The organism is Pseudomonas bharatica CSV86 (assembly GCF_000319305.2).
Lineage (GTDB): Bacteria > Pseudomonadota > Gammaproteobacteria > Pseudomonadales > Pseudomonadaceae > Aquipseudomonas > Aquipseudomonas bharatica.
Genome location: NZ_AMWJ02000001.1, coordinates 115,344 through 171,165, shown reverse-complemented (window position 1 = coordinate 171,165; position 55,822 = coordinate 115,344). Strand labels below are relative to the sequence as shown.

Sequence of the window (55,822 nt, the reverse complement as noted above, 5' to 3'; positions counted from 1 at the left end):
GCGCGCAAGGTGATGTGATAGCGTCGAAGCAGGAATACCCAGCCCCTTCTGGATATCTCCGACCGAAGCCCCATCATGGCCAGCTTTGACCAGAAAGCGGAACACGGACAGTCGGTGACTATTCCCTAGCTCAGCTAAGCTGGCTGCAACCTTTTCGTGATCCATAGCACGCCCCAATAATTCGATGTTTCTAGAATTATAGTTGACAGGTCGGATAAACGCAAGTAGGCTGCGTACATCATTTCGACAATACTAGAAATATAGGAGTAATATTGAATGTCATCTCAACTCCAAGACGCTCTAGGCATGTTCGCCTTTCTCGCTATCGAGCTATCGGTTTTATTCATTGGCATTAGCTTGCTGGTCGGAGTTCTTCAACGTCACATCCCACCATCCAAGGTGGAAGCGTTACTGACTTCCAGTGGGAAGCGAGGCTATTTTCTTGCTGCTGGTTTAGGAGCTATAACGCCCTTCTGTAGTTGCTCGACTATCCCCATGTTGAAAGGGTTGATTCGGGCACGGGCCGGTTTTGGGCCGATGATGGTGTTTCTTTTCTCATCTCCGTTGCTGAATCCTATCGTCGTCGGCCTGCTGGTTGCCACGTTTGGATGGACACTTACTGCTATCTATGTGCTCGCCGCTTTGGTGGTCGCGGTAGGTGCCGGATGGCTGCTTCACACGCTTGGCTTCGAGCGTTATGTGCGCCGGACGGCGACACAAGAGAGCAGTGGATGTAGTTCATCAGCAAGCCCGTGCAGTGCTACATCGACCGCATCGAGTTGCGGCACCAACAGCTGCGACACCACTCCGAAGACGGCTTCTTGCGGGGCTGATAGGAAGACAACAGTCTCTACGTCTAGCGAATGCTGTGACAGTCAACCCACTGTCACGGTTAAGAAAGAAGGGAAGTACAGTGGTGTGTGGCGGGAAGCTTGGTCGGACTTTATCGATGTGTTGCCTTACCTGCTCATCGGTATTGCGATTGGCAGCGTGATCTATGGTTTCATGCCCACTGACTTATTGGAGCAGTATGCAGGCCCAGATAATCCCTTTGCCATTCCAGTTGCCGCTGTCATCGGCGTGCCGTTGTATATTCGCGCTGAAGCCGTCATACCTCTGGCAGCGGCTCTGATGGCCAAAGGCGTGGGTGCCGGGACGGTGCTAGCGTTGATCATCGGCAGTGCCGGAGCCAGCCTGACTGAGCTCATTCTGTTGCGCTCTTTGTTCACGCTGAAGCTTTTAGCGGCGTTTTTAGCAGTCATTTTTGCTATGGCGATGATTGCCGGTTACGCCACCTACCTGTTTTTCTGATCAAGGCGGGAGATGATTAATTCGTTAAGCCTTCCTGGGTACCAGTTGGTGGATTCTGATGAGCAGAATGAAGACATACATTTTCGGCTTGAAGCACCTACACCAGTAGCCTGCGAGGGGTGCGGCGTGCAGGGTGAGTTCGTGCGGTTCGGCAAGCGTGACGTTCCCTATCGTGATCTGCCCATCCACGGCAAGCGGGTCACTCTCTGGGTGGTCCGCCGCCGATACACCTGCCGGGCCTGCAAGACAACATTCAGGCCCCAGCTACCGGAGATGGTGGACGGATTCCGTATGACACTGCGGCTGCATGAGTACGTGGAGAAGGAATCCTTCAACCACCCCTACACCTTTGTGGCGGCACAGACCGGCCTGGACGAGAAGACGGTGCGCGACATCTTCAACGCCCGCGCCGAGTTCCTGGGGCGCTGGCACCGCTTCGAGACGCCCCGCATCCTGGGCATTGACGAGCTATACCTGAACAAGCGCTACCGCTGCATTCTGACCAACATTGAGGAGCGAACCCTGCTCGACCTGCTGGCCACCCGCCGCCAGGACGTGGTGACCAACTACCTGATGAAGCTGAAAGACCGGCAGAAGGTCGAGATCGTCAGCATGGACATGTGGAACCCCTACCGGGCAGCGGTCAAGGCTGTGCTGCCCCAGGCCCGTATCGTGGTCGATAAGTTCCATGTGGTGCGCATGGCCAACGATGCCCTAGAGAGAGTGCGCAAGGGCCTCAGAAAGGAGCTGAAACCGTCCCAGAGCCGGACTCTCAAGGGAGACCGGAAAATCCTGCTGAAACGCGCTCACGAAGTCTCAGACCGGGAGCGCCTCATCATGGAGACCTGGACAGGCGCGTTCCCGCAACTGCTGGCCGCCTACGAGCACAAGGAGCGCTTCTACGGCATCTGGGACGCCACCACACGGCTCCAGGCAGAAGCCGCCCTGGACGAGTGGATAGCCACCATCCCGAAGGGCCAAAAGGAAGTCTGGAGCGATCTGGTCAGGGCAGTGGGAAACTGGCGCGAAGAGACCATGACCTACTTCGAGACGGACATGCCCGTCACCAACGCTTACACGGAGTCCATCAACCGACTGGCCAAGGACAAGAACCGTGAAGGGCGCGGTTACTCCTTCGAGGTGATGCGGGCACGAATGCTCTACACCACGAAGCACAAGAAGAAGGCACCGACTGCGAAGGTCTCTCCTTTCTACAAGAAAACCATCGGTTACGGACTGCCGGACTTCGCAGAGGAACTCAACTACGGAGTCGATCTATCAACCATCTGATAATGGTATCAGGTTGGTGGGGTAAAGGTGCCCCATCAACCATTAAATCCGTATACCCGTAATACATAAACCCGCCACATGGCATAGAACGGCAGGAAGTCCATTCGTTCCTGGATACGGAAACCTGCCGCCCTGAATTCTTCCTCGACCGTAGCCGCCGGTAACACGAAGCGATTCTGGTAACCCCCGGTCTCACCGCGGGCGATACGCTGTGCTTCGAGCTTTTTCCGGCGCCAGGCCTTGATATTGCCGTCGACCCATAGCGAAAGGATCACGCTATCACGAGTAACCCTTTGAAATTCCTTGAGGATTTTCATCCTGTGAGGTGCTTCACCGATATGGTGGAACAGGCGCATGCAGAAAATGCTGTCGACGGCGTTGTCAGGCAAATCGATGTCGAACGCAGAAGTCTGCAAAGGACGTACCCGTTCTACGATATTCGCGGGCTGCGACCGGCAGGCGGTCTCCAGCATGGCCGGCGAATTGTCGGCGCCGATGATCACCCGGTTGGGCTTTTCCGCCAGCAGGGGCCAGAAACGCCCGGCACCGCACGGCAGGTCCAGCACCAGGCCTGGCTCGCCGGCCAGGGTCAGGGCACGCCGGGCCAGTTGCTCATCGCGCTGGTGGGACAGGCGACGGGCCAGGCTGGCCTGGTGCTTTTCGTAGTACTGCTGGGCGTGCTGGCGGTCGTACTTGTTGGAAAACTCGAGCTTGATAGGGCTGGACATGAAGGATCTCCTGACTGCAATGACCGCCACGTTACGAGTGGCGACGTTGCCGTCAGGTCATGTCGTTGTGAAAAAAACGTCAGATCAAAACCGAGGTTTTACAAAGTATTACCGCCATTCCCTTGTCCCTCAGGCATCCGGCGCCACGCCCTTGTCGCCCAAGTTCACATGGAAACGACAGCCATGGGGCTGGGTTTCGCTCAGGGTCACCACCCAGCCCTGGTCATCGCAGATCCGCTGCACCAATGACAGGCCAAGCCCGAGGCCTTCGCCACGCTTCTCTCCGCCACGCACGAACGGCTGGAACATCGCCTCGCGCTGTTCCTCGGGAATGCCCACGCCACTGTCCTCGACGGTAAAGCCATCGGCGTCGAGGGTCAGGCGGATGAAGCCCTCATCGGTGTAATGGGCCGCGTTGCGCAGCAGGTTGCCCATGACCGAATGCAGGAACGTGGCGTTGTACAGCTTCGGCGAAAGGTCGTTGACCACCAGGCTCAGTTTCAGGCCTTTCTGCTCGATGGTGTCGCGCCAGACGCCGATCAGGTCGTCGCCGGCCTCCTTCAGGGTGGTCCGTGACGCCACCGCGCCTTCGTCGCGCTGGGCCCGGGCAAGCATCAGGAAGGTCTTGACCAGCTCCTGCATTTCCTCTGTGGCCCGGGCGATCCGTTCCACCTGGGCGCGGGCGCGGCCATCGATGCCGGGGTACTCCATCAACAGCTCGCAGGAGCTGGCCAGGACCATCAAGGGCGTGCGCAATTCATGGCTGACGTCACTGGTGAACAGCCGCTCGCGGGTCAAGGCGTCGCGCAGGCGCCCGAGCGTGGCGTCGAAGGCAACCGCCAACTGGCCCACTTCGTCTGCCGCATAATCGGGGGCCAGCGGCGGCGCCAGGCCGAGCAACTGGTCGCGATGACGTACCTGACGCGCCAGGCGGATCACCGGCGCCATTACCCGGCGTGCCAGGACCCAGCCGAGGAATACCGCCAGCGCCAGGCTGAGCACGAACCCCACCACCACCACAGCGAACAGCACCCGCTCGCGCTCTTCGAAATCGCTCTGGTCCTGCAGCAGCACATAGCGCCGTCCGTCCACTACCTCGACCATGGCGTGGTAGGACAGGTGTTCGCGGAACACCTCGTGGAAACCAGGGTTGAGATGACGAAGGTCCGATGGCAGGGCGAAATCGTCGCGGCCGCCACTGTAGTAGAACAACTGGTCGGGGCGGGGCCGGTGGCTCCATTCGCTGACGCTGTCCATCAGCAGCAGGCGCTGCAGGTCACCGCCAAGCACCGAGGAAATCAGGCGCTCCTCCACCAGGTGCACGGTCGCCACGATACCGAAGGCAAACGCCCCGGCTACCAGTGCGCTCATCAGGGCGAAGGCAATGATGATCCGCTGCGCGAGGCTTTGCTTAAACTCCATCACGGCCCTCGGCCAGGCGGTAACCGACACCGTGCACGGTATGCAGCAGAGGCTTGTCGAAAGGCTTGTCGATTACTTGGCGCAATTGGTGAACGTGGCTGCGCAGACTGTCGCTGTCCGGGCAGTCGTCGCCCCAGAGGGCATCTTCCAGGACCTCGCGGCGCAGCACGTGGGGGCTTTTCTGCATCAGCACGGCGAGCAGCTTGAGGCCGACCGGGTTGAGCTTGAGCAAGCGGCCCTGACGGGTAACTTCCAGGGTATCCAAGTCGTAGCTCAGGTCGCCCACTTGCAGGCTGCGGCGCCCACCACCCTGGGCCCGGCGCAAAACGGCTTCGATGCGCGCGGCCAGTTCGGACAGGGCGAACGGCTTGAGCAGGTAGTCGTCGGCACCGGAACGGAAGCCCTGCAGGCGGTCGTCCAACTGGTCGCGGGCGGTGAGCATGATCACCGGGGTATCGCGTCGGGCATCCTCGCGCAGGCGCTTGCACAGGGTATAGCCGTCGATGCCGGGCAACATGATATCGAGGACGATCAGGTCGTAGTGCTCGGTGGCGGCCAGGTGCAGGCCGGACAGGCCGTCCTGTGCGCAATCCACGGTGTAGCCCTTGAGCCCCAGGTAATCGGCCAGGTTGGCCAGGATATCGCGGTTGTCTTCAACCAGTAGAATGCGCATGGCGTCCCTCTTCGTCGTGCTGGTGGCCTTCAGTCGGCCCTTCAGGTGGCGCAGCTTACGGTCATAGTAGACAACCCGCTAGGGCATTACGCCTACATTGTCACCTGACGTTTTTTTCACGACGGATTCACGAACGGCCCATGTGCCAGGACGGAGAATCGTGGGTCGTCTCCCTTCCGTCAGGATCACCCATGCCCGCAGCCTACGATTTCCATCCGTCGCGCCCGCTCAATCCGTGGATTGTACTGGGCATCCCCCTGTTGACCGCCGTGATCCTGATTCTTCTGGAAATGACCGACCTGGACATGATCCTGGCCAACCAGTTCTTCGATCACAGCGCCGGCCAGTTCATCGGGCGCCATAGCTACTTCCTGGAAAATATCCTGCATGACCGGGCCAAGCAGGTGGTGATCGGCTTCAGCGTACTGGCCATCATCGGCTTCCTGGCCAGCTTCGCCATGCAGCGGCTGAAGCCGATCCGCCGGGAGCTGGGCTGCCTGGTGCTGACCCTGGGCCTGGCCACCGGATTCGTCACCCCGCTCAAGGCGGTGACTGCCGTACAGTGCCCCTGGAGCCTGGGCGAGTTCGGCGGCAAGGAAACCTACAGCAAGCTGCTTGAAGCGCGCCCCCAGACCGACAAACCCGGCCGTTGCTGGCCAGGTGGGCATGCCGCTACCGGCTTTACCCTGTTTGCCCTGTTCTTCGTATTGCGCGATCGCCGGCCGCGCATGGCCAAGGCTGCACTGGTGTTCGCCTTTGCCCTCGGCACGGTGTTCTCCATCGGGCGCATGCTGCAAGGAGCGCACTTCTTCTCGCACAACGTGTGGACCGCGGTGTTTTGCTGGTTGATCGGACTGGGGTGCTATTACCTGGTGCTGTACCGCCGCAGGGCGCCGGTGCCAAGTGCCGAGGCCGGTGAGGTTGCGCAGGCCGGATAAACAACACGCAAGCTTGTGGGAGCTGGCTTGCCAGCGATGAGGTCGGCTTGAGCAATGATGGTGTCAGGTCGGGCCCAATCGCTGCGGTGCGGCGATCCGACAAGCCAGCTCCCACAAGGTCCTGAGCCAGCTGTGGGATTTGCGTCCGACACATGGCCCTGTGGGAGCTGGCGTTGCCAGCGATGAGGCCCGACCGGGCATAAAAAAGCCCCGCATCTAGCGGGGCTCTTTTTTGCAGCAGGGCAAGGCTGGCTTACATCATGCCGCCCATGCCACCCATGCCGCCCATGTCCGGCATGCCGGCAGCAGGCTTGTCTTCAGGCAGGTCGGCAACCATGGCCTCGGTGGTGATCATCAGACCGCCGATCGAAGCAGCAGCTTGCAGCGCCGAACGGGTGACCTTGGCAGGGTCCAGGATACCCATGTCGATCATGTCGCCGTATTCGCCGGTGGCAGCGTTGTAACCGAAGTTGCCGGTACCTTGCTTGACCTTGTCGACTACCACGCTTGGCTCGTCGCCGGCGTTGGCAACGATCTGGCGCAGCGGCGCTTCAACAGCGCGACGCAGCAGGGCGATACCGACGTTCTGGTCTTCGTTGTCGCCACGCAGGTCGGCGATCGCTTGCAGCGAGCGAACCAGGGCAACACCACCGCCAGGCACCACGCCTTCTTCGACGGCTGCACGGGTAGCGTGCAGGGCGTCTTCAACGCGGGCTTTCTTCTCTTTCATCTCGACTTCGGTGCCAGCACCGACCTTGATCACGGCAACACCGCCAGCCAGCTTGGCCAGGCGCTCTTGCAGTTTTTCACGGTCGTAGTCGGACGAGGTTTCTTCGATCTGGGCACGGATCTGCTTGACGCGTGCTTCGATGTCGGACTCTGCACCAGCACCGTCGATGATGGTGGTGTTTTCCTTGGACAGGGTGACGCGCTTGGCGTTGCCCAGGTGCTCCAGGGTAGCGGATTCCAGGCTCAGGCCGATTTCCTCGGAGATTACGGTACCGCCGGTCAGGACGGCGATGTCCTGCAGCATGGCCTTGCGGCGGTCGCCGAAGCCAGGCGCCTTGACCGCAGCAACCTTGACGATGCCGCGCATGTTGTTGACGACCAGGGTCGCCAGCGCTTCGCCTTCGACGTCTTCAGCCACGATCAGCAGCGGACGGCCGGCCTTGGCAACGGCTTCCAGGACTGGCAGCAGTTCGCGGATGTTGGAGATCTTCTTGTCGACCAGCAGCAGCAGCGGGCCGTCCAGCTCGGCAACCATGGTGTCCGGCTTGTTGACGAAGTAAGGGGACAGGTAGCCGCGGTCGAACTGCATGCCTTCGACGACGGACAGTTCGTTTTCCAGGCCCGAGCCTTCTTCGACGGTGATCACGCCTTCTTTACCGACTTTTTCCATGGCTTCGGCGATGATGTCACCGATGGAGTTGTCGGAGTTGGCGGAGATGGTGCCTACCTGGGCGATGGCCTTGGAGTCGGCGCATGGCTTGGACAGGGCCTTCAGTTCCTTGACGATGGCCAGGGTGGCCTTGTCGATGCCGCGCTTGAGGTCCATCGGGTTCATGCCGGCGGCAACCGATTTCAGACCTTCGCTGACGATGGCCTGGGCCAGTACGGTAGCGGTGGTGGTACCGTCACCGGCTTCATCGTTGGCCTTGGAGGCAACGTCTTTCAGCAGCTGGGCGCCCATGTTTTCGAAGGCGTCTTTCAGCTCGATCTCTTTGGCGACGGATACGCCGTCCTTGGTGATGGTCGGAGCGCCGAAGCTCTTGGCCAGGACCACGTTGCGGCCTTTCGGGCCCAGGGTCGCTTTTACTGCGTCAGCCAGAACGTTGACACCAACGAGCATTTTCTTGCGGGCGGAATCGCCGAATTTTACGTCTTTAGCAGCCATGATCGTTTAATCCTTGAATACTTTTCGAGTAACGGGAAACCAGCGGAATCAACCTTCGACAACGGCGAGGATTTCGTTCTCGCTCATTACCAGCAAGTCTTCGCCGTCAACTTTCACAGTGTTGCTGCCCGAGTAAGGGCCGAAAACGACTTTGTCACCCACTTTCACGGCCAGCGCGCGCACTTCACCGTTGTCCAGGATGCGACCGGTGCCAACGGCGACTACTTCGCCACGATTGGGCTTTTCAGCGGCCGAGCCTGGCAGAACGATACCGCCAGCGGTTTTCGATTCTTCTTCGCTGCGGCGGATAACGACGCGGTCATGCAGAGGACGAAGCTTCATTGTCGATCTCTCCTGATTGTGGTTTTCATCGGCCGGTCCATGACCGGCGGGTGGTTGCTTCCGGCGTTGCCGGTGGTGGCTCGCGGGGGCGGGCCACGCTCGTGTTTGTCTGGTGCGAAATGCCCAGAAACCTTGCGGTGACCCATACATAGGGGCGCCCAAGGGGATTACAAGCCTCGCCCATGAATTTTTTTGCAATGAACGCCACGGAATGAAAAACGGCCCTTGGAAGAGCCGTTTTCAGGGAGGGGCGTGATTCAGGAATCGCGGTGTTCGTACTCACCCTCGATCACATTCGGCTGCCGCGGATTACGCCCCTGGGCACCGGGCTGGTTGTTCATGTACTCATCGGCGAACGCTCGCTGGCGCATGGCCTGTGCCTCGGCGCGCTCGCGCAGCTTGCGCCCGAGCAGGCGACGCACGAACGGCAGCAGCAGCACCAGGCCAAACACATCGCTGATAAAGCCGGGAATCAGCAGCAGACCGCCGCCCAGCGCCAGCATCAGGCCATGGAACATGTCCTCGGCGGGCATTTCGCCGCGCTGCAGGCTGTCACGGGTACGCAACGCGGTGGCCAGGCCGGCCACCCGCACCACCAGGATACCCAGGGCGGAGCCGGCGAAGATCAGCAGCAGCGCCGGGAAGAAGCCGATGGAGCTGCTCACCTTGAAAAAGACGTACAGCTCCAGGATCGGGAAAACGAGAAACAACAGTAGAAAGGCACGCATCGAGGTTTCCTCAGCGGAAGACATCTTCCAATAGACCCCAGATGGTAACTTTAGCTCGTAATTTCAAGCCTCGGCCGTCTGCGACTGCGGCCATTTCTCGGCGTGGGCCAGCAAAACCAGGGCTTCACGGACTTGTGTCGGCGTGTTGCAAGGCTCCGGGAATGCCAGCCAGTACAGCGCTTGGCCGATGCGCAGGTGCATGCCTTCACTGTCTATCCCGGCCAGTTGCGCCGGTACCGAATCCGGCAGGCCGCTGAGGGCGACGTAATGGGCGATCGCCTTGGCGTGATCGCTGTTCATGTGTTCCACCATGCCCGCCTCGGCCTTGCCGGCGAAAGGGTTGGCCAGAGTCAGTTGGTCGATCCAGTGGATGGCGCCGAAGCCGCCTATATAACGATGGCGCACCGGCTGCAGCACCCAGAAATCGAAATCATGGGCGCTGTGGTAGTTGCGCGATTCGGGGAAGTACCGGTAGTAGCGCTCGGCTGCGGCTTCGATGGCCTCGGCCTGTTCCAGCTTGCGCGCCTCGGCCAGTACGGTCAGGCGACCGACCGCCTGGACATCCTCGGCCCCGCGCTCACCCACCAGCAGCGAACACTTCGGGTCCTTCTGCAGGTTATGGGTGTGCTGGGCGATACGGCTGATCAGTATCAGCGGGTTACCCTCGGCATCCAGGCAGTACGGCACCACGGAACCGAACGGAAAGCCGGGCATGGACTTGGAATGGGTCGAGAGCACCCCGCGGTACTCCTTCAACAGCAATTCTCGGGCGGGCCTGGCTACGTTGGCGCTCACGTCTGCACTCCTGGAAACTAACCGCCCGGCACGGGCGGCGACCACGACAAGCTAATCATTATCGTTGCCGATGCCAAGGGCCCCGCCTCCCGGCTGCGGTTACCAGGTCACGCCGAAACCGGCGGTATAGCGGGTCTTGTCCAGGTCGCTGTCGCGGGTGCCGCTGATGATGTCCTTCTCGGCCTTGAGATTGAGCGACGCCCATTCGGTGACCTTGTAGCGCAGGCCCAGCTCGGCATCCAGGCTGTAGTCGGCAACATTGCCCAGCGGCTTGCCGACTTCGCCATTGGTGAAAAGCTCGACGCTCTTGCCGATCAGGAAGCGGTTGTAGTTCCACTTCATGCCGATCGAGTAGAAATTGTCCTTGCCGCCGTCGGCGTACTCGTAATCGGTGCGGTTGAGCAGCGAGCCGAGGGAGAAGGCGCCCAGCTCGTCGTCCCAGAACTGGTAGCCAGGGCCAGTACCCACGGTGCGCTGGCGAGCCAGGTCCTCGATGTGGTCGCGCTTGTATTCCAGGCGCCCCTGCCAGAACCACTGGTCGGTGATGAAGCGGTCGAGCGCGTATTCGGCGCTCCAGTTGTTGGTGGTAGTGACGTCGTCCTTGCTGTCGCGGTTGTATTCGCCTTCGGCATTGTGCCGCCAGCGCCCGTGACGAGCGGTAGTCTTGAAGTCAACGTCGTAGTCATCGGTATCGGTTTCAGCGCGCTTGTAGTCCAGGGCCAGGTCTACGTTGCCCTTCCAGATCAGGTCCTCGACCACCGGCTTGGGCTTCATGATCTGCTGGATACTGGCCAGTTCCACGGTTTTTGGCGCTTCACCGTTGGCCAGGGTGACCTGGCCCTCCTCGGCAGCGTGCAGCGACTTGGCCCGCTCACCGTTGTATTCGTCCTGCTTGACCAGCAGTTCCCGATCGCTCTCCAGGGTCTTGACCTGCTTCCAGTCCAGCGCGATGGAGCCGCCGTAGGGTGTTTCCAGCAGCAGTTTGCCGCCATCGAACACCTTGATCTTGCCGCTCAGGCGGTCGCCGTTCTTCATCCACACGGTATCGGCGAGAGTCGGCGTACAGGCGCCAACCAGTGCAAGGCACAACAGGGTTCTAGAATACATAGGCAATACTGGAATTCAGGTTCGCGAAAAAAGTCGGGCATTATCCGGATGCCCAGGCCCAGAGCAAGGAAAGACCCACCCAATGCCAATGAGTTCAATTACCAGGTATGCCCGCGTGTGTTTCACCAGACGGAAACCACGCGAATGAGTTCTGCACTCGACATGACCCAGGAAAGTGCCGAAGGCCGACGAACGGCCCTCTACCTGGTGCTCGACCAGATCCCGCCGGGCAAGGTGGTGAGCTATGGCGAACTGGCCGAAATGGCCGGCCTGGGCCGCGCCGCGCGCTGGGTCGGACGCACGCTCAGCCAGTTGCCGGCCGACACGCGCCTGCCCTGGCACCGGGTACTGGGCGCCGGCGGTCGCCTCAGCCTCGAACAAGGAACGCCCTCGGGCGATGAACAACGAGCGCGGCTGCGCGCCGAAGGGGTCAGCATGCACAACAATCGTGTCAATATGTCACGGCATGGCTGGCGTCCGATGGATCACAACAGTTAGAGTGCGCGCTTTGTGTTCGTAATCTTGAGGCAGATGTTGGCCCATGCCCCGTAAAACCTGGCGCGCTGCGCTCGCTGCCTATGCCAGCCCGTCGACCGTGGTGCTCCTGCTGCTCGGCTTCGCCGCCGGCCTGCCTTACATGTTGGTGTTCTCGACGCTTTCGGTGTGGTTGCGCGAGGCCGGGGTGGCCCGTGAGACCATCGGCTACGCGAGCCTGATCGGCCTGGCCTACGCCTTCAAATGGGTCTGGTCGCCGTTGCTCGACCAATGGCGCCTGCCGCTGCTGGGCAAGCTTGGCAGGCGCCGTTCATGGCTGGTGCTGGCGCAGATCCTGGTACTGGTCGGGCTGATCGGCATGGGCTTCTGCGATCCGCAAAAGCACCTGTCCTGGCTGATCGCCCTGGCGGTCCTGGTGGCTTTCGCCTCCGCCACCCAGGACATCGCCGTCGATGCCTACCGTCTGGAGATTGCCGACGACCAGCGCCAGGCCGCCCTCGCCGCCAGCTACATGGCCGGCTACCGGGTTGCCGCGCTGCTGGCTACCGCTGGCGCACTGTTCTTCGCCGAATGGTTCGGCTCCACCGGTTTCAGCTACCTGCACAAGGCCTGGACCGGCACCTACGTGCTGTTCGGCGTGATGATGCTGCCTGCGGTGATCACCACGCTGCTGATGCGCGAACCGCCAGTCCCCTTGCGAACCCAGTTGCAGGCGGCGCGCTATGGATTCGGCCATCAGCTGATGTCGGTATTCGTGCTGATTGTGCTGCTGGTTTCGGTTCCGGCGATGTTCACCCAGTTGTACAACACCGATTTCGCCAGCGTGCTGTTCGACGGCGTCAGCCTGCTCGACCTGCTGCTCGAAGACCGCGCCTTCCTGCGCGCCATCCTCTACACCACCCTGACCTGCCTGTGCCTCTCGTCAATGGGCCGCCGCGGCCTGGCGCCAGTGCTGACACCGGTCAACGACTTCATTCATCGTTACCGCTGGCAGGCACTGCTGCTGCTCGGCCTGATCGCCACCTACCGCATGTCGGACACGGTGATGGGCGTAATGGCCAACGTGTTCTACATCGACCAGGGCTTCACCAAGGACCAGATCGCCAGCGTCAGCAAGATCTTCGGCCTGGTCATGACCCTGCTCGGCGCCGGTGTCGGCGGCCTGCTGATCGTGCGCTTCGGTATCCTGCCGATCCTGTTCATTGGCGGCGCCGCCTCGGCCGCCACCAACATCCTGTTCGTGATGCTGGCCGACATGGGCCCGAACATCCAGATGCTGGTCGTCACCATTTCCCTCGACAACTTCAGTTCGGGCCTGGCCACCTCGGCCTTCGTCGCCTATCTGTCGAGCCTGACCAACCTGAAGTTCTCCGCCACCCAGTACGCCCTGCTCAGCTCGATCATGCTGCTGCTACCGCGCCTGATCGGTGGCTACTCGGGCGTGCTGGTGGAGAAGTTCGGCTACCACGATTTCTTCCTGATCACCGCACTGCTTGGCGTGCCGACCCTGATCCTGATCGCCGTGCATTGGCACCAGGAGATCCGCCGCGATAAGGAACCGCAACAGCAGGCCGGGCAACCCGCAGCGCCGCCTGCCAGCGAGCAGCAGCAGCCCTGATCAGGATTGCTGCCGCAGCACCGTTGCTAGCGGCCAGAGCGCCAGCACACCAGCCACTGCCGAGGCCAGGGCGAAGGCCAGCAGGCTGGTGCCTGCCCCCAGCATCGCCATCACCGCGCCGCCCAGGCCCAGCAGGGCGATGGTGATCATTCCCAGCATCGCCGATACCAGCCCCTTGCTCTGCTCGCTGCTGAACAGGGTCATGCGATACAGCACGGCGTTAGCGATGCCCAGGCCCAGGGCGTAGATCGCCAGGCCGACCACCAGGCTAGGCACGCTCGGATAGATCCAGCTTGCCAGCACGGCCGCGGCCAGACCGATAAGAAATGGCCACAGCGCGCCGCGTACCAGTGATTTCAACGGGTAGCGATCGGCGATGCGGTTGATGATCAGGTTGCCGAGAATCAAGCCGCCGAACACCGGCAACTGCCATAGGGCGTACTCCATCTTGCTGAGCCCTTCGTCATGGATCAGCAGCACGGGCGACAGGCCGATCCAGCCGATCAGTGGCAGGCCGATCAAGCCCAGGGCAGCGCTGCCCGCGACGAAGCGACGGTTGGCAAGCAGTTGCGCGTACCCGGACAACAACGGCAGCAGATGAATCGGCTGGAACTCCAGGCGCGAACCATCACGGCGTTCGACGCCGAGGGTTTCCGGCATGTAGCGGTACAGGGCCAGCCAGGCCAGCACGGCGGTGACGCCGAACAGCACGAACAGCCAGCGCCACGACACCCACTCCAGCAATAGCGTCCCCACCAGGGGCCCGAGCAGTGGCGAGAGCAAGGCGATATTGGCCAACAGTGCCATCATCCGTACTGCGTCCGCTTCGCTGAAGGCTTCGTTGAGCGCCGGATAGCTGACCGTCACCACGAAGCCCAGGCCGATGCCCTGCAACAGGCGCAACAGGTTGAACACTTCGATGCCATCGACCCAGTAGGTCGCCAGGCACGCCAGGCAGAAGAACGCGCAGCCGCCGAGCAACAACGGCCGCCGCCCATAGCGGTCGGCCAGCGGGCCGATCAGCCATTGCAGGAGTACGCCACCGAGCAGATAGAGGTTCAGTGCGTGAGGGATGAATTCGGGGCTGGCATCGAGGTCACCTACCACCTGCGGCATGGCCGGCATCACCACGTCACTGGCGAGGTAGGTCAGGAGTTCGAACAGGGCCAGGGTCAGGGCAAAGCAGAAGGCCCGGAAAGGGGTGATCTTGATCAGCGGAGTCATGGTTCGGTCGGCAGAGTGAATCGAGACCGGCTTGTATGCCAGAAAAGCCCTGTGGACCGATAGCGGGGAGAAGTGAAGAAGTGTAATGGGCGGGGCAACGCGGACAATGTGGGAGCGGGTTCACCCGCGATAGCGCCGGTGAACTCACTACCGTAATCGCGGGTGAACCCGCTCCCACAAGGTCCCTGCTAAATCAGAAAGCTATTTGCTATTGGGCCGCAGTCTCCTGCACCACGCGGATCACGCGCTGCGGAAAGGGAATGTCGATTCCTTCTTCCTTGAGCCTGTCGCGGGCATGCTCGTTGAGCATGAACATCACGTCCCAGTAATCCGCGGTGTTCACCCAGATGCGCAGGGAAACGGTGATGGAGCTGTCACCGAGGGTCGAGACCACCGCCTGCGGCGCCGGGTCCTTGTGGACCCGCGGGTCGTTGTTGGCAAGCTCGAGCAGGACGTTGCGCGCCTTCTGCAGGTCGGCCTCGTAGTCGACACCCACGTCGAACACCACCTTGCGGGTCGGCTGGCGGTTGTAGTTGGTGATGATGCCGTTGGACAGGTTGCCGTTGGGCACGATCACCGTCTTGTTGTCACCGGTGCGCAGCACGGTGTGGAAGATCTGGATGCTGTCCACGGTACCGCTGACACCCTGCGCCTCGATCCAGTCGCCCAGGCGGAACGGACGGAACAGCAGGATCAGCACGCCACCGGCGAAGTTCGCCAGGCTGCCCTGCAAGGCCAGGCCGATGGCCAGGCCGGCGGCACCGATGGCGGCGACGAAGGAGGTGGTTTCCACGCCGATCATCGAAGCCACGCTGACGAACAGCAGGATCTTCAGAATGATGTTGGCCAGGGTGCTGATAAAGCCTTGCAGTGCCATGTCGGCATTGCGCAAGGCCAGCAATTTGCCCAGCTTGGCGGTGACCTTGTTGATCAGCCACCAGCCGATCGCCAGGGTGACCAGCGCCAGGGCCAGGCGGCTGCCGTATTCCATGATCAACGGAATCCACGTCTGCGACGTCCTGACCAGTTGATCGACCTCTGCATTCAAATCCATATGCCCTCCTGATGCGGCACGAAACACGAATTAAAGCACCGCAAACGATTCCGCGACGCAAGGAACCTCGGACGCTGTCACAACGCCAAGGTTCTACAAGCGCGGCGGTCAGTCGCGGAAATTGTTGAACTGCAGCGGCATGCCGAACTCCTTGCCACGCAGGGCGGCGATGCACTCCTGCAGGTCGTCGCGCTTCTTGCCGGTGACGCGGATCTGCTCGCCCTGGATGGCCGCCTGCACCTTGAGCTTGGCGTCCTTGATATGAGCGACGATCTTCTTCGCCAGTTCTTTATCGATACCTTCCTTGAACACCGCTTCCTGCTTCATTTCCTTGCCGGAGGCGTAGGCATCCTTCAGTTCCAGGCACTGGACGTCGATCTTGCGCTTGACCAGGGCCAGACGCAGGATCTCGACCATGGCTTCGAGCTGGAACTCGGCTTCGGCGGTCAGGACGACGGTCTGGTCCTTCTCCTTGAACTCGAAGCTGCCCTTGCCTTTCAGGTCGTAGCGGCGGTCCAGTTCCTTGATGGCGTTTTCCACGGCGTTGGTGACTTCGTGCTTGTCCAGTTCCGATACCACGTCGAACGACGGCATACCTTTTTCTCCAGAAAATAAAAGGTGCGCTGGCACTCCTGAAGGGAGTGCGATGGAGCGCACCGGGTTTGACGGTTAAAATGCCGGGTCATTATAAACGCTTGGGAAACGCTGATGAGCAGCACCTGGCATATTCTCGGCGCCGGCAGCCTCGGCAGCCTCTGGGCCTGCCGCCTGGCCCGGGCCGGCAAACCGGTCCGCCTGATCCTGCGTAGCCCCCAGCGCCTGCAGGACTACACCGAGGCAGGCGGCCTGACCCTGGTCGAACAAGAGCGGCGGACGAGCTTCGCCATTCCCGCCGAAACCCTCGACGCAGAAACCCCGATCCAGCGCCTGCTGCTGGCGTGCAAGGCCTATGACGCAGACAAGGCCGTCGCCAGCATCGCCCATCGGCTGGCCCCGGGCGCCGAGCTGATCCTGTTGCAGAACGGCCTGGGCAGCCAGGACGAAGTCGCCGCGCGGGTCCCCCGGGCCCGTTGCATCTTCGCCTCCAGTACCGAGGGCGCCTTTCGCGAACATGACTGGCAGGTGAATTTCGCCGGACACGGCTTCAATTGGCTGGGCGATCCGGCCAATCCGCTGGCGCCGACCTGGCTCGATGACCTGGCCGAGGCTGGCATTCCCCATGAATGGACGCCGGATATCCTCACCCGCCTGTGGCGCAAGCTGGCCCTGAATTGCGCGATCAATCCACTGACCGTGCTCTACGACTGCCGCAACGGCGGGCTCACCGGGCATCGCTGCGAAGTGGCGACGCTGTGCGCCGAGCTGGCCGACCTGCTGCAACGCTGTGGCCAGCCGCAAGCGGCGGAGAATCTGGAAAACGAGGTCCAGCGAGTGATCCAGGCCACTGCCGCGAACTACTCTTCGATGTACCAGGACGTACGCAACGGCCGCCGTACCGAAATCCACTACCTGCTCGGCCATGCCTGCCGCAGCGCAATGCGCCACGGCCAGCCGCTGCCGCACCTGGAACGGCTCTACCGGCGCCTGGTCGAACACCTGAACAGCCACGGATTGCCCAGCGACTGAGGGCAGCGCTACCCTGCCCCTCCACCCACAGGATTCTGCCGTTACCATGCCCTTGCGCGAACGCCTGGAAAACCTGCCGGTCGGCCAGAAACTGCTGGCGGCCCTGCTGGTGCTGTTGATCACCATCCTGCTGGTGGCCAACCTGACCTTCATCAGCGCTGCCTACTGGATTTCCCAGGAGGCGATGGCTCCCCAGGCCCTGCAGACCATCGGGCGCCTGGTGTCCAATCCGCAACTGGCGCAACAGGCGACCGACTCGCCGGAAGCGGCCAACCGCCTGCTCGACGAGCTGGACACCTACACCCCGCTGCGCGCTGCCGCACTGTATGGCAGCGATGGCAGGATCCTCGCCCAGTTGCAGCATGGCGAACCGATCGCCCTGCCCAAGCGCTTTCGCAATATCGAAGGCTGGCGCCTGACCGAGTTCCGCAATACCCAGCTGATTCGCCTGCCCCGCAGCGGCAGCCCTCCCGGCCATCTGCTGCTGGTGGCCAGCAGCGAACTGCCCGCCGCCTTCTATACCGGCACGCTGACTGCCAGCCTCGGCATCCTGGTCTTCAGCGTATTGCTGTGGATGATCATCGCCCGGCAGATCAAGCGCCTGATCACCCAGCCGATCTACCAGCTGGAACAACTGTCGCGCCAGGTTACCCGGGAAGAGAACTACGCCTTGCGCGCCCGCCCCGGCAACCATGACGAGATCGGCAGCCTGGCCGAGGCCTTCAACACCATGCTGTCGCGCATCGAGGCCCGGGAGCAGCAGCTCAAGCGCGCCCGCGACGAGTTCCAGCAGGCCTACGACCAGGCCCAGGGCCTGGCCGAGGAAACCCGCCATACCAACCGCAAGCTGGAACTGGAAGTCCAGGTACGGGGCAAGATCGAGCGCAAGCTCACCGGTTTCCAGAATTACCTCAACAGCATCATCGACTCCATGCCGTCGGCGCTGATCGCCCTCGACGAGCAGTTGTACGTGACCCAATGGAACCAGGAAGCCAGCAGCCTCTCCGGCACACCGCTGGACGAGGCGTTGAACCAGCCGATCTTCCTCGCCTTCGAACCGCTCAAGCCGTTTCTGCCGCAGCTCAAGGAAAGCGTGGAAAAGCACCGCGTGGCGAAGATCGAGCGGGTGACCTGGACACGGGACGACGAGCCGCGCCATTACGCCCTGACCTTCTACCCGCTGATGGGCGGTGGCGGCCGTGGCGTGGTGATCCGCATTGACGACATTACCCAGCGCCTGTCGCTCGAGGAAATGATGGTGCAGTCGGAAAAAATGCTCTCGGTAGGCGGCCTCGCCGCCGGCATGGCCCACGAGATCAACAACCCGCTGGGTGCCATCCTGCACAACGTGCAGAACATCCGCCGGCGCCTCTCGCCCGACCTGCCGAAGAACCTGGAAGCCGCCAGCGAGGCCGGGATCGATCTGGGCACGGTCAATCGCTACCTCGAGGCGCGCCAGGTCCCGCAATTGCTCGACGGCATCCAGCAGGCCGGGGCGCGGGCGGCGAAGATCGTCACCCATATGCTCAGCTTCAGCCGCCGCAGCAACCGGCAGATGGCGCCTTGCGACTTGCCGGCGCTGATCGACCAGGCGGTGGAGATCGCCGGAAACGACTTCGACCTGACGATCGGCTTCGACTTCAAGGGCCAGGCCATCGTCCGCCAATTCGACCCGGAGCTCGGCCCGGTACCGGGCACCGCCAACGAACTGGAGCAGGTGCTGCTCAACCTGCTGAAGAATGCCGCCCAGGCCATCCACCTGCGCCAGGACAACAGCGAACCCGGGCGCATCACCTTGCGTACCCGGCTGAATCCGCCCTGGGCGGAGATCCAGGTCGAGGACAACGGTATCGGCATGCCCGAAGCGGTACGCAAGCGCACCTTCGAGCCTTTCTTCACCACCAAGGAGATCGGCCAGGGTACCGGTCTTGGGCTGTCGGTTTCGTATTTCATCATTACCAACAACCACAAGGGCCAGATGGAAGTGCAATCGAGTCCGGGCCAGGGAACCTGCTTCACCCTGCGCCTGCCTCTGACGGCCTCGCCACTGCCGGCCCCGCGCAAACTGGAGTCATGAGCATGGGTTTCCGCCTGTCGAAGATCTACACCCGCACCGGGGACCAGGGTGAAACCGGCCTGGGCGATGGACGCCGGGTGCCCAAGGACCATCCACGCATCGAAGCGATCGGCGAGGTGGATACGCTGAACAGCCACTTAGGGCTGTTGCTGGCGGGGCTGGACGGCGAGGGACTGACGGAACTGATCGAGGTACTGGCGCCTTGTCAGCATCGGCTGTTCGACTTGGGTGGCGAACTGGCGATGCCCACTTACCAGGCGCTGGACAAGATCGAGATAGGGCGGTTGGAGGCGGCGATCGATCGGTGGAACGAGGAGCTCGGGCCGCTGGAGAACTTCATCCTGCCGGGAGGCTCGGCGCTGGTTGCCCAGGCCCACGTGTGCCGGAGCCTGGCACGCAGTGCCGAGCGCCGCTGCCAGCAGTTGAATGCAGTGGAACCCTTGGCGGGGGTTGGGCTGGCCTATATCAATCGGCTTTCCGACCTGCTGTTCGTTGCCGCGCGCTTGATCGCCCGGCGCCAGGGCATCGGCGAAATCCTCTGGCAGGCTGCCGCGAAACCCTGAAGCGGAAGCCGGATCCTGACAACATTTTTGTCCTTGCCGGCCTCATCGCTGGCAAGCCAGCTCCCACAGGGTTATCCGCCGGACACAAAACCCATGGCTGACACTGGACCTTGTGGGAGCTGGCTTGCCAGCGATGAGGCCAGACCTGACAGCATCATTGTTCAAGCCAGCTCTCACAGGATCTGGTGTGAAGTCAGATCTCGGGCCAGAACGCACGGATACCGGCAACACCCTGCGCACCGATCTGCCAGGCTCGCTCACGCTCGTTCGGGCCAACGCCACCGAGCAGGAACACCGGCTTGTTGAAGCCATCGATCATCTGCTGCGCCGCGTCCCAACCCAGCGGCTGAGCCTCGGGATGGGTCTGGGTCGCCTGCACCGGCGACAGCGTCACGAAGTCCACGCCCATCCGCTCCGCCAGCGCCAGTTCTTCAGCACTGTGGCACGACGCCGCCAGCCATCGCTCCTTGGGGAACGGCCGGCCATTGGGGGCATACTTGCGCAATTGCTCGGCAGTCAGGTGCCAGCCGGCAGACGGAAAGTCGCCCAGCCATTCCAGCGGCCCCTTGAGCATCAACTGCGCCTTGCCGGCGCAAAGGCCTACGGCATCGACCGCGACATCCCGATATTTCGGGTCGTACATGTTCGGCGCGCGCAATTGCACCAGCTTGATCCCACCGGCAATCGCCTTCTGGATACCACGCAGCAGGTGTGGGGCTTCCAGGTCGTCGGGGGTAATCAGGTAGTCGCCTGGCAAGCGCGCCGCCGCGACGATGGGCCGGTTGGCTTCGGGGAATTCGTATTGCCCCAGATCCCGTGGCGATACCCAGGCCAGCGGCTGGCCCTCGGCACCATGGGGCTCGCCGGTGAAGGCGTTGACCTCCCAGACGTCAAGCATGACCTGCTTGTCCGGGTAGTCGTGCCTGATCTTGATCAGTGGCCGCGCGGCGGTGACCCCGATGCCCAGCTCTTCGTGCAGCTCGCGGGCCAGGGCTGTCTCGACGGCTTCGCCATCCTCGACCTTGCCCCGGGAAACTCCCACAGGCCGCCCTGATGCTGGGTTTCGCCACGCCGGGCGATGAGAATACGGCCATCCGCGCCACGAATGACGGCGGCGGCGACATGAATCCGTTTCAACTTTGAACTCCGCTGATTGAGAGGATGCCGCCGTCTGGCCAGGCCAGGCGGCGGCGTTCGATCAGGTGCGGTATTCCGCGTTGATCTTCACGTACTCGTGGGACAGGTCGGTGGTCCAGATGGTCTCGCTGCACTGGCCACGGCCCAGCTCGATACGGATGGTGATTTCTTCCTGGGCCATGACGGCGGCGCCCTGGTCTTCGGTGTAGGTCGCGCTGCGGCCGCCCTTGGAGGCAATGCAGACCTTGTCCAGGTACACGTCGATCAGGCTGACGTCGAGGTTCGGAACGCCGGCACGGCCGACCGCCGCGAGGATACGGCCCCAGTTCGGATCGGAGGCGAAAAGCGCGGTCTTGATCAGTGGCGAGTGGGCGACGGCGTAGCCGACGTCCAGGCATTCCTGGTGGTTGCCACCACCGTTGACCTGCACGGTGACGAACTTGGTGGCGCCTTCGCCGTCACGGACGATGGCCTGGGCCACTTCCATGCAGACTTCGAATACCGCCTTCTTCAGCGCTTCGAACAACGGGCCGCTGGCCTCGGTGATCTCGGCCACGTCGGCCTTGCCGGTGGCGATCAGCATGCAGCAGTCGTTGGTCGAGGTGTCGCCGTCGATGGTGATGCGGTTGAACGACTTGTTGGCGCCGTCCAGGATCAGGTCCTTCAGTACTGCCGGAGCGACCTTGGCGTCGGTGGCGATGTAGCCGAGCATGGTAGCCATGTTCGGGCGGATCATGCCCGCGCCTTTGCTGATACCGGTGACGGTGATGGTCACGCCTTCATGCTGGAACTGACGGCTGGCGCCCTTGGGCAGGGTGTCGGTGGTCATGATGCCGGTGGCGGCTTCGGCCCAGTGGTTCTCGGACAAGTTGTCCAAGGCGGCCTGCAGGGCGCCTTCGATCTTCTCGACCGGAAGCGGCTCGCCGATTACACCGGTGGAGAACGGCAGCACGGCGCTGGCGTCGACGCCGGTCAGCTCGGCCAGCTTGGCGCAGGTGCGTTCCGCGGCCGCCAGGCCCGGGGCGCCGGTACCGGCGTTGGCATTACCGGTGTTGGTCAGCAGGTAACGCACGGTGCCCTGCACGCGCTGCTTGGCAATGATCACCGGGGCGGCGCAGAAGGCATTCAGGGTGAACACACCAGCGACACTGGAGCCTTCGGCACAGCGCATCACCACCACATCCTTGCGCCCCGGGCGCTTGATGCCCGCAGAGGCGATACCGAGTTCGAAACCGGGAACCGGGTGCAACGTTGGCAAAGGACCAAGACCAACAGCCATGAAAGCGCTCCTAGAAAAAATTCACCGCCGGCAATCCGACGGTGCTTGAGATGGAACAACGCCGCGACGGTGGAGACCGGTCGCGGCGCGGTGTTCAGGTTTCAGCGTGACAGGCTCGATCAGTTGATCTGCCCGTGGCAGTGCTTGAACTTCTTGCCGGAACCGCACCAGCACAGCTCGTTGCGGCCCAGTTTCTGGTCGTTGCGTACCGGTGCGGCGGCGACGGCGACTTCAGCGCCCTCCTCCAGCTGCTCGGCAGCTTCCAGGCCTGGCGCTGCGGCATGCTGGAACTGCATGCGCTGGGCCAGCTCCTCGGCTTCGCGGCGCAGACGGGCTTCTTCCTCGACCGGGTCCTCGCGGCGGACCTGGACATGGGAAAGCACGCGGATGGTGTCGCGCTTGATCGACTCCAGCAGCTCCTGGAACAGAGTGAACGACTCGCGCTTGTACTCCTGTTTCGGGTTCTTCTGGGCGTAGCCGCGCAGGTGGATACCGTGGCGCAGGTGGTCCATGGTCGACAGGTGGTCTTTCCACAGGTCGTCGAGGACGCGCAGCAGGATCTGCTTCTCGAAGGTACGCAGGGCTTCGGCGCCAGCGCTGTCTTCCTTCTCGTTGTAGGCGGTGACCAGCTCGTTGAGGACCTTCTCGCGCAGGGTCTCCTCGTACAGCTTGTCGTCTTCGTCGAGCCACTGCTGAATTGGCAGTTTCACCGCGAAGTCGCTGGCCAGGGATGCCTCCAGGCCGGCCACGTCCCACTGCTCGGGCAGCGATTGCGGCGGAATATGCTGGGCGAAGGTTGCATCGAGGGTTTCCTGGCGGAACTCGGCGATAGTGTCGCCGATGTTCTCGGCAGCCAGCAGGCTGTTGCGCATGTGGTAGATCACCTTGCGCTGCTCGTTGGCTACGTCGTCGAACTCCAGGAGCTGCTTGCGGATGTCGAAGTTGCGACCTTCGACCTTGCGCTGCGCCTTCTCGATGGCGTTGGTCACCATGCGGTGCTCGATGGCCTCGCCGGACTGCATGCCCAAGGCCTTCATGAAGTTCTTCACCCGGTCGGAGGCGAAGATGCGCATCAGGCTGTCTTCCAGGGACAGGTAGAAGCGGCTCGAACCCGGGTCGCCCTGGCGACCGGAACGACCACGCAGCTGGTTGTCGATACGGCGCGATTCGTGGCGCTCGGACGCGATCACGTGCAGACCGCCGGATTCGATCACCTGCTGGTGACGCTTCTGCCAGTCGGCCTTGATCTGGGCGATCTGCTCGGGCGTCGGGTTTTCCATGGAAGCCACTTCGACTTCCCAGTTGCCGCCCAGCAGGATGTCGGTACCGCGACCGGCCATGTTGGTGGCGATGGTCAGCGCGCCGGGACGACCGGCCTGGGCGATGATCTCGGCTTCCTTCTCGTGGTACTTGGCGTTCAGGACCTTGTGGTCGATACCTTCCTTCTTGAGCAGGTTGGACATGTGCTCGGAGGTTTCGATGGTTGCCGTACCGACCAGGACAGGACGACCGGAGGCCATGCTTTCCTTGATGTCGGCGATGATCGCGGCGTATTTCTCGTCGGCGGTCAGGTACACCAGGTCGTTGAAGTCCTTGCGCGCCAGCGGCTTGTTCGGCGGGATGACCATAACGTTGAGGTTATAGATCTGGGCGAACTCGAAGGCTTCGGTGTCGGCGGTACCGGTCATGCCGGACAGCTTGGTGTAGAGGCGGAAGTAGTTCTGGAAAGTGGTCGAAGCCAGCGTCTGGCTTTCGGCCTGGATATTCAGGTTTTCCTTCGCTTCGATGGCCTGGTGCAGGCCTTCGGAGAGACGACGGCCCGGCATGGTACGGCCGGTATGTTCGTCGATCAGCAGGACCTGGCCATCCTGGACGATGTACTCGACGTTGCGGTGGAACAGCTTGTGCGCCCGCAGGCCGGCATAGACGTGGGTCAGCAGGCCAAGGTTGTGCGCGGAGTAGAGGCTTTCACCCTCGGCCAGCAGGCCGACCTGGGTGAGCATTTCCTCGATGAACTGGTGACCGGCTTCGTTGAGTTCGACCTGGCGGCTCTTCTCGTCGATCTTGAAGTGGCCTTCCTGGGTGACCTGGCCTTCCACTTCCTCGATGTGCTGGGTCAGGCGCGGGATCAGCTTGTTGATCTCGATGTACAGCTTGGAGCTGTCTTCGGCCTGGCCGGAAATGATCAGCGGGGTACGGGCTTCGTCGATCAGGATGGAGTCGACTTCGTCGATCACGGCGAAATTCAGCTCGCGCTGGAATTTCTCTTCCAGGCTGAACGCCATGTTGTCGCGCAGGTAGTCGAAGCCGAATTCGTTGTTGGTGCCGTAGGTGATGTCGGCGGCGTAGGCAGCGCGCTTCTCTTCCGGCGGCTGGAACGGGGTGACCACGCCTACGGTCAGGCCGAGGAATTCGTACAGCGGACGCATCCAGTTGGCGTCGCGACGGGCCAGGTAGTCGTTGACCGTGACCACGTGCACGCCCTTGCCGGACAGCGCATTGAGGTAGACACCGAGGGTTGCCACCAGGGTCTTGCCCTCACCGGTGCGCATTTCCGCGATCATGCCTTCGTGCAAGGTCATGCCGCCGATCAACTGCACATCGAAGTGGCGCATGCCCATGATCCGCTTGCCGGCCTCGCGCGCGACGGCGAAGGCTTCCGGCAGGAGCTGGTCGAGGGTCTCGCCTTTGGCCAGGCGCTCTTTGAACTCGGGGGTCTTGGCCCGCAGCTGTTCATCGGAGAGGGCCACCATCTGCTCTTCGAAGGCATTGACGATCTGGACCGTCTTGAGCATGCGCTTCACTTCACGCTCGTTCTTGCTTCCAAAAAGTTTCTTTAACAAAGGCGCAAACATATCGGCAGGATCTTCCACACATAGGGATGGAGGGCGGCCCCGTGAAGTCGCCCGTGCAGCCCTTATTGGCCGCATGCGAACGAGCATTCTACCCGGAAACGATGGTGAGGAAAGTGGTGGAGTTCCACGATGCTGGCACAGCGCTGTAACGGGGGCTTTTTTACAATAAGGGCTTTTTCGACAACTTCAACCCGCGTGGGTCAAGATTCATGTGGATAGCGGCTCTCCAGCCCTGCGCGGGCGATCTGTTAAGATGCGCGGATCGTCTTTGCAGGTGTCATCATGGCCTACCGCCCCTCTCCCGCCCGCGCGCCCGGCACGCTGTTGCGCGAGGCCCGTCCGCTCAAGGCACTGTTCAACCAGGCGCAGCGCCTGGCGCAGTTGCAGCGTCTGGTGGAAAGCCAGTTGCAGCCGGCTGCGCGGGAGCATTGCCGGGTGGCGACCTGGCGCGAAGGTACCCTGACGCTGGTGGTCACCGACGGGCATTGGGCAACACGCCTGCGCTACCAGCAGAAGCGCCTGCAACGCCAGTTGCAGCAACTGGACGCCTTCGTGAATCTGAACCGGATCCTGTTCAAGGTGCAGCCGGTGGCTACTACTCCGCGCCCGCCCAGCCACGTTATCGATATCTCGGACAAGTCGGCGGAAACCATCCAGGCCACGGCGCAGGGGATCAGTGATCCGAACCTGCGTGCGGCGCTGGAGCGCCTGGCGAGCCATCGCAAGAGCAAAAAAGACAATTCCTGAGGTGTTGCTGATGGCCTCATCGCTGGCAAGCCAGCTCCCACAGGTTACTCAGACCCTATGGGAGCTGGCTTGCCAGCGATAGCGCCCGACCTGGCAACATCATTTCCCAAGCCCACAGTGTGCGGTGTTGACAGGCAAATAAAAAAGGCCGCCCGAGGGCGGCCTTGAAACTAGAGAGAGTATTCGAGCTTATACAGCGGCAACCGGACGCATGTAGGAGATCGGTGCGGTGCTGGCGTCTTCGAAAGTCACGACTTCCCACGCATCGGTTTCTTCGATCAGCTTGCGCAGCAGCTGGTTGTTCAGCGCGTGACCGGACTTGAAGCCGCGGAACTCGCCGATCAGGCTGTTGCCCAGCAGGTAGAGGTCGCCGATGGCGTCGAGGATCTTGTGCTTGACGAATTCGTCTTCATAGCGAAGGCCGTCCTCGTTCAATACACCGTCCTTGTCAACCACGATGGCGTTCTCGACGCTGCCGCCGAGGGCGAGGTTGTGCTTGCGAAGGTACTCGATGTCGCTCATGAACCCGAAGGTACGGGCGCGGCTGACTTCCTTCACGAACGAGGTGCTGGAAAAGTCGACGCTTGCGCTTTGGGTACGGTTGCGGAACACCGGGTGGTCGAAATCGATCTCGAAACTCACCTTGAACCCGTCGAAAGGCAGGAAAGTGGCGCGCTTGTCGCCGTCTTGCACTGTCACTTCACGCAGGATGCGGATGAATTTCTTCGGCGCGTCCTGTTCTTCCAGGCCGGCGGATTGAATCAGGAATACGAAGGGGCCTGCGCTACCGTCCATGATCGGGACTTCGGAGGCGGAGAGCTCGACGTAGGCGTTATCGATGCCTAGGCCAGCCATGGCCGAGAGCAGGTGCTCAACCGTGTCTACCTTGGTATCGCCGTTGACCAGCGTGGTCGACATGGTGGTCTCGCCGACATTTTCCGCACGGGCAGGGATATGCACCACGGGATCGAGGTCGGCTCGGCAAAATACGATGCCGGTATCCACAGGCGCAGGTTTCAGGGTCAGGTATACCTTTTCCCCGGAGTGCAGGCCGACACCTGTGGCACGGATGATATTTTTCAGGGTGCGTTGTTTAATCATGGCATTGGCCGCTTCAGCACAGATTGCGAACTGGTATCAACAAAGGCTGGGGATGATAACAGACCCAACCTTTGCTGAACACCAATCACCCTAATACCCCTGATAAATTCCATCAATCGGCCTGACGACGCAGGAATGCCGGGATGTCCAGGTAATCCAGGTCGTCCTGAGGATTGAGCTTGGCAGCCGCTGCCGCGCCAGCGTGGGTCTGGTTGCGCATCACGGTCGGACGCTCCAGGTCACGGTAGTTGACCGCAGGCTGCTCGTTGCGCACGGGTGCCGGAGCCGGGGTGGAAACCTGGGCAGCCGCGCTTTGCAGGGTGTTGTCGATGACCTTCACAGGCTTCTCGATCTTGGCACCCAGGCCGGTAGCGACCACGGTGACGTGCAGCTCGTCGCGCATATCCGGATCGATCACGGTGCCGACCTTGACCATCGCGTGGTCGGAGGCGAACGCCTCGATGATGCTGCCCACGTCGGAGTATTCACCCAGCGACAGGTCCGGACCGGCAGTGATGTTGACCAGGATGCCACGGGCGCCCTGCAGGTTGACGTCTTCGAGCAGCGGGTTGCGGATCGCCGCCTCGGTGGCTTCACGCGCACGGTTCGGACCGCTGGCACAGCCGGTACCCATCATCGCCATGCCCATTTCGCTCATTACGGTACGCACGTCGGCGAAGTCGACGTTGATCATGCCCGGACGCTTGATGATGTCGGAGATACCGCGCACGGCACCGGCCAGAACGTCGTCCGCCTTGGCGAAGGCCGACAGCAGGCTGGCGTCCTTGCCGAGGATGGTCAGCAGTTTTTCGTTGGGAATGGTGATCAGCGAGTCGACGCTGTCGGCCAGCGAGCGGATGCCTTCATCGGCGATCTGCATGCGCTTGCGGCCTTCGAACGGGAACGGACGGGTCACCACCGCAACGGTGAGGATGCCCAGTTCCTTGGCCACTTCGGCGATGATCGGCGCAGCACCGGTACCGGTACCACCACCCATGCCGGTAGTGATGAAGACCATGTTGGTGCCCTGCAGCACCTCGGCGATACGCTCGCGGTCCTCCAGTGCGGCCTGGCGGCCGATTTCCGGATTGGCACCCGCGCCCAGGCCCTTGGTGACACCGGTACCCAGTTGCAGAATGGTGCGCGCACCGATGTTTTTCAGGGCCTGAGCATCGGTGTTGGCGCAGATGAATTCGACGCCTTCGATGTTGCTCTTGACCATGTGGTTGACGGCGTTGCCACCGCCGCCACCGACGCCGATCACTTTGATGACCGGACTTTGCGGGACGTTGTCTACGAGCTCGAACATTTTCCCTCTCCTTTCAGTTCTCTAGTTTTTTGCGCCTACCACTACTGCTTTTGAAACTTAGAAGTTTCCCTGGACCCAACGCTTGAAGCGCTCAAGCACCGGGGCCTTCGGTTCATCGCCATAGCTGTCGTTTCTGATACCTGGCACTGGCACGCCGTCGGACTGTTTCTGCAGGCCATAGGTCAGCAGGCCAACGCCAGTGGAATAGATCGGGTTGCGAACCACGTCGCTCAGCCCCCGAACGCTGTGTGGTACGCCGAGGCGTACCGGCATATGGAAGATTTCCTCGGCCAGTTCGACCGCGCCTTCCATCTTCGAGGTACCACCGGTCAGGACGATGCCCGCTGGTACCAGGTCCTCGTAACCGCTGCGGCGCAGCTCAGCCTGGATCAAGGTGAACAGCTCGTCGTAGCGCGGCTCGACCACTTCGGCCAGGGCCTGGCGCGACAGCTCGCGCGGCGGACGGTCGCCGACGCTCGGCACCTTGATGGTTTCGCCGGCACCGGCCAGCTTGGCCAGGGCGCAGGCGTAGCGGATCTTGATTTCCTCGGCGTACTGGGTCGGCGTACGCAGGGCCATGGCGATGTCGTTGGTCACCTGGTCGCCGGCAATCGGGATCACTGCGGTATGACGGATCGCGCCTTCGGTGAAGATGGCGATGTCGGTGGTGCCGCCGCCGATATCCACCAGGCACACGCCCAGCTCTTTCTCGTCGTCGGTGAGCACCGAGTAGGCCGAAGCCAGTTGCTCGAGGATGATGTCGTCGATTTCCAGGCCGCAGCGGCGCACGCACTTCTCGATGTTCTGCGCCGCGTTGACTGCGCAGGTCACCACATGGACCTTGGCTTCCAGACGCACGCCGGACATGCCCAGCGGCTCGCGCACGCCTTCCTGGTTATCGATCACGTAATCCTGCGGCAGGGTATGCAGCACGCGCTGGTCGGCGGGGATAGCCACGGCCTGGGCCGCGTCCAGTACCCGTTCCAGGTCCGCAGTGCTGACTTCGCGATCGCGGATCGCCACGATGCCGTGGGAGTTCAGGCTGCGGATGTGATTGCCGGCCACGCCGACGAAGGCCGAGTGGATCCGGCAGCCAGCCATCAGCTGCGCCTCTTCGACGGCGCGCTGGATCGACTGCACGGTGGACTCGATATTGACCACCACGCCTTTTTTCAACCCGCGCGATGGATGGGTGCCGATACCGACGATCTCCAGGGTGCCGTCGGCGGCGACTTCGCCTACCAGTGCAACCACCTTGGACGTGCCGATATCCAGCCCGACGATCATTTTGCCGCTATGCGCATTTGCCATGGGTCCTGCCTCTCTCTAATTCTTCGCCACGGCGGGTTGGGCCGCGGGCTGTGCAATCGGTTCCCGCCAGCCAACGGCAAGGCCGTTGGCGTAACGCAGATCGATGCGGGCGATGTTCGTGATCTGTTCTTTGAGCGTCTTGTTGTAGATGGCAATGAAACGGCGCATTTTTTCCACCAGGTGGTCGCGCCCCAGCAGCAGTTCGATACCCGGGCCGGCGCTGCCGGCGCCGGTGGTGAGGAACCAGCTGCCCCGCTCGCGCAGCTCCAGGCGAGCGATCGAGAAACCCAGGGGGCGCAACATCTGGTTGAGAACCTGATATTGCTGCATCACTTGTTGCTGAGCGCGCTGCGGCCCGAAAAGCTGCGGCAGGTGCTCGTAGTTCGCCAGTTCGCGTGGGGTGAAGGCCTGGCCCTGGTTGTTGAGCAAGGCGTCCTCGCCCCAGCGCGCCACTGGCAACTGTTCTTCCAGGCGAATAACCACTTCGTCTGGCCATACCCGACGCACTTCGGCATGGGCGATCCAGGGCATCTGCTCCAGTTCGGTACGCATGCTCGCCAGGTCGACGGTGAAGAAACTCGCCGCGACATAAGGGGCAATACGCTGCTGCACCGCCTGCTGGCTGATGTAGCTGAGGTCGCCCTGCACGGCGATCTTGGTGATCGGCCGGTCGGCATAGGGCATCAGGCGCTGCGCGCCTTCGTAGGCGCCAAAGCCCGCGACGACCAGCAGCACGGGCCACAGCAGCTTCTTGAAGATGCTGAAGTTCGGCTTGGGCAGGCGCGCCGACAGTGGCTCCTTGGCCACCATCCGGCTGGCACCACGCGGCACCGGCTTGTTACGGCCGGGGCGGGTTGCTGATGACGTAACATCGCGCCTTGCATGGGCTTAACCTCGCGCCTCGACACTGGCCGCCAGGATCGCCAGCACCAACTGCTGGAAATCGAGGCCGGCCGCACGTGCCGCCATGGGCACCAGGCTATGGTCGGTCATGCCTGGTGCGGTGTTGACTTCAAGCAGCCAGAAGCGGCCATGCTCGTCCTGCATTACATCCACGCGGCCCCAGCCAGCGATGCCGATGGCGTCGCAGGCGCGGGCGGTGAGGTCGATCAATTCCTGTTCCTTGGCTGCATCCAGGCCACACGGGATCCGGTATTGGGTATCGGAAGCCAGGTACTTGGCGTCGTAGTCGTAGAACGAATGCGGGGTGCCCAGGGCGATCGGCGGCAGGACCTGGTCACGCAGCACCGCCACAGTGAACTCCGGACCCTGGATCCACTGCTCGACCAGGACTTGCGAATCGTAGTTGGCGGCGTCTTTCCAGGCCGCGATCAATTCCGCGACGCTGGACACTTTCGCCATACCGATACTGGAACCTTCATGGGCCGGTTTGACGATCAACGGGAAGCCCAGTTCCGCGCCTGCGCAAATACAGTCGGCTTCACTGGCCAGCACGGCATGGCGCGGGGTCGGGATGCCCAGGCTCTGCCACACCTGCTTGGTACGCAACTTGTCCATGGCCAGGGCCGAGGCGAGGATGCCGCTGCCGGTGTAGGGAATGCCCAGGCACTCCAGCAGGCCCTGCATGCTGCCATCTTCGCCGCCACGGCCGTGGAGAATGATGAAGGCGCGGTCGATCTTCTCGCTCTGCAGGCGGGCCAGCAGGTCGTCACCGACATCGATGGCAACCACGTCGACTCCGGCGCCTTGCAGCGCGTCGATCACCGCGGCACCGGACTTCAGCGAGACTTCGCGCTCGGCGCTCTTGCCGCCGTAGAGCACGGCGACACGGCCGAAATCTTTCGGGGCGATCGTGGAATGCAGCTTGGCGTAGGCTTCGGCAGTCATTTCGCTTTCTCCTGACTGGCACCCGCACCAGCGAACAACGGACTCTTCAACAGTTGTGGCGCGAGGCCACCGATATCACCGGCGCCCTGGCACAGCAGGATGTCGCCGGCACGCAGCAATGGCTTGACCAGAGGCGCCAGTTCGATGCCGCGTTCGATGTAGATCGGATCGAGCTGACCGCGCTGGCGAATGCTGTGGCACAGCTGACGACTGTCGGCGCCCGGGATCGGCTCTTCGCCCGCCGGGTAGACTTCCATCAACAGCAGCACATTGGCGTCGGCCAGGACCTGGACGAAATCGTCGTAGAGGTCACGGGTACGGCTGTAGCGGTGCGGCTGGTAGACCATGACCAGGCGACGCTCCGGCCAGCCACCGCGCACGGCCTTGATTACCGCGGCAACCTCGGTCGGGTGATGACCATAGTCGTCCACCAGCATCACGCTGCCGCCTTCCACCGGCAGTTCGCCGTAGACCTGGAAGCGTCGGCCAACGCCCTGGAAACCGGAAAGACCCTGGACGATGGCCTCGTCGCTGATGCCCTCGTCGGTGGCGATGGCGATGGTCGCCAGGGCGTTGAGCACGTTGTGGTTACCCGGCATGTTCACCGACACGTCCAGCGGCGCACGGTCACGGCGCAGCACGGTGAAGTGGGTCTGCATGCCCGACTGGCGTACGTTGATCGCGCGCACGTCGGCTTCTTCGCTGAAGCCGTAGGTCACTGCCGGGCGCTTGACCAGCGGCAGGATCTCGCGAACCACCGGGTCGTCCAGGCAGACCACGGCCAGGCCGTAGAACGGCAGGTTGTGCAGGAACTCGACGAAGGTTTTCTTCAGCTTGTTGAAGTCGCCTTCGTAGGTGGCCATATGGTCGGCGTCGATATTGGTGACCACCGCGACCAATGGCTGCAGATGCAGGAAACTGGCATCGCTCTCGTCGGCTTCGGCGATCAGGTAGCGGCTGGTACCGAGCTGGGCATTGGTACCTGCAGCGTTCAGCCGACCACCGATGACGAAGGTAGGGTCCAGGCCGCCTGCGGCGAAGACCGAGGCCAGCAGGCTGGTGGTGGTGGTCTTGCCATGGGTACCGGCGACGGCGATGCCATGGCGGTAGCGCATCAGTTCGGCCAGCATCTCGGCACGCGGCACCACCGGAATGCGCCGCTCCAGGGCGGTGGCAACTTCCGGGTTGGCCGTGTTGATGGCGCTGGACACCACCAGCACGTCGGCGCTGGCGGCGTTTTCGGCACGGTGGCCGATGAAGATCTCGGCCCCGAAGGACTTCAGGCGCTCGGTAACGGGCGACTCCTTGAGGTCGGAACCGGACACCTGGTAGCCCAGGTTCAGCAGTACTTCGGCGATCCCGCACATGCCCACGCCGCCGATACCGACAAAGTGGATGCGACGGATACGGCGCATTTCAGGCTGGGGCATGGCTTTCTGGTTCTCAACCATGGGCCACCTCCAGGCAGATATCGACCACGGTGCGGGTTGCAGCGGGCTTGGCCAGGCGTCGTGCGGTGGCGGCCATGGTGTCGAGTTTTTCCGGTTGCATCAGCACCTCGTTCAGGCGTTCAGCGAGCTGCGCTGCGCCAGTTGTCGCTTGCGGCATCAGGAAGGCGGCGCCTTCGCGTGCCAGATAATGGGCGTTGTGGGTCTGGTGGTCGTCGATGGCATGGGGCAAGGGCACCAGCAACGACGGCAGTCCCGCGGCGGCCAGTTCGCTGACGGTCAGCGCGCCGGCACGGCATACCACCAGGTCGGCCCAGCCATAGGCCTGGGCCATGTCCTTGATGAACGGCTCTACCTGAGCCTCGACCCCCGCCTCGCGATAACGCTGAGCGGTGATCTGGTCATGATTCTTTCCGGCCTGGTGGAACACCTCGGGCCGCAGGCTTTCCGGCACCAGGGCCAGGGCCTGGGGCAGCAGCTTGTTCAGCGGTTCGGCGCCCAGGCTGCCGCCCAGTACCAGCAGGCGCGCCCGACGTCCCGGCAGGGCCTGGCGCACAGGCTCCAGGAACAGCTCGGCACGTACCGGGTTACCGGTGGTGCGGCGCTTGGCACTGGCCCCGAAGGTGTCCGGGAAGGCTTCGCAGACCCGTCCAGCCAATGGCACCAGCAGGCGGTTGGCGGTACCGGCACGGGCATTCTGCTCGTGGATCACCACCGGCACGCCGCACAGCCTGGCGGCCACGCCGCCTGGACCGGTGACATAGCCACCGAAACCGACCACGCAGACCGGATTGACCTGACGGATGATCCGCCGCGCCTGGAACACCGCCTTGACCAAGGTGAACGGCGCCTTGAGCAGTGACAGCTTGCTCTTGCCACGCAGCCCGGTGACATTGATCAGGTGCAGTTGCAGGCCGGCCTGCGGTACCAGTTCATTCTCGATACCCCGTGGCGTTCCCAGCCAATGCACGGTGAAACCGCGCGCCTGGAATTCCCGGGCGCAGGCCAGCGCCGGGAATACATGGCCGCCGGTTCCGCCGGCCATGATCAATACGTTCTTGCCGTCAGCGGCCATGATGGGTCGGCTCCTCGGCAAAATCGTTTTCGTCGAATTCGTGTTCCTCGCTGCCCAGGTGAGTACGGCTCTCCCATTCGATGCGCAGGAGCAACCCGACGCAGGCACAGCAGATCACCAGCGAGCTGCCACCGTAGCTGAGGAACGGCAGGGTCAGGCCCTTGGTCGGCAGCAGGCCGACGTTCACTCCGATGTTGATCAGGAACTGGCCGATCCACAGGAAGGCCAGGCCAAAGGCCACATAGGCGGCGAAGAACTGCTTGGCCTTTTCTGCCCACAGGCCGATGTACAGCGCGCGCACGGTGACGAAGACGAACAGGGCAACGGTGAGCAGCGAGCCGACCACGCCCAGCTCTTCGGCAAGCACCGAGAACACGAAGTCGGTATGCGCCTCCGGCAGGTAGAACTGCTTCTGCACGCTGTTGCCCAGGCCGACGCCGAACCACTCGCCACGGCCGAAGGCAATCAGCGCCTGGGTCAGCTGATAGCCGGAACCGAACTGGTCGGCCCAGGGGTCGGTGAAGGTGATCAGGCGGGCCATCCGGTACGGCTGGGCCTGGACCAGCACGAACACCGCGCCCACCGCCAGCACCACCATCAGGCCGAAGCGGAACAACCCCACGCCGCCGAGGAACAGCATCGCCGCCGCCGAGCCCATCATCACTACCGTGGCGCCGAAGTCCGGCTCCATCAGCAACAGGCCGGCCATGGGCAGGAGGACGATGAACGGCTTGAAGAAGCCCATCCAGCTTTCACGCACTTCCTGCTGGCGCCGTACCAGGTAGCCGGCGAGGTAGACGACCACGAAGACCTTGGCGATCTCCGAAGGCTGGACGTTGAAGAAGCTGAAGCCGATCCAGCGCATCGAACCGTTCACTTCACGCCCGATACCCGGGATCAGTACCGCCACCAGCAGGCCGAAGGCACCGATCAGCATCAGAAAGCCCATGCGCTGCCAGGTGGAGATCGGCACCATCATGGTGACGATGCAGGCACCTACGCCGAGGCCGACGTAAATCAGGTGGCGGAACATGTGGTAGAGCGGATTGCCCGACTGCGCCGCGGCGACTTCCGAGGACGCCGAGGTAATCATCACCAGGCCCAGACCGAGCAACGCCAGGCAACCGACCAGGAACGGGAAGTCCAGGTCGATGCCACGGCCGCTGATCAGCGGCGACGGATAGGGCTTGATGGCGCCGAAGATCATGCCAGTTCTCCTGCGGCCTGGGCGAACAGGCGCCCACGCTCCTCGAAGTTCTTGAACATGTCGAGGCTGGCGCAAGCCGGGGACAGCAGCACGGCGTCGCCGGACCGGGCCAGTTCGGCAGCTTTTTGCACAGCGTCCTCGAGGGTCTTGACCCGAACCAGCGGCACGCTGTCGCCCAGGGCTTCGGCCAGCAGTTCGGCATCGCGGCCGAGCAGGACCACCGCGCGGCAATGTTCGCCGACCGGAGCACGCAGGGCGGAGAAGTCCGCGCCCTTGCCGTCGCCACCGGCGATCAGTACCAGCTTGCCGTCGATATCGGCACCCAGGCCTTCGATGGCGGCCAGCGCCGCGCCAACGTTGGTGGCCTTGGAGTCGTCGTAGTAATTGACGCCGTTCAGCTCACGGACCCACTGGCAACGATGGGCCAGGCCGGCGAAGCTGCGCAGGCTTTCCAGCATGGCCTCGAACGGCAGGCCGACGGCATGCCCGAGGGCCAGCGCGGCAAGGGCGTTGGACTGGTTGTGCGCACCGCGGATCTTCAGTTCGCGAACCGGCATCAGGTTGCGGAATTCGAAGGCCAGGTATTTCTCGCCGTTTTCTTCGCGCAGGCCGAAGGCCTTGAAGTCAGGCGTGTTCAGGCCGAAGGTCCAGCAGGGCTGGCCTTCCACCGGCAGCGGACGGCTCAGGGCGTCCTGACGGTTGACCACGACCTGGCGGGCGCCACGGAAGATCCGGTGCTTGGCCAGGTGGTAGGCCGGCAGGCCGCTGTAGCGGTCCATGTGGTCTTCGCTGACATTGAGCACGGTGGCCACTTCGGCATTGAGCTGGTCGGTGGTTTCCAGCTGGAAGCTCGACAGCTCCAGCACGTAAAGCTCGACGTCGTCACCGAGCAGGTCAAGGGCCGGAGTGCCGAGATTGCCACCCACCGCCACGCGCTTGCCCGCCGCTGCGGCCATCTCGCCGACCAGGGTGGTCACGGTGCTCTTGGCGTTGGAACCGCTGATGGCCACGATTGGCGCCTTCGCGTTACGCGCGAACAGCTCGATATCGCCGGAGAGCTTGACGCCACGGGCGGCAGCCTGCTGCAGGGCCGGGGTGGCCAGGGCCAGCCCGGGGCTCACGTACAACTCGTCGGCGCGGCAGAGGAAGTCCACGTCCAGCTCACCGCAACGCACTTCGACCTGCGGATAGTCGCGACGCAGGGTCGCCAGCTCCGGCGGGTTCTCGCGCGTGTCGGCGACCGCAAACGCAATGCCCCGGTTCGCCAGGAAGCGAACCAGGGACATGCCGCTCTTGCCGAGGCCGACAACGATGCGGAAGTGGTCAGTTGCGATCAAGGACACGCGTTCTACCTCAGTTTCAGGGTTGCCAGGCCGATCAACACGAGAATCACGGTGATGATCCAGAAGCGGACGATCACGCGCGGCTCTGGCCAGCCCTTGAGTTCAAAGTGGTGATGGATCGGCGCCATGCGGAATACGCGCTTGCCGGTCAGCTTGAACGACGCGACCTGGATGACCACCGACAGGGTCTCCATGACGAACACGCCGCCCATGATGAACAGGACGATTTCCTGGCGAACGATCACGGCGATGGTGCCCAGCGCTGCGCCCAGTGCCAGGGCGCCGACGTCGCCCATGAAGACCTGGGCCGGATAGGTGTTGAACCAGAGGAAACCGAGGCCGGCGCCGATCAGCGCGCCGCAGAACACGATCAGCTCGCCTGCGCCCGGAACGTAGGGAATCAGCAGGTATTCGGCGAATTTCACGTTGCCCGACAGGTAGCAGAAGATGCCCAGGGCACCGCCTACCAGCACGGTCGGCAGGATCGCCAGGCCATCGAGGCCGTCGGTCAGGTTGACCGCGTTGCTCGAGCCGACGATGACGAAATAGGTCAGCACGACGAAACCGACGCCCAGGGGAATGGTGACGTCCTTCAGCATCGGCACGATCAGGGTGGTTTCGACGCTGGTCGGTGCGGTCATATAAAGGAAGATCGCCGCGCCCAGGCCGAATACCGACTGCCAGAAATATTTCCAGCGGCTCGGCAGGCCGCGGGAGTTCTTCTCGATCACCTTGCGGTAGTCGTCGACCCAGCCGATGGCGCCGAACAGCATGGTGACGATCAGCACCACCCACACGTAACGGTTGCTCAGGTCGGCCCAGAGCAGGGTGCTCACGCCGATGGCGGAAAGGATCAGCGCCCCGCCCATGGTCGGGGTACCGGACTTGGACAGGTGCGATTGCGGGCCGTCGTTACGCACGGCCTGGCCGATCTGGCGGATCTGCAGGGTACGGATCATCCACGGGCCCAGCCACAGGGCCAGCGACAACGCGGTCAGTACGCCCAGGATCCCGCGCAGGGTCAGGTACTGGAAGACCGCGAAGCCCTTGTAGAACTGTTGCAGATACTCGGCCAACAGCAGCAGCATTAATGTTTCTCCCCGCTGGAATCGCACAGGGCCGCCACGACGTTTTCCATCGCAGCGCTGCGCGAACCCTTGATCAAAATAGTGGTGTTGACGGCCTGCTCGCCGCGAACGGCAGCGATCAGGTCAGCTTGATTGGTGAAATGGCGGGCATTCTGGCCAAAGGCCTTGACCGCATGGGCCATCATCGGACCTACGGCATACAGCGCCGAAACCTTGCCCCTGGCGTAGTCCCCGACCTCGCGGTGGCCCTCTTCGGCCCACTGGCCCAACTCACCGATATCCCCGAGCACCAGGACGGTGCGACCGGAAAAGCCGGCGAGTATATCAATGGCCGCGCACACGGAGGTCGGGTTTGCGTTGTAGGTGTCGTCGATCACGCGGATGCCGCTGGGCGCGACCTGCGCGACGCCGCGGCCCTTGACCGGTTGCACGGTGTTCAGGCCCTCGGCGATGCCCTCCAGCGCGACACCGAAGCTCTGCGCGGCAGCGGCGGCGGCCAGGGCGTTGGCGATGTTGTGGGTGCCCAGCAGGTTGAGCTGGATCGCCACCTGGCCTTGCGGCGCGTGCAGGATGAACGACGGGCAACCGCGTTCATCCTGGGCAATATCGCTGGCGTAGAAGTCGGCGGCGCTGCTGGTCAGGGCGAAGGTCAGCACGGCGTGTTTCCCGGCGCGCTGTTTCCATATGCCAAAGGCCTTGTCGTCCAGGTTCAATACCGCGACACCACCCTCCTCCAATCCTTCGAGGATCTCGCCCTTGGCTTCGACAATCTTCTCCGGCCCGCCGAACTCGCCGACATGAGCCGTGCCCGCGTTGTTGATCAGCACCACCTGAGGCCGGGTCAGGCCGACGGTGTAGCGAATCTCGCCAACGTGGTTGGCGCCCAGCTCGATGACGGCGGCGCTGTGTTCAGGGCCGAGCTCGAGCAGGGTCAAGGGGGCGCCGAGATCGTTGTTCAGGTTGCCCCGGGTCATCAGCACCGGGCCCCGGGTACCAAGGATGCTGGCAAGCATTTCCTTGACCGTGGTCTTGCCGCTGGAGCCGGTGATCGCTGCTACCGGATGCTTGAAGGCGCGACGATTCAGCGCGCCGAGCCGCCCCAGGGCCAGACGGGTATCCGCCACCAGCAGTTGCGGCAGGCTGGAACCCGGAACCTCACGCTCCACCAGCGCCGCAACGGCGCCCTTGGCCGCTACTTCGTCGAGGTAGTCGTGGCCGTCGAAACGCGGCCCGGCCAAAGCGATGAACAATTGCCCCGGCGCGATCTTGCGGCTGTCGATGCTGACCCCGTCGAAACGCGCATCGGCGCCCAGCAGGCGCCCTTGCAACGGTTCGGTCAACTGGCTCAGGGACAGGGGTTCAAGCATGAGAGGCCTCCCAGACTGCAAGCGCCTTTTCGGCTTCAACAAGATCGGAAAAATCGTGACGTTTGCCGTTGATTTCCTGGTAGTCCTCGTGGCCTTTGCCAGCCAGGACGATGACGTCGTCGACGCCGGCAGCGGCGATCACACGAGCGATCGCCTCACCACGGCCGGCGATGAACTCCGCGGCATCCGCCTTGGAGAAGCCAGGACGAATATCGTCGAAGATGGCCTGAGGATCTTCGCTACGCGGGTTGTCGTCGGTGACCACCACCTGATCGGCCAGGCGTTCGGCCAGTTCCGCCATCAGTGGGCGCTTGCCGCGATCACGGTCACCGCCGCAGCCGAACAGACAGGTCAACTGGCCACGGGCATGCGGGCGCAGGGCTTCGAGGACCTTTTCCAGGGCATCCGGGGTGTGGGCATAATCGACCACCACCAACGGCTTGCTGCCGCCGCCGAGGCGCTGCATACGGCCGACAGGGCCTTCGAGCTCCGCGGTGACCTTCAGAATTTCATCCAGCGGATGATCCATCGCCAACAGGGTGCCGACCGCCGCCAGCATATTGCTCAGGTTGAAGCGACCGAGCAGACGGCTGCGCAGCATGTGCTCGCCTTGCGGCGTTACCAACACGGCGCGCACGCCATCATCGTCGAAGCTGGCTTCGCGGCAATAAAGGGTGGCTGCCGGGTCTTTCAGGCTGTAGCTGATCAGCCGCGACTCGCGCGCTTCGGCGGCCAGTTCGCGACCGAAATCGTCATCCAGATTGACCACCCGGCAACGCAGGTTCGGCCAGGCGAACAGCTTCGCCTTGGCTGCCTTGTAGGCTTCCATGCTGCCGTGATAATCGAGATGGTCGCGGGACAGGTTGGTCATCACCACGATATCGAAGGCCAGTGCGGCGACCCGCCCTTGCTCCAGCGCATGGGACGACACTTCCATGGCCACGGCCCGCGCGCCGGCCTTTTTCAGGTCGTTAAGGGTCGATTGCACGGCGAGCGGATCGGGCGTGGTCAGGCGGCCGCTTTGCAGCGCACCGTAGAAGCCGGTACCGAGGGTGCCGATCAGGCCGCAACGCTGGCCCAGCAGGTCGAGGGCCTGGGCGACCAGTTGGGTCACACTGGTCTTGCCGTTGGTGCCGGTAACGCCTACCAGTTCGAGCAGACGGCTAGGCTCGCCATAGAAACGTCCGGCGATATCCGACAACTGCGCGACCAGCCCCTTGACCGGAATCAACGGCGCATCGGTGATCGGCAATACCTTGGCACCCTGCACTTCATAGGCAACTGCCGCCGCGCCGCGCTTGAGCGCATCGGCAATATGGTCGCGGCCATCGACCTTGGCACCCGGCACAGCCAGGAACAAGTCGCCGGGGCGGACATTGCGGCTGTCCAGGGTCAGTTCGCGAATCAGCGGATCGCTACTGGCATTGGCGAACAGTTTACTCAATGGCATCGTCATCAACCGCGCCCTCCTTTGGCGGGCGCAGCGGCATCGGCCTGCTGCGTGGCAACCGGCAGATTATCCGGTGGCACGTTCATCAGGCGCAGGGTGCCCGACATGACCTTGCTGAACACCGGCGCGGAAACCAGGCCACCGAAGTAACCGCCCTTGCTCGGTTCGTCGATCACCACGACGATGGCATAGCGTGGATCGCTCATCGGCCCGAAACCGGCGAACAACGAGCGGTAGGCATTTTCGGTGTAGCCCTTGGAACCGATGGTGGCCTTGCGCGCGGTACCCGACTTGCCAGCGACATGATACGAAGGCACCTGCGCGCGGAATACGCCACGCGGCGCCTCGATCACCTGCTGCAACATCTGCTGGATGGTTTCCGCGGTTTCCTTCGGCACCACCTGGGTCGATTCCGGCGCCTTGTCCACCTTGAGAATGCTCAACGGCACCATCTTGCCGTCATTGGCCAGCGCGGCGTAGGCATGCACCAGTTGCAGCGCAGTGACAGACACGCCGTAGCCGTAGGAAAGCGTCGCGGTTTCCGCCTTGCGCCACTCGCGGTGGTTCGGCAGGTTGCCGACGCGTTCGCCCGGGAAGCCAAGACCGGTGTATTGGCCCAGGCCCAACTGCGACATCACCCGGTAGATGGCCTCGCCACCGATATCGAAGGCGATCTTCGACATGCCGACGTTACTGGAGTTGATCAGGATGCCGGTCAGGTCGAGGATCGGGCCCTCGGTCTTGGAAACGTCACGAATGGTGTAGCGGCCCAGTTGCAGGGTGCCGGGATAGACCTCGACCTTGTCGGTCGGTTTCCAGCGACCACTCTGCAGCGCGGCACTCATGGACAGCGGCTTGACCGTCGAACCTGGCTCGAACACATCGATGATCGCCCGGTTGCGCATCGCCGCCGGGAACATGCTGCGACGATTGTTCGGGTTGTAGGTGGGCTGGTTGACCATGGCCAGGACTTCGCCGGTCTTCACATCCATGATCACCAGGCTGCCGGCCTTCGCTTCCTGCTCGGCGATGGCGTTGCGCAGTTCGCGGGTGGCCAGGTATTGCAGGCGCAGGTCAATCGACAACGCCAAGGTCTTCCCTGCCTTGGCGTTCTTGGTGACCTGGACATCCTTGATCAAGCGGCCGCGTCGGTCCTTGATCACCTGGCGCTTGCCGGGCACGCCAGCCAGCCACTCGTCGTAGGCAAGCTCCACGCCCTCGCGACCGTGGTCGTCGAGGTCGGTGAAGCCGACCATATGCGCGGCCACATCGCCGGCAGGATAGAAACGGCGGAATTCCTCGATGCCATAGACACCAGGAACCTTCAGGTCGAGAACCGCCTGCCCCTGCTCGGGAGTCAGGCCTCGGACCAGGTAGATGAACTCCTTGTTCGCCTGTTGCTCCAGACGTTCGGTGAGTTGCTTGGGGTTCTGCCCGAGCGCTGTTGCCAATGCTCCCCAACGCTCCTTGGAGCCCTGCATTTCCTTGGGGTTGGCCCACAACGTGGTGACCGGCGTACTGACGGCCAGGGGCTCGCCGTTGCGGTCGGTGATCAGGCCGCGGTGTGCAGGAATGGGGATATGCCGCATGCTGCGTGCATCGCCCTGGCTTTTCAGGAAGTCGCGATCGACCACCTGCAGATCGATGATCTGCCAGGTAATGGCGCCGACCATCAAGGCGAGCAAGCCCAGCACCACCCGGAAGCGCCAGGGGTACAAGGCGCCTTCGAGCTTCATCATGGCGCCACCATCCGCACTTCGTCAGCCGCGGGGATGCGCATCTTCAACTGCTCGCTGGCGAGGTTTTCGATACGGCTATGGGCGGTCCAGGTGCTCTGCTCAAGAATCAGCCGGCCCCACTCGGCCTGGGCCTTGTCGCGCTCGTTGAGCTCGCCGTAAAGCGTATTGAGCAATTGCCGGTTCCAATGGGCGCTGTAGGACACCGCGACCGAGGATACGAGCACGCCGATAAACAGCAGAAGCATCAGGAAGCTTCCGCCTGGCAGGGGTTTGGCATAGAGCCTGCTCACCGAAGCTTCTCCGCCACACGCATGACCGCGCTGCGCGACCGCGGGTTGGCCTTGAGTTCGGCATCGGACGCGAACTGCGCCTTGCCGATCAGCTTGATCTTCGGCTCGAATGGCTTGTGCTGTACTGGCAGGTTGCGCGGCAGGTTGTCCTGCTCGCCCTTGGCCAGCTTGCGCATGAAGAGCTTGACGATGCGGTCTTCGAGGGAATGGAAGCTGATCACCGCCAGGCGACCACCGACTTCCAGCGCATCCAGGGCCGCGTCGAGGCCAGCCTCGAGGTCGCCCAGTTCGTTGTTGACATGGATGCGCAGGCCCTGGAATGCACGGGTCGCCGGGTTCTTGCCTTTTTCCCAGGCAGGGTTGGCGACCTTGAGCACTTCGGCCAGATCGGAGGTTCGAGTGAACGGCTGCTCCTCGCGGCGCAGGACCACGGCACGGGCCATGCGCTTGGCGAAGCGCTCTTCGCCATACTCCTTGAATACGCGGGCGATCTCCTCCTCGGGAGCCGTCGCGATGAATTCGGCGGCGCTGACACCACGGGACGGATCCATGCGCATGTCCAGCGGGCCGTCATTGAGGAAGCTGAAGCCGCGCTCAGGGTCGTCCAGCTGCGGCGAGGACACGCCGAGGTCGAACAGCACGCCGCTGACCTTGCCGGCCAGCCCGCGCTCGGCCACTTCGGAACCCAGCTCGGCAAAACTGCGCTGCACAATGACAAAGCGGCCGTCTTCGGCCGCCAGCGCTTGCCCGGTGGCAATCGCTTGAGGATCCTTGTCGAACCCCAGGAGGCGGCCATCCGGTCCAAGCTTTTGCAGTATGAGTCGGCTGTGCCCGCCGCGACCGAACGTGCCATCCAGATAGCAGCCATCCGCGCGCACGGACAGAGCCTCGACGGCTTCGTCCAGAAGTACGGTGATGTGGTTAAAGCCGCTATCGATAGTCACAGGATCAGATCACGCAGTTCATCGGGCATGGCACCCGGTTGTTGAATGGCTGCCAGATCCGCTGCAGAAACAGCGTTCCAGGCATCCTCGTCCCACAGTTGGAATTTGTTCAGTTGACCCACCAGCATCGCGCGCTTGTCGAGCTTCGCGTATTCGCGCAAACGCGGCGGAACCAGAAAACGCCCACTGCCATCGAGTTCGAGATCCACTGCATTACCTATCAGCAAGCGCTGCAGGCGGCGGTTCTCTTCACGCAACGACGGCAAGGCGCGCAATTTCGCTTCGATCAGTTCCCACTCGTCCAGCGGGTATACGCATAAGCAGGGATCCACAGCGTCGATCGTCACGATCAATTGCCCCGAGCTACGTGAATCAAGCTCGTCACGGTACCGGCTCGGCATGGCGAGACGGCCCTTGGCGTCGAGATTGATTGCGTTTGCTCCGCGGAACACGGCTGCGCTTCCCTAAATGTTAGCTTTTTTGTGTCTGAAAACCCACTTCATGCCACTTTCTGCCACTTGCGCACACTATAGGAATCCGCCCACCGCACCGTCAAGGCGCGCATATAAGGAAAACCCTTACAGATCGGAGATTTAGCGTAACAAGGGCAGACATCAGGCTACTTGGAGGGGATTTTCGGAAGGGAAAAGCGACTTCGCTCAGACGAATAGAGCGCGAAGTTAAAGTAATTTATTAAGAGTAAGACTTTTTTGATATTACCGAAGCGGCTTCTGCTATCGAATCAAGCAGAAAGAAAGGAAGGAGTGGAGAGTCGATCTGTAAGCCGGGTTCTGTCGAGGACAGTCATTCCTCTACGACGGCCATCACTGGACGCCTTTAGCAACCTACCCGGTTCCAACGCGGGCCGCGCCATGTGGAACCCTATTTGGTCTTGCTCCGAGTGGGGTTTGCCTAGCCACGAACTGTTACCAGTCGTGCGGTGCGCTCTTACCGCACCTTTTCACCCTTACCGGCACCGAGGTGCTTAGGCGGTTGTTTTCTGTGGCACTTTCCGTAGGCTCGCGCCCCCAGGCGTTACCTGGCACTCTGCCCTATGGAGCCCGGACTTTCCTCCCCTGCTTTTGCGGAACAAAATCAGGCAGCGACTGTCCAATCGACTCTCCGCCGCAAAGATTAACGGCAGCGGCCCCGGAGAACAAGTGACAAAACAGATAATATCAATGTGACATCATTTATTTTTCTGTTTTTCCAGAGCCACTTGATACAAAACATTCTTCCTTACCCCGGTAATTTCCGCAGCCAACGCCGCCGCGCGCTTGAGCGGCATTTCCGCCAGCAATAAATCCAGGATGCGCAAGACTTCCCCGCTTACCGCCTGTTCATCTTCCGGCGCGGTCCAGCCTGCCACCAGCACCACACATTCACCCCGTTGCTGATTGCTGTCGTTTTCGACGAACTCGCGCAATTGCGCCAAGGGCAGGCCTTTCAGGGTTTCAAAGGTCTTGGTCAGCTCGCGCCCGAGCACTGCCGGACGCTCGCCGCCAAAGATCGCTTCCATATCCTGCAGGCATTCGAGAATGCGATGCGGAGCCTCATAGAAGATCAAGGTACGCGGTTCTTCCTTCAGCAGATTCAGACGCCCCTGACGCCCAACGGCCTTGGCAGGCAGAAAACCTTCGAAGATGAACCGGTCGGAAGGCAACCCCGCAGCCGACAGTGCAGCAATCAGTGCGCAGGCCCCTGGCACTGGCACGACACTTATGCCAGCCGCACGCGCCTGGCGCACCAGGTGATAGCCAGGGTCGGAAATCAACGGCGTCCCCGCATCGGAAATCAACGCAACGTTTTCCCCGGCCAGCAGACGGGTGACGAAACGGTTGCCCTCATCGCGCTCATTGTGTTCGTGACAGGGCGCCAGGGGCGTATTGATGCCGAAATGTTGCAGCAACCGCACCGAGTGGCGAGTGTCCTCGGCCGCGATCAAAGCGACATCACCAAGGATCTTCAAGGCCCGGGCACTGATGTCATCCAGGTTGCCGATGGGGTGGCCACGACGTAAAGGGTCCCGGCAGCGGGATTGGAAGCACCTGGAACATCGCTCACAACAAACACCTGTTTTCTGGATTGAAGCCGCCATTGTAGCGCGAGAGCCGGTCGCAATTCCCCACCGAAGCCTTGTACTGCGACCTGAATCGAAGGTTTCACGCCAGCAAGATCGCGCCACGGCCAGTGCTTGGGTACAATCGCAGGTTAATTTGATCGAGTAACAGGACCCGTACATGATCGCATGCCTGCGGCTACTCTCAGCCCTCTGCCTCGCCGCCCTGCTGGCAGCCTGTGCCAGTTCGCCTTCGTCCAGCCTGGGCGAATTGCCACGCACCCCGGACGCCAGCATCGAGCAACTGCTCGACCAGGCTGCCAACAGCAAGACGCCGGAAAAGGCCGCCCTGCTGCGCCTGAGCGCTGCCGACCTGGCCTACCGGCAGAAAGACAACGCACGTGCCGCACGCATCCTCGAGCAAGTCCAGCTGGATACCCTGAAACCGGCCCAACAGGTCTTCGCCAGTACGCTCTCCGCCGAGCTGGCGCTAAGCCGTAACCAGCCGAAAGCAGCGCTGACCGCCCTCAGTCATCCGAGCCTGGCACACCTGAACGAACTGCCGGCCGACCTGCAGGCCCGCACCCGCAGTGCCCACGCTGCCGCGTTCGAAGCGGACGGGCAGCCCCTCGCCGCCGCCAAGGAGCGCATCGCACTGGCACCGCTGCTGAACGGCGACGCCGCCACGGCAAACAACGATGCGATCTGGAGCCTGGTGGCCGCCCTGCCTGCCGAGCAACTGCAAACCGGCGCGAGCGACACCCTTGGCGGCTGGACCAGCCTGGCCCTGGCCGTGAAGAGCGCCGGCACCCTGGAGCAGCAACAGGCCGCCATCGACACCTGGAAAGCGCAAAACCCCAACCACCCGGCCGCCCTGCAATTGCCCACGCCCCTGGTGAAACTGAAAAGCCTGACCAGCCAGCCACTGAGCAAGATCGCATTGCTGCTGCCGCAGGAAGGCCAACTCGCCGGCGTTGCCCGCGCCCTGCGCGACGGCTTCATGGCTGCGCACTTCCAGGCCCAGCAGGCGGGCCAGAATCCTCCGGCCATCCAGGTCTTCGACAGCTCGCGCCTGACCTCCCTCGACGATTTCTACCGCCAGGCCCAGGCCGCCGGCGTGCAACTGGTGGTCGGACCGCTGGAAAAACCGCTGGTCAAGCAACTCGCCACCTACCCGCAACTGCCGATCACTACCCTCGCCCTGAACTACAGCGACGCCGGTCAGAACACCCCGCCGCAACTGTTCCAGTTCGGCCTCGCCGCCGAAGACGAAGCCCGCGAGGTGTCCCGCCGCGCCTACGCCGACGGCATGCGCCGTGCCGTAGCACTGGTGCCGAGTGGCGAATGGGGCGATCGCGTGCTCAATGCCTTCCGCCAGGATTGGGAAGCCAAGGGCGGCACCCTGCTCGCCGCCGAGCGCGTGGCCCAGCCGGTGGCGCTGGCCCAGCAGATCGCCGACCTGTTCCAGCTACGCCAGAGCGAAGGCCGCGCCAAGAGCCTGCAAAGCACCGTGGGCGGCAATGTCTCGGCACAGCCATCGCGTCGCCAGGACATCGACTTCATCTTCCTCGCCTCGACTCCGCAGCAGGCCCAGCAGATCAAGCCGACCCTCAATTTCCAGTACGCAGGTGACGTGCCGGTATACGCAACCTCCAACGTGTACAGTGCCAGCGGCGACGTGAACCAGTACAACGACATGACCGGTATCCGCTTCTGCGAAACCCCATGGCTGCTCGACACCACCAACGGCCTGCGCCTGCAGGTCGTTCGCCAGTGGCCACAGGCGGCCGGCAGTCTTGGCCGCCTCTACGCCATGGGCGTCGATGCCTACAGCCTCGCACCGCGCCTGGGCCAGCTGAAAACCCTGCCGGACAATCGTATCGAGGGCCTATCCGGCAGCCTTGGCATGAGCCCGAACCAGCGCATCGAGCGCCAGTTGCCGTGGGCAGAGTTCGCCGGCGGCCAGATCAAGCGCCTGCCTGACACTCCCCGCTGAAATGCCCGCACCTTCACGCCAGGCCGCCGGAATGGCGGCCGAGCAACAGGCCCTGGATTATCTGACGACCCGGGGCCTGGTGCTGCTGGCGCGGAACTGGCGGTGCAAGCGCGGCGAGCTTGATCTGGTCATGCTCGACCGCGATACAGTAGTATTCGTCGAAGTTCGTTATCGCCTGCATGCAGGCTTTGGCGGCGCCCTCGGCAGCATCGATGCCCGCAAGCAGGAAAAACTGACGCTCGCCGCACAGCATTTCCTGATGGAGGAACCGCGCTGGGCCAAGCACCCCTGCCGCTTCGATGTAATCGCCTTGCAAGGCAGCGGTCATTCGGGTCAACCGCTCGACTGGCTGCAGAATGCCTTCGACAGTTGACCCCGCGCCGACGGACGCACCTTTACCCTTTCAACTTTTTGCTCTTTGCTTCGCGGGCTGCACAGACATGTGCCGGGAGCCTTTCAATCCCCGCCCGGCCAGCCCCATTTAAGGTCACACTGATGGACATGCAATCCCGAATTCGCCAGTTATTCCAGGCAAGCATCAACGCCAAGCAACAGGCGATGGAAGTTCTTGCACCCCACATCGAGCAAGCCAGCCAGCTCATGGTCAACGCCCTGCTGAACGAGGGCAAGATGCTTGCCTGCGGCAATGGTGGCTCGGCCGGTGACGCCCAGCACTTTTCCTCGGAACTGCTCAACCGCTTCGAACGCGAGCGCCCGAGCCTGCCGGCCATCGCCCTGACCACCGACACCTCGACCATCACATCGATCGCCAACGACTACAGCTACAACGAGGTGTTTTCCAAGCAGATCCGCGCCCTTGGCCAGCCAGGCGACGTACTGCTGGCGATCTCCACCAGCGGCAACTCGGCAAACATAATTCAGGCGATCCAGGCGGCACATGATCGCGAAATGATTGTCGTAGCATTGACCGGGCGCGACGGCGGCGGCATGGCTTCGCTGCTGCTGCCCGAAGATGTCGAGATTCGCGTTCCGGCCAATGTCACCGCACGTATTCAGGAAGTCCACCTGCTGGCGATCCACTGCCTCTGCGACCTGATCGACAGCCAATTGTTCGGGAGTGAAGAATGACCCCAAAACGCCTCGGCCTGATGGCCCTGACCCTGTGCCTGAGCCTGAGCGGTTGCAGCTCGGTGATCACCGCCAGCCGTGAAGCCCCGATCGATGACGACCGCGGCACGCGCACCCTGGGCAGCAAGATCGACGACTCGCTGATCGAGACCAAAGTGGCAGTCAACGTTGCCAAGGCCAGCCCTGACCTGGACAAGAACTCGCACATCGTCGTCAGCAGCTACAACGGCGTTGTCCTGCTGGCCGGCCAGACCCCGCGCGCCGACCTGAAGAGCCTGGCCGAGCAAACCGCCGGCCAGGTGCAAAAGGTCAAGAAGGTGCACAACGAGCTGCAGGTGCTCCAGCCTTCCTCGCTACTGGCACGCAATAACGACGCCTGGCTGACCACCAAGATCAAGACCCAGATGCTGACCGACGCCAACATCCCCGCTACGCGAATCAAGGTCATCACCGAAAACGGCATCGTCTACATGCTCGGCCTGCTGACCCAGGCCGAAGCCAACCGCGCTACCAACCTGGTGCAGGGCGTGTCCGGCGTGCAGAAGATCGTCAAGCTGTTCGAATACATCGACTGACAGCAAACAGAAAAAGCAGCTCCCGGGGGCTTTGGGAACACTTGTCCTTCAGATCTCCGCGCCCCCTGTAGGAGCTGGCTTGCCAGCGATTACTGCAGTGAACCCACCATAGCAATCGCTGGCAAGCCAGCTCCCACAGGTTAGATGTCAGCATCCAGATACGAAAAAGGCGACCCTCACAGGTCGCCTTTTTTCATTTCACCACTTTCAGACTCGGCCGCCCGCTCGGACGCGGCGGCTGCCCGCCGTCCGGCGGACCGTCGTCATCCGGCTCGACATCATCTTCTTCATCATCGGCTATCGGCGGCTCGAGCTCGAAGACCATGCCCTGACCATTCTCACGGGCATAGATGCCAAGAATGGCTGCGGTCGGCACATAAAGACTGTGGGCTACGCCGCCGAAACGCCCTTCGAAACTGACCGCGTCGTTTTCCATCTGCAGACCGCGCACGGCGTTCGGCGAGATATTCAGGACAATCTGTCCGTCGCTGGCAAAACCCTGGGGCACCTGTACCGCAGGGTACTCGGCATTCACCAGGATATGAGGCGTGCAATCGTTGTCCACGATCCACTCGTACAGTGCACGCACCAGGTAGGGGCGACTGGAGTTCATCAACAGCTCCTTAAAGCTTGCGCATTTCTCGTTCAGCAGCGGACAGGCTCGCCTGGAAGGGCTCGCGGGCAAACTGTCGCTCCATATAGTCAAGCAGGGGCTTGGCCTGCCGTGGCAATTCGATTCCGAGGATAGGCAACCGCCACAAGATAGGTAGTAGACAACAATCCACCAGACTTTGCTCCTCGCTGAGGAAACAGGGCTTGTCAGCGAACAACGGGGATACCCCGGTAAGGCTCTCGCGCAGCTCCTTTCTAGCCTGGGCGCGGACGGTGTCCTTTGCCCGCGGATCGAGGATCTGGTCCACAAGTGCACACCAATCGCGCTGGATACGGTGAACCAGCAACCGGCTGTTCGCTCGCGCCACCGGATAAGCCGGCAGCAATGGTGGATGAGGATAACGTTCGTCGAGGTATTCCATCACCACGGTGGATTCGTACAACGCCAGATCGCGGTCGACCAGGGTCGGCAAGCTACCGTACGGATTGGCCTCAAGCAATTTGGCCGGCTGGCTGCCGGCTACGACGTCGATGATCTCGACGCTGACAGCTTTCTCGGCGAGGACGAGGCGTACCCGATGAGAATAGTGGTCAGCGGGGTCGGAGTAGCAGGCCAACCGATTGGTCATGCCCATAAGATTCCTCCTCGCATGGAATGGTAAAAGCTATAAACGCAAACGCGCCCTGGGGTACCTCCGAACTCCGGAGGCGCCCCAGGGCGCGCGTTCAACTACCAGAAAATTACTGCGTGATCAGTGCACGTCCTTCCAGTATTCGCGCTTGAGCAGGTAGGCGAATACGAAGAAGAAGGCCAGGTACAGCAGTACATAGGTACCGATGCGTTGGCTTTCCAGTTTGACCGGGTTGGCCGAATAGGCCAGGAAGGTCACCAGGTTCTTGACCTTCTCGTCGAACTGCTCTTCGCTCAGGGTACCGGATTTCGGCACGATGGTCAGCTGGTCACAGGCTTCATGCGTCAGCGGTGCGCCGGTCAGCGGGTCGAACTGCTTCTTGCCATCGACCACGGTCTGAATCTGCTTGCAGCCCACGACCTGGCGTCCCTGCAGGCCCACCAGTACGTTCGGCATACCGACGTTCGGGAAGATCTTGTTGTTCACGCCCCATGGACGCGCCGGATCCTCGTAGAAGCCGCGCAGGTAGCTGTACAGCCAGTCGGTACCGCGCACCCGGGCGACCAGGGTCAGGTCGGGCGGCGCAGCGCCGAACCAGACCTTGGCGTCGGCCGGCTGCATGCCGATGTTCATGTGGTCGCCGATCTTGGCACCGGTGAACACCAGCTTTTCGAGCATCAGCTCATGGGGAATGCCCAGGTCATCGGCCACACGCTCGTAACGCTGGAACTTGGCACTGTGGCAACCCATGCAATAGTTGGCAAAGGTGCGGGCACCGTCCTGCATGGCGGCCTTGTCGGTCAGGTCGATATCGACTTTATCCAGTTCCGGACCATGCTCGCTGGCGGCGAAGGTCAGGGCAGGCATCACTGCCAGAATCAATACTGCAAATAGCTTTTTCATCAGCCAGTCACCCTTTCCGGAACCGGTTTGGTCTTCTCAAGCCTGGTGTAGAACGGCATCAGAATGAAGTAGGCGAAATACAGGAAGGTACATACCTGCGACAGCAGCGTGCGACCCGGCGTCGGCGCCAGGACACCCAGCACACCGAGGATCACGAAGGCAACGCAGAACACCAGCAGCCAGATCTTGCTCAGCCAGCCCTTGTAGCGCATAGAGCGCACCGGGCTGCGGTCAAGCCACGGCAGGACGAACAGCACTGCAATCGCAGCACCCATGGCGATGACGCCGAAGAGCTTGTCCGGAACCGCGCGCAGAATCGCGTAGAACGGGGTGAAGTACCAGACCGGCGCGATGTGCTCGGGAGTCTTGAAGGCGTTGGCCTGCTCGAAGTTAGGTTTTTCCAGGAAATACCCACCCATTTCCGGGAAGAAGAACACCACGGCACAGAACACGAAGAGGAACACTACTACGCCGACGATATCCTTGACGGTGTAGTACGGGTGGAACGGAATGCCATCCAGCGGAATGCCGTTCTCGTCCTTTTTCTTCTTGATGTCGACGCCATCGGGGTTGTTCGAGCCAACTTCGTGCAGCGCCAGGATGTGCAGCACTACCAGGCCAAGGATCACGATCGGCAAGGCGATCACATGCAAGGCGAAGAAGCGGTTCAGGGTGATGCCGGAAATCAGGTAGTCACCACGGATCCACTGGGTCAGGTCATCGCCGATTACCGGAATGGCACCGAACAGCGAAATGATCACCTGGGCGCCCCAGTAGGACATCTGCCCCATGGCAGCAGGTAGCCCATGAAGGCCTCGGCCATCAGCGCCAGGTAGATCAGCATGCCGAAGATCCACACCAGCTCGCGGGCTTCTGGTAGGAACCATAAAGCAGGCCGCGGAACATGTGCAGGTAGACAACGATGAAGAACGCCGAGGCGCCGGTGGAGTGCAGATACCGCAGGATCCAGCCGTACTCGACATCGCGCATGATGTATTCGACCGAGGCAAAAGCCTCCTCGGCCGACGGAGTGAAGCTCATGGTCAGCCAGACACCAGTGACGATCTGGTTGACCAGCACCAATAGCGCCAGGGAGCCGAAGAAGTACAGGAAGTTGAAGTTCTTCGGCGCGTAATACTTGCTCAGGTGGTCTTCCCACATCTTGGTGGCGGGGAAGCGGGCGTCAACCCATTCCATGAACTTGCTCATCACGCTTTCTCCTGATCGACGCCGACGACGATGATGTCATCCGACTCGTACGAATGCGGTGGCACCGGCAGATTGAGCGGCGCTGGCTGGGACTTGTAGACGCGGCCGGCAAGGTCGTAGTGAGAGCCGTGGCACGGGCAGAAATAGCCACCGACCCACTTCGGACCAAGGTCGGCAGGCGCGACTTCAGGGCGGAAAGTCGGCGAGCAGCCGAGGTGTGTACACAGGCCGACAAGCACCAAGATTTCCGGCTTGATCGAGCGATTCGACGGGTCGACGTAGGTAGGCTGAACCGAAGCCTTGGATTCCGGATCCGAGAGATCTGCGGTGATCTTCTTCAAATTACCCAGGATCTCTTCGGTGCGACGGACGATGAACACCGGCTGACCGCGCCACTCGGCCACCAACTGCTGCCCAGGTTCCACCTTGGCAATATTGACCTTCACCGGTGCACCGGCCGCTTTCGCCTTGGCACTGGGAAACCATGACCCTACGAACGGGACCGCAGCCCCCACCGCCCCTGCTGCGCCCACAACGGATGTGGCTGCAACCAGGAAGCGACGCCGGCCTGCATTGACGCCGTCATTGCTCATTCAGTCCTCTCCCATCAGCTTTGTGGCCTGTTGAAACAGGCATCTACTAAGTAATTTCTGAAGCGCTAAAAATTTGCCGCATGGTAAAGAAAAGACCCATGACTGGCAAGGTTATTACCCTGGCCATAGGCCTGCATCCCACGCAGGTCTTGATCTGCGTCTATGCGGCAAGTTGTCACACAAATGGCCGACCCCCTTTATTCAAGACATAAAAAAAGCCCGGTTCCACTTGGAACCGGGCTTTTTTTGAAACTCCTGGCGAATTAACGCTTGGAGTATTGTGGACGCTTACGTGCTTTACGCAGACCCACTTTCTTACGCTCGACTTCACGAGCGTCACGAGTCACGTAACCAGCACGACGCAGAGCGCCACGCAGGGTTTCGTCGTACTCCATCAGAGCGCGGGTGATACCGTGACGGATCGCACCGGCCTGACCGCTGACACCACCACCGGCAACGGTGACGTAGATGTCGAACTTCTCGACGGTTTCGGTCAGTTCCAGCGGCTGGCGAACTACCATGCGCGCGGTTTCACGACCGAAGAACACGTCCAGGGAACGGTTGTTGATGGAGATGTTGCCAGTGCCCGGACGCAGGAAAACGCGAGCGGTTGCAGTCTTGCGACGGCCAGTGCCGTAATTTTGAGTCGCCGACATAATGAACTATTCCGTTAAATCTTCAGTTCTTGGGGCTGCTGAGCAGTATGAGGGTGAGTAGCGCCCGCATAGACTTTCAGCTTACGGTACATGTCGCGACCCAGCGGGTTCTTCGGCAGCATGCCTTTAACCGCGGTCTCGATCACGCGCTCTGGGGCCTTGGCAATCAGCTTCTCGAAGTTGATTTCCTTGATACCGCCCGGGAAGCCGGAGTGGGAGTAGTACATCTTGTCCGAAGTCTTGGCACCAGTGACACGTACCTGCTCGGCATTGATCACGACGATGTAGTCGCCGGTGTCAACGTGAGGGGTGTACTCTGGCTTGTGCTTGCCACGCAGACGGCTCGCGATTTCAGTGGCCAGACGACCCAGGGTCTGACCAGCAGCGTCAACGACGAACCAGTCGCGTTTTACTGTTTCCGGTTTAGCAGTAAAAGTTTTCATTCTTTAATAAGCCTCAGAGGCCGCCCAGCAAAAAAATAGACGGCGAATCTTACTGAATAGTGCTTACTTTGACAAGGTCAAAGGCAGCCGAATACGAACGCTTTCGGGGGCTCGGGTCAGCGCGTTCGATACTTGGCGGGGTTCTTTTTCAGCGACGGGGCATCACTCCCACCGTAGAAACAGACGGCGGATTATCCGGATTACCAGAAAAATATCAAGCGGATTTTCCACGCCGGCCTGCTCCGCCCCGCACAGGCGTGACCCTGTGCACGCATGTACCCGTGCCCTCGGGCCGGAGACTGGACACAATCGCCAAAAAATAAGACGATCCAGCCGGTGATTGACCACTCTGACCTATAAGAATAAAGGGGTATCCGGAATTTCTGGTTGATAAAATGCCAAAGATGTAAAGAAGAAAATCTTTCTCAGCGGATTATCTGATTGATCCTCTTCAGCCTACTCTACTGCCAATTTTCTGTTTCCACCTTCGCCTGAGTCTTCATAGCGATGCTGACTAGGGAGGACAGCGAGAGCTGGGCAAGCGTCAAAGCGGTTCTGGTTCATGCGCAATCCGGACACCTGCACAACATTCCTCTTGTAAGAAACCGATCAAATTCTCTAGGTGCCCATACTCGGGTATACAGACAATCGTGCGGCTATGTTTCTCCTGCCGGATCAGCCCTACCTTGGCCATGCGCGCAAGGTGATGTGATAGCGTCGAAGCAGGAATACCCAGCCCCTTCTGGATATCTCCGACCGAAGCCCCATCATGGCCAGCTTTGACCAGAAAGCGGAACACGGACAGTCGGTGACTATTCCCTAGCTCAGCTAAGCTGGCTGCAACCTTTTCGTGATCCATAGCACGCCCCAATAATTCGATGTTTCTAGAATTATAGTTGACAGGTCGGATAAACGCAAGTAGGCTGCGTACATCATTTCGACAATACTAGAAATATAGGAGTAATATTGAATGTCATCTCAACTCCAAGACGCTCTAGGCATGTTCGCCTTTCTCGCTATCGAGCTATCGGTTTTATTCATTGGCATTAGCTTGCTGGTCGGAGTTCTTCAACGTCACATCCCACCATCCAAGGTGGAAGCGTTACTGACTTCCAGTGGGAAGCGAGGCTATTTTCTTGCTGCTGGTTTAGGAGCTATAACGCCCTTCTGTAGTTGCTCGACTATCCCCATGTTGAAAGGGTTGATTCGGGCACGGGCCGGTTTTGGGCCGATGATGGTGTTTCTTTTCTCATCTCCGTTGCTGAATCCTATCGTCGTCGGCCTGCTGGTTGCCACGTTTGGATGGACACTTACTGCTATCGGGTATCCGGAATTTCTGGTTGATAAAATGCCAAAGATGTAAAGAAGAAAATCTTTCTCAGCGGATTATCTGATTGATCCTCTTCAGCCTACTCTACTGCCAATTTTCTGTTTCCACCTTCGCCTGAGTCTTCATAGCGATGCTGACTAGGGAGGACAGCGAGAGCTGGGCAAGCGTCAAAGCGGTTCTGGTTCATGCGCAATCCGGACACCTGCACAACATTCCTCTTGTAAGAAACCGATCAAATTCTCTAGGTGCCCATACTCGGGTATACAGACAATCGTGCGGCTATGTTTCTCCTGCCGGATCAG

53 protein-coding genes, 1 other RNA gene and 4 pseudogenes (2 of these 58 only partly in view) are annotated in these 55,822 nt (G+C 61.8%); 14 read left to right on the top strand and 44 right to left on the bottom strand.

Going from position 1 to position 55,822, the window contains the following annotated elements:
- Positions 1-165 carry the 5' portion of an ArsR/SmtB family transcription factor gene (locus CSV86_RS00805; RefSeq protein ID WP_000349485.1) on the bottom strand. 150 nt of this gene lie to the left of the window's left edge, so 165 of the gene's 315 nt are visible here — the first part of the coding sequence; the start codon lies at positions 163-165; its stop codon lies off the left edge, out of view.
- 141 nt (positions 166-306) lie between these two features.
- Here CSV86_RS00805 and CSV86_RS00800 point away from each other — a divergent pair, with 141 nt between their 5' ends.
- Together CSV86_RS00800 and CSV86_RS00795 are read left to right on the top strand one after the other, a co-directional pair.
- Positions 307-1,311, top strand: coding sequence for a permease (locus CSV86_RS00800; RefSeq protein WP_040363373.1), 1,005 nt, complete (start codon positions 307-309; stop codon positions 1,309-1,311).
- 12 nt (positions 1,312-1,323) lie between these two features.
- Entirely contained in the window at positions 1,324-2,601 is a 1,278-nt protein-coding gene (locus CSV86_RS00795) for an ISL3 family transposase (RefSeq protein ID WP_000610830.1), read from the top strand.
- A 35-nt stretch (positions 2,602-2,636) separates the two neighbouring features.
- Here the strand turns inward: CSV86_RS00795 and CSV86_RS00790 are convergent, their stop codons facing one another.
- The 3 genes from CSV86_RS00790 to colR all read right to left on the bottom strand — a co-directional run bounded on the left by CSV86_RS00790 (position 2,637) and on the right by colR (position 5,424).
- Entirely contained in the window at positions 2,637-3,329 is a 693-nt protein-coding gene (locus tag CSV86_RS00790; protein WP_009395560.1) for a class I SAM-dependent methyltransferase, read from the bottom strand.
- A 129-nt stretch (positions 3,330-3,458) separates the two neighbouring features.
- Entirely contained in the window at positions 3,459-4,751 is a 1,293-nt protein-coding gene (locus tag CSV86_RS00785) for a sensor histidine kinase (RefSeq protein WP_009395558.1), read from the bottom strand.
- The gene (gene colR / locus CSV86_RS00780; protein WP_009395556.1) at positions 4,741-5,424 is read right to left on the bottom strand and encodes a two-component system response regulator ColR; all 684 of its coding nucleotides are present in this window, start codon (positions 5,422-5,424) and stop codon (positions 4,741-4,743) included. Before colR ends, CSV86_RS00785 begins: the two co-directional genes overlap by 11 nt.
- A 191-nt stretch (positions 5,425-5,615) precedes the next feature.
- Here colR and CSV86_RS00775 point away from each other — a divergent pair, with 191 nt between their 5' ends.
- Positions 5,616-6,362 carry a phosphatase PAP2 family protein gene (locus CSV86_RS00775; RefSeq protein WP_009395554.1) on the top strand — a complete coding sequence of 249 codons (747 nt, stop codon included), beginning with the start codon at positions 5,616-5,618 and terminating at the stop codon, positions 6,360-6,362.
- 253 nt (positions 6,363-6,615) lie between these two features.
- On the opposite strand, the gene groL is transcribed toward CSV86_RS00775, so the two are convergent.
- The 5 genes from groL to CSV86_RS00750 form a co-directional block, all read right to left on the bottom strand.
- Positions 6,616-8,256 carry a chaperonin GroEL gene (groL, locus tag CSV86_RS00770; protein WP_009395552.1) on the bottom strand — a complete coding sequence of 547 codons (1,641 nt, stop codon included), beginning with the start codon at positions 8,254-8,256 and terminating at the stop codon, positions 6,616-6,618.
- Positions 8,257-8,304: 48 nt separating this feature from the next.
- Positions 8,305-8,598: a co-chaperone GroES gene (locus CSV86_RS00765; RefSeq protein WP_009395550.1), complete on the bottom strand. Its 294-nt coding sequence runs from the start codon at positions 8,596-8,598 to the stop codon at positions 8,305-8,307.
- Positions 8,599-8,855: 257 nt separating this feature from the next.
- Positions 8,856-9,326, bottom strand: coding sequence for an FxsA family protein (locus CSV86_RS00760; RefSeq protein WP_009395548.1), 471 nt, complete (start codon positions 9,324-9,326; stop codon positions 8,856-8,858).
- A gap of 63 nt (positions 9,327-9,389) precedes the next feature.
- Positions 9,390-10,121: a HugZ family pyridoxamine 5'-phosphate oxidase gene (locus CSV86_RS00755; RefSeq protein WP_009395547.1), complete on the bottom strand. Its 732-nt coding sequence runs from the start codon at positions 10,119-10,121 to the stop codon at positions 9,390-9,392.
- Positions 10,122-10,220: 99 nt separating this feature from the next.
- Entirely contained in the window at positions 10,221-11,228 is a 1,008-nt protein-coding gene (locus tag CSV86_RS00750) for a DUF481 domain-containing protein (protein WP_009395546.1), read from the bottom strand.
- 144 nt (positions 11,229-11,372) lie between these two features.
- On the opposite strand from CSV86_RS00750, the gene CSV86_RS00745 reads away from it, so the two are divergent.
- A complete protein-coding gene (locus tag CSV86_RS00745) occupies positions 11,373-11,726 on the top strand; it encodes an MGMT family protein (RefSeq protein WP_009395545.1) in 354 nt (117 codons plus the stop codon).
- A gap of 43 nt (positions 11,727-11,769) precedes the next feature.
- Positions 11,770-13,341 carry an AmpG family muropeptide MFS transporter gene (locus CSV86_RS00740; RefSeq protein ID WP_009395543.1) on the top strand — a complete coding sequence of 524 codons (1,572 nt, stop codon included), beginning with the start codon at positions 11,770-11,772 and terminating at the stop codon, positions 13,339-13,341.
- On the opposite strand, the gene CSV86_RS00735 is transcribed toward CSV86_RS00740, so the two are convergent.
- From CSV86_RS00735 to CSV86_RS00725, 3 genes are all read right to left on the bottom strand, one after another.
- Positions 13,342-14,565 (bottom strand): MFS transporter, encoded by a 1,224-nt coding sequence (locus CSV86_RS00735; protein WP_009395540.1) that lies wholly within the window; start codon positions 14,563-14,565, stop codon positions 13,342-13,344.
- Between the two features lie 208 nt (positions 14,566-14,773).
- Positions 14,774-15,619 carry a mechanosensitive ion channel family protein gene (locus CSV86_RS00730; RefSeq protein WP_009395538.1) on the bottom strand — a complete coding sequence of 282 codons (846 nt, stop codon included), beginning with the start codon at positions 15,617-15,619 and terminating at the stop codon, positions 14,774-14,776.
- 108 nt (positions 15,620-15,727) lie between these two features.
- A complete protein-coding gene (locus tag CSV86_RS00725; RefSeq protein ID WP_009395536.1) occupies positions 15,728-16,213 on the bottom strand; it encodes a YajQ family cyclic di-GMP-binding protein in 486 nt (161 codons plus the stop codon).
- Positions 16,214-16,327: 114 nt separating this feature from the next.
- Here CSV86_RS00725 and CSV86_RS00720 point away from each other — a divergent pair, with 114 nt between their 5' ends.
- Genes CSV86_RS00720 through CSV86_RS00710 form a run of 3 tightly spaced genes read left to right on the top strand, consistent with a single transcriptional unit; the run spans position 16,328 to position 19,885 of the window.
- Complete coding sequence (locus CSV86_RS00720) at positions 16,328-17,245, top strand: putative 2-dehydropantoate 2-reductase (protein WP_009395534.1); 918 nt, start codon at positions 16,328-16,330, stop codon at positions 17,243-17,245.
- 46 nt (positions 17,246-17,291) lie between these two features.
- Entirely contained in the window at positions 17,292-19,322 is a 2,031-nt protein-coding gene (locus CSV86_RS00715) for an ATP-binding protein (RefSeq protein WP_009395533.1), read from the top strand.
- Between the two features lie 2 nt (positions 19,323-19,324).
- Positions 19,325-19,885, top strand: a complete 561-nt coding sequence (locus tag CSV86_RS00710; RefSeq protein ID WP_009395531.1) for a cob(I)yrinic acid a,c-diamide adenosyltransferase — start codon at positions 19,325-19,327, stop codon at positions 19,883-19,885.
- A gap of 193 nt (positions 19,886-20,078) precedes the next feature.
- Here CSV86_RS00710 and CSV86_RS00705 read toward each other — a convergent pair.
- From CSV86_RS00705 to secA, 3 genes and pseudogenes are all read right to left on the bottom strand, one after another.
- Positions 20,079-20,971 (bottom strand): annotated as a pseudogene (locus CSV86_RS00705) (Nudix family hydrolase).
- Between the two features lie 112 nt (positions 20,972-21,083).
- Complete coding sequence (argJ, locus tag CSV86_RS00700) at positions 21,084-22,301, bottom strand: bifunctional glutamate N-acetyltransferase/amino-acid acetyltransferase ArgJ (RefSeq protein WP_009396689.1); 1,218 nt, start codon at positions 22,299-22,301, stop codon at positions 21,084-21,086.
- A gap of 119 nt (positions 22,302-22,420) precedes the next feature.
- Positions 22,421-25,156: a preprotein translocase subunit SecA gene (gene secA / locus CSV86_RS00695; protein WP_009396687.1), complete on the bottom strand. Its 2,736-nt coding sequence runs from the start codon at positions 25,154-25,156 to the stop codon at positions 22,421-22,423.
- A 282-nt stretch (positions 25,157-25,438) separates the two neighbouring features.
- On the opposite strand from secA, the gene CSV86_RS00690 reads away from it, so the two are divergent.
- A complete protein-coding gene (locus CSV86_RS00690) occupies positions 25,439-25,903 on the top strand; it encodes a DUF721 domain-containing protein (protein WP_009396683.1) in 465 nt (154 codons plus the stop codon).
- 189 nt (positions 25,904-26,092) lie between these two features.
- Here the strand turns inward: CSV86_RS00690 and lpxC are convergent, their stop codons facing one another.
- From lpxC to rsmI, 18 genes and pseudogenes are all read right to left on the bottom strand, one after another.
- The gene (lpxC, locus tag CSV86_RS00685) at positions 26,093-27,004 is read right to left on the bottom strand and encodes a UDP-3-O-acyl-N-acetylglucosamine deacetylase (RefSeq protein WP_009396681.1); all 912 of its coding nucleotides are present in this window, start codon (positions 27,002-27,004) and stop codon (positions 26,093-26,095) included.
- Between the two features lie 112 nt (positions 27,005-27,116).
- On the bottom strand, positions 27,117-28,313 hold the full coding sequence (gene ftsZ, locus CSV86_RS00680; protein WP_009396678.1) for a cell division protein FtsZ: 1,197 nt from the start codon (positions 28,311-28,313) through the stop codon (positions 27,117-27,119).
- A 57-nt stretch (positions 28,314-28,370) separates the two neighbouring features.
- On the bottom strand, positions 28,371-29,624 hold the full coding sequence (ftsA, locus tag CSV86_RS00675; protein WP_009396676.1) for a cell division protein FtsA: 1,254 nt from the start codon (positions 29,622-29,624) through the stop codon (positions 28,371-28,373).
- Positions 29,625-29,639: 15 nt separating this feature from the next.
- Positions 29,640-30,508: pseudogene (locus tag CSV86_RS00670) on the bottom strand (cell division protein FtsQ/DivIB).
- 4 nt (positions 30,509-30,512) lie between these two features.
- Positions 30,513-31,472, bottom strand: coding sequence for a D-alanine--D-alanine ligase (locus CSV86_RS00665; protein WP_009396674.1), 960 nt, complete (start codon positions 31,470-31,472; stop codon positions 30,513-30,515).
- Positions 31,469-32,923, bottom strand: a complete 1,455-nt coding sequence (gene murC, locus CSV86_RS00660) for a UDP-N-acetylmuramate--L-alanine ligase (RefSeq protein ID WP_009396673.1) — start codon at positions 32,921-32,923, stop codon at positions 31,469-31,471. The genes CSV86_RS00665 and murC overlap by 4 nt, the downstream gene beginning before the upstream one ends.
- Positions 32,916-33,995 (bottom strand): undecaprenyldiphospho-muramoylpentapeptide beta-N-acetylglucosaminyltransferase, encoded by a 1,080-nt coding sequence (gene murG, locus CSV86_RS00655; RefSeq protein WP_009396672.1) that lies wholly within the window; start codon positions 33,993-33,995, stop codon positions 32,916-32,918. The genes murC and murG overlap by 8 nt, the downstream gene beginning before the upstream one ends.
- Positions 33,985-35,202, bottom strand: coding sequence for a putative lipid II flippase FtsW (ftsW, locus tag CSV86_RS00650; protein ID WP_009396670.1), 1,218 nt, complete (start codon positions 35,200-35,202; stop codon positions 33,985-33,987). Before ftsW ends, murG begins: the two co-directional genes overlap by 11 nt.
- Entirely contained in the window at positions 35,199-36,545 is a 1,347-nt protein-coding gene (gene murD / locus CSV86_RS00645; protein ID WP_009396668.1) for a UDP-N-acetylmuramoyl-L-alanine--D-glutamate ligase, read from the bottom strand. Before murD ends, ftsW begins: the two co-directional genes overlap by 4 nt.
- Before the next feature lie 5 nt (positions 36,546-36,550).
- Positions 36,551-37,633 (bottom strand): phospho-N-acetylmuramoyl-pentapeptide-transferase, encoded by a 1,083-nt coding sequence (gene mraY, locus CSV86_RS00640; protein ID WP_009396666.1) that lies wholly within the window; start codon positions 37,631-37,633, stop codon positions 36,551-36,553.
- On the bottom strand, positions 37,633-39,000 hold the full coding sequence (locus CSV86_RS00635; RefSeq protein ID WP_009396664.1) for a UDP-N-acetylmuramoyl-tripeptide--D-alanyl-D-alanine ligase: 1,368 nt from the start codon (positions 38,998-39,000) through the stop codon (positions 37,633-37,635). Before CSV86_RS00635 ends, mraY begins: the two co-directional genes overlap by 1 nt.
- The gene (locus tag CSV86_RS00630) at positions 38,993-40,459 is read right to left on the bottom strand and encodes a UDP-N-acetylmuramoyl-L-alanyl-D-glutamate--2,6-diaminopimelate ligase (protein ID WP_240160362.1); all 1,467 of its coding nucleotides are present in this window, start codon (positions 40,457-40,459) and stop codon (positions 38,993-38,995) included. The genes CSV86_RS00635 and CSV86_RS00630 overlap by 8 nt, the downstream gene beginning before the upstream one ends.
- Positions 40,456-42,186, bottom strand: coding sequence for a peptidoglycan D,D-transpeptidase FtsI family protein (locus CSV86_RS00625; protein ID WP_009396660.1), 1,731 nt, complete (start codon positions 42,184-42,186; stop codon positions 40,456-40,458). Before CSV86_RS00625 ends, CSV86_RS00630 begins: the two co-directional genes overlap by 4 nt.
- On the bottom strand, positions 42,186-42,479 hold the full coding sequence (gene ftsL, locus CSV86_RS00620) for a cell division protein FtsL (protein WP_009396658.1): 294 nt from the start codon (positions 42,477-42,479) through the stop codon (positions 42,186-42,188). Before ftsL ends, CSV86_RS00625 begins: the two co-directional genes overlap by 1 nt.
- Complete coding sequence (gene rsmH, locus CSV86_RS00615) at positions 42,476-43,423, bottom strand: 16S rRNA (cytosine(1402)-N(4))-methyltransferase RsmH (protein WP_009396656.1); 948 nt, start codon at positions 43,421-43,423, stop codon at positions 42,476-42,478. The genes ftsL and rsmH overlap by 4 nt, the downstream gene beginning before the upstream one ends.
- On the bottom strand, positions 43,420-43,875 hold the full coding sequence (mraZ, locus tag CSV86_RS00610; RefSeq protein ID WP_009396653.1) for a division/cell wall cluster transcriptional repressor MraZ: 456 nt from the start codon (positions 43,873-43,875) through the stop codon (positions 43,420-43,422). The genes rsmH and mraZ overlap by 4 nt, the downstream gene beginning before the upstream one ends.
- A 312-nt stretch (positions 43,876-44,187) precedes the next feature.
- An RNA gene (gene rnpB, locus CSV86_RS00605) (RNase P RNA component class A) lies at positions 44,188-44,545 on the bottom strand.
- A gap of 67 nt (positions 44,546-44,612) precedes the next feature.
- Positions 44,613-45,487, bottom strand: a pseudogene (gene rsmI, locus CSV86_RS00600) (16S rRNA (cytidine(1402)-2'-O)-methyltransferase).
- 176 nt (positions 45,488-45,663) lie between these two features.
- On the opposite strand from rsmI, the gene CSV86_RS00595 reads away from it, so the two are divergent.
- The 4 genes from CSV86_RS00595 (at position 45,664) to CSV86_RS00580 (ending at position 49,142) form a co-directional block, all read left to right on the top strand.
- Positions 45,664-47,478 (top strand): penicillin-binding protein activator, encoded by a 1,815-nt coding sequence (locus CSV86_RS00595; RefSeq protein WP_009396649.1) that lies wholly within the window; start codon positions 45,664-45,666, stop codon positions 47,476-47,478.
- Position 47,479: 1 nt separating this feature from the next.
- Entirely contained in the window at positions 47,480-47,851 is a 372-nt protein-coding gene (locus CSV86_RS00590; RefSeq protein ID WP_037059371.1) for a YraN family protein, read from the top strand.
- A gap of 122 nt (positions 47,852-47,973) precedes the next feature.
- On the top strand, positions 47,974-48,567 hold the full coding sequence (locus CSV86_RS00585) for a phosphoheptose isomerase (RefSeq protein ID WP_037059368.1): 594 nt from the start codon (positions 47,974-47,976) through the stop codon (positions 48,565-48,567).
- Positions 48,564-49,142 (top strand): BON domain-containing protein, encoded by a 579-nt coding sequence (locus tag CSV86_RS00580; protein WP_009396643.1) that lies wholly within the window; start codon positions 48,564-48,566, stop codon positions 49,140-49,142. The genes CSV86_RS00585 and CSV86_RS00580 overlap by 4 nt, the downstream gene beginning before the upstream one ends.
- A gap of 193 nt (positions 49,143-49,335) precedes the next feature.
- Here CSV86_RS00580 and CSV86_RS00575 read toward each other — a convergent pair whose 3' ends face one another.
- The 10 genes and pseudogenes from CSV86_RS00575 to CSV86_RS00540 all read right to left on the bottom strand — a co-directional run bounded on the left by CSV86_RS00575 (position 49,336) and on the right by CSV86_RS00540 (position 55,049).
- The gene (locus CSV86_RS00575) at positions 49,336-49,755 is read right to left on the bottom strand and encodes a ClpXP protease specificity-enhancing factor (RefSeq protein WP_009396641.1); all 420 of its coding nucleotides are present in this window, start codon (positions 49,753-49,755) and stop codon (positions 49,336-49,338) included.
- 10 nt (positions 49,756-49,765) lie between these two features.
- Positions 49,766-50,389, bottom strand: coding sequence for a glutathione S-transferase N-terminal domain-containing protein (locus CSV86_RS00570; RefSeq protein ID WP_009396639.1), 624 nt, complete (start codon positions 50,387-50,389; stop codon positions 49,766-49,768).
- 117 nt (positions 50,390-50,506) lie between these two features.
- Positions 50,507-51,289, bottom strand: a complete 783-nt coding sequence (locus CSV86_RS00565) for a cytochrome c1 (RefSeq protein ID WP_009396637.1) — start codon at positions 51,287-51,289, stop codon at positions 50,507-50,509.
- Positions 51,289-51,708 (bottom strand): hypothetical protein, encoded by a 420-nt coding sequence (locus CSV86_RS31550; protein WP_240160429.1) that lies wholly within the window; start codon positions 51,706-51,708, stop codon positions 51,289-51,291. The genes CSV86_RS00565 and CSV86_RS31550 overlap by 1 nt, the downstream gene beginning before the upstream one ends.
- A gap of 60 nt (positions 51,709-51,768) precedes the next feature.
- Positions 51,769-52,157: pseudogene (locus CSV86_RS32645) on the bottom strand (cytochrome b N-terminal domain-containing protein); the annotation flags it as partial.
- Complete coding sequence (locus tag CSV86_RS32640) at positions 52,127-52,450, bottom strand: cytochrome b family protein (protein WP_283811569.1); 324 nt, start codon at positions 52,448-52,450, stop codon at positions 52,127-52,129. The pseudogene CSV86_RS32645 and the gene CSV86_RS32640, both read right to left, overlap by 31 nt.
- Before the next feature lie 47 nt (positions 52,451-52,497).
- Positions 52,498-53,091, bottom strand: a complete 594-nt coding sequence (petA, locus tag CSV86_RS00555) for a ubiquinol-cytochrome c reductase iron-sulfur subunit (protein WP_009396633.1) — start codon at positions 53,089-53,091, stop codon at positions 52,498-52,500.
- 263 nt (positions 53,092-53,354) lie between these two features.
- On the bottom strand, positions 53,355-53,747 hold the full coding sequence (rpsI, locus tag CSV86_RS00550) for a 30S ribosomal protein S9 (RefSeq protein ID WP_009404633.1): 393 nt from the start codon (positions 53,745-53,747) through the stop codon (positions 53,355-53,357).
- Between the two features lie 14 nt (positions 53,748-53,761).
- Positions 53,762-54,190 (bottom strand): 50S ribosomal protein L13, encoded by a 429-nt coding sequence (gene rplM / locus CSV86_RS00545; protein WP_009404632.1) that lies wholly within the window; start codon positions 54,188-54,190, stop codon positions 53,762-53,764.
- 544 nt (positions 54,191-54,734) lie between these two features.
- Complete coding sequence (locus CSV86_RS00540; protein ID WP_000349485.1) at positions 54,735-55,049, bottom strand: ArsR/SmtB family transcription factor; 315 nt, start codon at positions 55,047-55,049, stop codon at positions 54,735-54,737.
- Between the two features lie 111 nt (positions 55,050-55,160).
- Between CSV86_RS00540 and CSV86_RS00535 the strand changes: the two genes are divergently transcribed.
- On the top strand, positions 55,161-55,553 hold the full coding sequence (locus CSV86_RS00535; protein WP_205346212.1) for a permease: 393 nt from the start codon (positions 55,161-55,163) through the stop codon (positions 55,551-55,553).
- A gap of 134 nt (positions 55,554-55,687) precedes the next feature.
- Here CSV86_RS00535 and CSV86_RS00530 read toward each other — a convergent pair whose 3' ends face one another.
- On the bottom strand, positions 55,688-55,822 hold the 3' end of the coding sequence (locus CSV86_RS00530; protein ID WP_000349485.1) for an ArsR/SmtB family transcription factor. Its footprint extends 180 nt past the window's final position; only the last 135 of its 315 coding nucleotides appear in the window; its start codon lies off the right edge, out of view; it ends in the stop codon at positions 55,688-55,690.

What these genes read in the sequence shown, in the direction of transcription:
- CSV86_RS00800 (WP_040363373.1), top strand. Translation starts at nt 307, where the DNA reads ATGTTCGCCTTTCTCGCTATCGAGCTATCGGTTTTATTCATTGGCATT.
- CSV86_RS00795 (WP_000610830.1), top strand. Translation starts at nt 1,324, where the DNA reads ATGATTAATTCGTTAAGCCTTCCTGGGTACCAGTTGGTGGATTCTGAT.
- CSV86_RS00790 (WP_009395560.1), bottom strand. Translation starts at nt 3,329, where the DNA reads ATGTCCAGCCCTATCAAGCTCGAGTTTTCCAACAAGTACGACCGCCAG.
- CSV86_RS00785 (WP_009395558.1), bottom strand. Translation starts at nt 4,751, where the DNA reads ATGGAGTTTAAGCAAAGCCTCGCGCAGCGGATCATCATTGCCTTCGCC.
- colR (WP_009395556.1), bottom strand. Translation starts at nt 5,424, where the DNA reads ATGCGCATTCTACTGGTTGAAGACAACCGCGATATCCTGGCCAACCTG.
- CSV86_RS00775 (WP_009395554.1), top strand. Translation starts at nt 5,616, where the DNA reads ATGCCCGCAGCCTACGATTTCCATCCGTCGCGCCCGCTCAATCCGTGG.
- groL (WP_009395552.1), bottom strand. Translation starts at nt 8,256, where the DNA reads ATGGCTGCTAAAGACGTAAAATTCGGCGATTCCGCCCGCAAGAAAATG.
- CSV86_RS00765 (WP_009395550.1), bottom strand. Translation starts at nt 8,598, where the DNA reads ATGAAGCTTCGTCCTCTGCATGACCGCGTCGTTATCCGCCGCAGCGAA.
- CSV86_RS00760 (WP_009395548.1), bottom strand. Translation starts at nt 9,326, where the DNA reads ATGCGTGCCTTTCTACTGTTGTTTCTCGTTTTCCCGATCCTGGAGCTG.
- CSV86_RS00750 (WP_009395546.1), bottom strand. Translation starts at nt 11,228, where the DNA reads ATGTATTCTAGAACCCTGTTGTGCCTTGCACTGGTTGGCGCCTGTACG.
- CSV86_RS00745 (WP_009395545.1), top strand. Translation starts at nt 11,373, where the DNA reads ATGAGTTCTGCACTCGACATGACCCAGGAAAGTGCCGAAGGCCGACGA.
- CSV86_RS00740 (WP_009395543.1), top strand. Translation starts at nt 11,770, where the DNA reads ATGCCCCGTAAAACCTGGCGCGCTGCGCTCGCTGCCTATGCCAGCCCG.
- CSV86_RS00735 (WP_009395540.1), bottom strand. Translation starts at nt 14,565, where the DNA reads ATGACTCCGCTGATCAAGATCACCCCTTTCCGGGCCTTCTGCTTTGCC.
- CSV86_RS00730 (WP_009395538.1), bottom strand. Translation starts at nt 15,619, where the DNA reads ATGGATTTGAATGCAGAGGTCGATCAACTGGTCAGGACGTCGCAGACG.
- CSV86_RS00725 (WP_009395536.1), bottom strand. Translation starts at nt 16,213, where the DNA reads ATGCCGTCGTTCGACGTGGTATCGGAACTGGACAAGCACGAAGTCACC.
- CSV86_RS00720 (WP_009395534.1), top strand. Translation starts at nt 16,328, where the DNA reads ATGAGCAGCACCTGGCATATTCTCGGCGCCGGCAGCCTCGGCAGCCTC.
- CSV86_RS00715 (WP_009395533.1), top strand. Translation starts at nt 17,292, where the DNA reads ATGCCCTTGCGCGAACGCCTGGAAAACCTGCCGGTCGGCCAGAAACTG.
- CSV86_RS00710 (WP_009395531.1), top strand. Translation starts at nt 19,325, where the DNA reads ATGGGTTTCCGCCTGTCGAAGATCTACACCCGCACCGGGGACCAGGGT.
- argJ (WP_009396689.1), bottom strand. Translation starts at nt 22,301, where the DNA reads ATGGCTGTTGGTCTTGGTCCTTTGCCAACGTTGCACCCGGTTCCCGGT.
- secA (WP_009396687.1), bottom strand. Translation starts at nt 25,156, where the DNA reads ATGTTTGCGCCTTTGTTAAAGAAACTTTTTGGAAGCAAGAACGAGCGT.
- CSV86_RS00690 (WP_009396683.1), top strand. Translation starts at nt 25,439, where the DNA reads ATGGCCTACCGCCCCTCTCCCGCCCGCGCGCCCGGCACGCTGTTGCGC.
- lpxC (WP_009396681.1), bottom strand. Translation starts at nt 27,004, where the DNA reads ATGATTAAACAACGCACCCTGAAAAATATCATCCGTGCCACAGGTGTC.
- ftsZ (WP_009396678.1), bottom strand. Translation starts at nt 28,313, where the DNA reads ATGTTCGAGCTCGTAGACAACGTCCCGCAAAGTCCGGTCATCAAAGTG.
- ftsA (WP_009396676.1), bottom strand. Translation starts at nt 29,624, where the DNA reads ATGGCAAATGCGCATAGCGGCAAAATGATCGTCGGGCTGGATATCGGC.
- CSV86_RS00665 (WP_009396674.1), bottom strand. Translation starts at nt 31,472, where the DNA reads ATGACTGCCGAAGCCTACGCCAAGCTGCATTCCACGATCGCCCCGAAA.
- murC (WP_009396673.1), bottom strand. Translation starts at nt 32,923, where the DNA reads ATGGTTGAGAACCAGAAAGCCATGCCCCAGCCTGAAATGCGCCGTATC.
- murG (WP_009396672.1), bottom strand. Translation starts at nt 33,995, where the DNA reads ATGGCCGCTGACGGCAAGAACGTATTGATCATGGCCGGCGGAACCGGC.
- ftsW (WP_009396670.1), bottom strand. Translation starts at nt 35,202, where the DNA reads ATGATCTTCGGCGCCATCAAGCCCTATCCGTCGCCGCTGATCAGCGGC.
- mraY (WP_009396666.1), bottom strand. Translation starts at nt 37,633, where the DNA reads ATGCTGCTGCTGTTGGCCGAGTATCTGCAACAGTTCTACAAGGGCTTC.
- CSV86_RS00635 (WP_009396664.1), bottom strand. Translation starts at nt 39,000, where the DNA reads ATGCTTGAACCCCTGTCCCTGAGCCAGTTGACCGAACCGTTGCAAGGG.
- CSV86_RS00625 (WP_009396660.1), bottom strand. Translation starts at nt 42,186, where the DNA reads ATGAAGCTCGAAGGCGCCTTGTACCCCTGGCGCTTCCGGGTGGTGCTG.
- CSV86_RS00595 (WP_009396649.1), top strand. Translation starts at nt 45,664, where the DNA reads ATGATCGCATGCCTGCGGCTACTCTCAGCCCTCTGCCTCGCCGCCCTG.
- CSV86_RS00590 (WP_037059371.1), top strand. Translation starts at nt 47,480, where the DNA reads ATGCCCGCACCTTCACGCCAGGCCGCCGGAATGGCGGCCGAGCAACAG.
- CSV86_RS00585 (WP_037059368.1), top strand. Translation starts at nt 47,974, where the DNA reads ATGGACATGCAATCCCGAATTCGCCAGTTATTCCAGGCAAGCATCAAC.
- CSV86_RS00580 (WP_009396643.1), top strand. Translation starts at nt 48,564, where the DNA reads ATGACCCCAAAACGCCTCGGCCTGATGGCCCTGACCCTGTGCCTGAGC.
- CSV86_RS00575 (WP_009396641.1), bottom strand. Translation starts at nt 49,755, where the DNA reads ATGAACTCCAGTCGCCCCTACCTGGTGCGTGCACTGTACGAGTGGATC.
- CSV86_RS00570 (WP_009396639.1), bottom strand. Translation starts at nt 50,389, where the DNA reads ATGGGCATGACCAATCGGTTGGCCTGCTACTCCGACCCCGCTGACCAC.
- CSV86_RS00565 (WP_009396637.1), bottom strand. Translation starts at nt 51,289, where the DNA reads ATGAAAAAGCTATTTGCAGTATTGATTCTGGCAGTGATGCCTGCCCTG.
- CSV86_RS31550 (WP_240160429.1), bottom strand. Translation starts at nt 51,708, where the DNA reads ATGGGTGGGTATTTCCTGGAAAAACCTAACTTCGAGCAGGCCAACGCC.
- CSV86_RS32640 (WP_283811569.1), bottom strand. Translation starts at nt 52,450, where the DNA reads ATGTGGGAAGACCACCTGAGCAAGTATTACGCGCCGAAGAACTTCAAC.
- petA (WP_009396633.1), bottom strand. Translation starts at nt 53,091, where the DNA reads ATGAGCAATGACGGCGTCAATGCAGGCCGGCGTCGCTTCCTGGTTGCA.
- rpsI (WP_009404633.1), bottom strand. Translation starts at nt 53,747, where the DNA reads ATGTCGGCGACTCAAAATTACGGCACTGGCCGTCGCAAGACTGCAACC.
- rplM (WP_009404632.1), bottom strand. Translation starts at nt 54,190, where the DNA reads ATGAAAACTTTTACTGCTAAACCGGAAACAGTAAAACGCGACTGGTTC.
- CSV86_RS00540 (WP_000349485.1), bottom strand. Translation starts at nt 55,049, where the DNA reads ATGGATCACGAAAAGGTTGCAGCCAGCTTAGCTGAGCTAGGGAATAGT.
- CSV86_RS00535 (WP_205346212.1), top strand. Translation starts at nt 55,161, where the DNA reads ATGTCATCTCAACTCCAAGACGCTCTAGGCATGTTCGCCTTTCTCGCT.